52 protein-coding genes and 1 pseudogene (2 of these 53 cut by a window edge) are annotated in these 55,438 nt (G+C 70.9%); 28 read left to right on the plus strand and 25 right to left on the minus strand.

Annotated features, from left to right (window positions below; genetic code table 11):
- From D0Z08_RS07580 to D0Z08_RS07600, 4 genes are all read right to left on the minus strand, one after another.
- Nucleotides 1-1,929 carry the 5' portion of a CARDB domain-containing protein gene (locus D0Z08_RS07580; RefSeq protein WP_118924291.1) on the minus strand. The gene continues 141 nt to the left of window position 1, outside the view, so 1,929 of the gene's 2,070 nt are visible here — the first part of the coding sequence; it begins with the start codon at nt 1,927-1,929; its stop codon lies off the left edge, out of view.
- Nucleotides 1,930-2,067: 138 nt separating this feature from the next.
- Nucleotides 2,068-2,295, minus strand: a complete 228-nt coding sequence (locus tag D0Z08_RS07585) for a YiaA/YiaB family inner membrane protein (RefSeq protein WP_118924706.1) — start codon at nt 2,293-2,295, stop codon at nt 2,068-2,070.
- A 294-nt stretch (nt 2,296-2,589) separates the two neighbouring features.
- Nucleotides 2,590-3,135, minus strand: coding sequence for a hypothetical protein (locus D0Z08_RS07595; protein WP_118924293.1), 546 nt, complete (start codon nt 3,133-3,135; stop codon nt 2,590-2,592).
- 113 nt (nt 3,136-3,248) lie between these two features.
- Nucleotides 3,249-4,988 carry a protein kinase domain-containing protein gene (locus tag D0Z08_RS07600; protein ID WP_182481215.1) on the minus strand — a complete coding sequence of 580 codons (1,740 nt, stop codon included), beginning with the start codon at nt 4,986-4,988 and terminating at the stop codon, nt 3,249-3,251.
- 841 nt (nt 4,989-5,829) lie between these two features.
- Between D0Z08_RS07600 and D0Z08_RS32605 the strand changes: the two genes are divergently transcribed.
- Nucleotides 5,830-6,861: a DUF2510 domain-containing protein gene (locus D0Z08_RS32605; protein ID WP_118924297.1), complete on the plus strand. Its 1,032-nt coding sequence runs from the start codon at nt 5,830-5,832 to the stop codon at nt 6,859-6,861.
- A gap of 111 nt (nt 6,862-6,972) precedes the next feature.
- Here the strand turns inward: D0Z08_RS32605 and msrA are convergent, their stop codons facing one another.
- Nucleotides 6,973-7,620, minus strand: coding sequence for a peptide-methionine (S)-S-oxide reductase MsrA (msrA, locus tag D0Z08_RS07615; protein WP_118924299.1), 648 nt, complete (start codon nt 7,618-7,620; stop codon nt 6,973-6,975).
- Nucleotides 7,621-7,670: 50 nt separating this feature from the next.
- On the minus strand, nt 7,671-8,606 hold the full coding sequence (locus D0Z08_RS07620; protein WP_220454095.1) for a DUF5995 family protein: 936 nt from the start codon (nt 8,604-8,606) through the stop codon (nt 7,671-7,673).
- A 44-nt stretch (nt 8,607-8,650) separates the two neighbouring features.
- Between D0Z08_RS07620 and D0Z08_RS07625 the strand changes: the two genes are divergently transcribed.
- The 4 genes from D0Z08_RS07625 to ilvA are packed head-to-tail and all read left to right on the plus strand — an operon-like array spanning nt 8,651 to nt 13,778.
- Nucleotides 8,651-9,811, plus strand: coding sequence for a cystathionine gamma-synthase (locus tag D0Z08_RS07625; RefSeq protein ID WP_118924303.1), 1,161 nt, complete (start codon nt 8,651-8,653; stop codon nt 9,809-9,811).
- On the plus strand, nt 9,804-11,168 hold the full coding sequence (locus D0Z08_RS07630) for a glutamate mutase L (RefSeq protein WP_245993751.1): 1,365 nt from the start codon (nt 9,804-9,806) through the stop codon (nt 11,166-11,168). Before D0Z08_RS07625 ends, D0Z08_RS07630 begins: the two co-directional genes overlap by 8 nt.
- On the plus strand, nt 11,165-12,568 hold the full coding sequence (locus D0Z08_RS07635) for an AI-2E family transporter (protein ID WP_245993754.1): 1,404 nt from the start codon (nt 11,165-11,167) through the stop codon (nt 12,566-12,568). Before D0Z08_RS07630 ends, D0Z08_RS07635 begins: the two co-directional genes overlap by 4 nt.
- Nucleotides 12,561-13,778 carry a threonine ammonia-lyase gene (gene ilvA, locus D0Z08_RS07640; protein ID WP_118924305.1) on the plus strand — a complete coding sequence of 406 codons (1,218 nt, stop codon included), beginning with the start codon at nt 12,561-12,563 and terminating at the stop codon, nt 13,776-13,778. Before D0Z08_RS07635 ends, ilvA begins: the two co-directional genes overlap by 8 nt.
- A gap of 6 nt (nt 13,779-13,784) precedes the next feature.
- On the opposite strand, the gene greA is transcribed toward ilvA, so the two are convergent.
- Nucleotides 13,785-14,282 (minus strand): transcription elongation factor GreA, encoded by a 498-nt coding sequence (gene greA / locus D0Z08_RS07645; RefSeq protein WP_118924307.1) that lies wholly within the window; start codon nt 14,280-14,282, stop codon nt 13,785-13,787.
- Nucleotides 14,283-14,441: 159 nt separating this feature from the next.
- Complete coding sequence (locus D0Z08_RS07650) at nt 14,442-14,852, minus strand: DUF4307 domain-containing protein (protein WP_118924309.1); 411 nt, start codon at nt 14,850-14,852, stop codon at nt 14,442-14,444.
- A gap of 41 nt (nt 14,853-14,893) precedes the next feature.
- On the opposite strand from D0Z08_RS07650, the gene mca reads away from it, so the two are divergent.
- From mca to D0Z08_RS07665, 3 genes are read left to right on the plus strand one after another with little or no spacing between them, the layout of a single operon-like run.
- A complete protein-coding gene (gene mca, locus D0Z08_RS07655; protein WP_118924311.1) occupies nt 14,894-15,820 on the plus strand; it encodes a mycothiol conjugate amidase Mca in 927 nt (308 codons plus the stop codon).
- Nucleotides 15,821-15,824: 4 nt separating this feature from the next.
- Nucleotides 15,825-16,037 carry a hypothetical protein gene (locus D0Z08_RS07660; protein ID WP_118924313.1) on the plus strand — a complete coding sequence of 71 codons (213 nt, stop codon included), beginning with the start codon at nt 15,825-15,827 and terminating at the stop codon, nt 16,035-16,037.
- Nucleotides 16,037-16,678, plus strand: a complete 642-nt coding sequence (locus D0Z08_RS07665; protein ID WP_118924315.1) for a LysE family translocator — start codon at nt 16,037-16,039, stop codon at nt 16,676-16,678. Before D0Z08_RS07660 ends, D0Z08_RS07665 begins: the two co-directional genes overlap by 1 nt.
- On the opposite strand, the gene D0Z08_RS07670 is transcribed toward D0Z08_RS07665, so the two are convergent.
- Nucleotides 16,663-17,253: a TetR/AcrR family transcriptional regulator gene (locus D0Z08_RS07670; protein ID WP_220454096.1), complete on the minus strand. Its 591-nt coding sequence runs from the start codon at nt 17,251-17,253 to the stop codon at nt 16,663-16,665. The genes D0Z08_RS07665 and D0Z08_RS07670 overlap by 16 nt on opposite strands.
- A 43-nt stretch (nt 17,254-17,296) precedes the next feature.
- Here D0Z08_RS07670 and D0Z08_RS07675 point away from each other — a divergent pair, with 43 nt between their 5' ends.
- Nucleotides 17,297-18,568 (plus strand): oxygenase MpaB family protein, encoded by a 1,272-nt coding sequence (locus D0Z08_RS07675; RefSeq protein WP_118924319.1) that lies wholly within the window; start codon nt 17,297-17,299, stop codon nt 18,566-18,568.
- On the opposite strand, the gene D0Z08_RS07680 is transcribed toward D0Z08_RS07675, so the two are convergent.
- The 4 genes from D0Z08_RS07680 to D0Z08_RS07695 are packed head-to-tail and all read right to left on the minus strand — an operon-like array spanning nt 18,523 to nt 23,328.
- Nucleotides 18,523-19,980 carry an ABC transporter ATP-binding protein gene (locus D0Z08_RS07680; protein WP_118924321.1) on the minus strand — a complete coding sequence of 486 codons (1,458 nt, stop codon included), beginning with the start codon at nt 19,978-19,980 and terminating at the stop codon, nt 18,523-18,525. The genes D0Z08_RS07675 and D0Z08_RS07680 overlap by 46 nt on opposite strands.
- Nucleotides 19,977-20,813: an ABC transporter permease gene (locus D0Z08_RS07685; protein WP_118924323.1), complete on the minus strand. Its 837-nt coding sequence runs from the start codon at nt 20,811-20,813 to the stop codon at nt 19,977-19,979. Before D0Z08_RS07685 ends, D0Z08_RS07680 begins: the two co-directional genes overlap by 4 nt.
- Nucleotides 20,810-21,790: an ABC transporter permease gene (locus tag D0Z08_RS07690; protein WP_220454097.1), complete on the minus strand. Its 981-nt coding sequence runs from the start codon at nt 21,788-21,790 to the stop codon at nt 20,810-20,812. The genes D0Z08_RS07685 and D0Z08_RS07690 overlap by 4 nt, the downstream gene beginning before the upstream one ends.
- Nucleotides 21,778-23,328: an ABC transporter substrate-binding protein gene (locus D0Z08_RS07695; RefSeq protein ID WP_118924325.1), complete on the minus strand. Its 1,551-nt coding sequence runs from the start codon at nt 23,326-23,328 to the stop codon at nt 21,778-21,780. Before D0Z08_RS07695 ends, D0Z08_RS07690 begins: the two co-directional genes overlap by 13 nt.
- A gap of 97 nt (nt 23,329-23,425) precedes the next feature.
- Here D0Z08_RS07695 and D0Z08_RS07700 point away from each other — a divergent pair, with 97 nt between their 5' ends.
- Nucleotides 23,426-23,797 carry an MmcQ/YjbR family DNA-binding protein gene (locus D0Z08_RS07700; RefSeq protein WP_118924327.1) on the plus strand — a complete coding sequence of 124 codons (372 nt, stop codon included), beginning with the start codon at nt 23,426-23,428 and terminating at the stop codon, nt 23,795-23,797.
- Between the two features lie 3 nt (nt 23,798-23,800).
- Here the strand turns inward: D0Z08_RS07700 and D0Z08_RS07705 are convergent, their stop codons facing one another.
- From D0Z08_RS07705 to paaZ, 3 genes are all read right to left on the minus strand, one after another.
- Entirely contained in the window at nt 23,801-24,646 is an 846-nt protein-coding gene (locus D0Z08_RS07705) for a 3-hydroxybutyryl-CoA dehydrogenase (RefSeq protein ID WP_118924329.1), read from the minus strand.
- A gap of 79 nt (nt 24,647-24,725) precedes the next feature.
- Nucleotides 24,726-25,352: a TetR/AcrR family transcriptional regulator gene (locus D0Z08_RS07710; RefSeq protein ID WP_118924331.1), complete on the minus strand. Its 627-nt coding sequence runs from the start codon at nt 25,350-25,352 to the stop codon at nt 24,726-24,728.
- Nucleotides 25,345-27,402: a phenylacetic acid degradation bifunctional protein PaaZ gene (gene paaZ, locus D0Z08_RS07715; protein ID WP_118924333.1), complete on the minus strand. Its 2,058-nt coding sequence runs from the start codon at nt 27,400-27,402 to the stop codon at nt 25,345-25,347. Before paaZ ends, D0Z08_RS07710 begins: the two co-directional genes overlap by 8 nt.
- Nucleotides 27,403-27,521: 119 nt before the next feature.
- Between paaZ and paaA the strand changes: the two genes are divergently transcribed.
- Genes paaA through D0Z08_RS07745 form a run of 6 tightly spaced genes read left to right on the plus strand, consistent with a single transcriptional unit; the run spans nt 27,522 to nt 32,051 of the window.
- Nucleotides 27,522-28,469, plus strand: coding sequence for a 1,2-phenylacetyl-CoA epoxidase subunit PaaA (gene paaA / locus D0Z08_RS07720; RefSeq protein ID WP_118924335.1), 948 nt, complete (start codon nt 27,522-27,524; stop codon nt 28,467-28,469).
- Complete coding sequence (paaB, locus tag D0Z08_RS07725; protein ID WP_118924337.1) at nt 28,466-28,762, plus strand: 1,2-phenylacetyl-CoA epoxidase subunit PaaB; 297 nt, start codon at nt 28,466-28,468, stop codon at nt 28,760-28,762. The genes paaA and paaB overlap by 4 nt, the downstream gene beginning before the upstream one ends.
- Before the next feature lie 10 nt (nt 28,763-28,772).
- Entirely contained in the window at nt 28,773-29,627 is an 855-nt protein-coding gene (paaC, locus tag D0Z08_RS07730) for a 1,2-phenylacetyl-CoA epoxidase subunit PaaC (RefSeq protein ID WP_118924339.1), read from the plus strand.
- On the plus strand, nt 29,627-30,148 hold the full coding sequence (gene paaD, locus D0Z08_RS07735; protein WP_118924341.1) for a 1,2-phenylacetyl-CoA epoxidase subunit PaaD: 522 nt from the start codon (nt 29,627-29,629) through the stop codon (nt 30,146-30,148). The genes paaC and paaD overlap by 1 nt, the downstream gene beginning before the upstream one ends.
- A 1-nt stretch (nt 30,149) precedes the next feature.
- Nucleotides 30,150-31,235 carry a 1,2-phenylacetyl-CoA epoxidase subunit PaaE gene (gene paaE / locus D0Z08_RS07740; RefSeq protein WP_118924343.1) on the plus strand — a complete coding sequence of 362 codons (1,086 nt, stop codon included), beginning with the start codon at nt 30,150-30,152 and terminating at the stop codon, nt 31,233-31,235.
- 24 nt (nt 31,236-31,259) lie between these two features.
- Nucleotides 31,260-32,051, plus strand: coding sequence for an enoyl-CoA hydratase/isomerase family protein (locus D0Z08_RS07745; RefSeq protein ID WP_118924345.1), 792 nt, complete (start codon nt 31,260-31,262; stop codon nt 32,049-32,051).
- Here D0Z08_RS07745 and D0Z08_RS07750 read toward each other — a convergent pair.
- Genes D0Z08_RS07750 through D0Z08_RS07760 form a run of 3 tightly spaced genes read right to left on the minus strand, consistent with a single transcriptional unit; the run spans nt 32,017 to nt 35,280 of the window.
- Nucleotides 32,017-32,646: a TetR/AcrR family transcriptional regulator gene (locus D0Z08_RS07750; protein ID WP_118924347.1), complete on the minus strand. Its 630-nt coding sequence runs from the start codon at nt 32,644-32,646 to the stop codon at nt 32,017-32,019. The genes D0Z08_RS07745 and D0Z08_RS07750 overlap by 35 nt on opposite strands.
- A gap of 4 nt (nt 32,647-32,650) precedes the next feature.
- On the minus strand, nt 32,651-33,769 hold the full coding sequence (locus D0Z08_RS07755; RefSeq protein WP_118924349.1) for a hypothetical protein: 1,119 nt from the start codon (nt 33,767-33,769) through the stop codon (nt 32,651-32,653).
- Nucleotides 33,766-35,280 carry an NAD(P)/FAD-dependent oxidoreductase gene (locus D0Z08_RS07760; protein WP_118924351.1) on the minus strand — a complete coding sequence of 505 codons (1,515 nt, stop codon included), beginning with the start codon at nt 35,278-35,280 and terminating at the stop codon, nt 33,766-33,768. Before D0Z08_RS07760 ends, D0Z08_RS07755 begins: the two co-directional genes overlap by 4 nt.
- 81 nt (nt 35,281-35,361) lie before the next feature.
- On the opposite strand from D0Z08_RS07760, the gene D0Z08_RS07765 reads away from it, so the two are divergent.
- From D0Z08_RS07765 to D0Z08_RS07780, 3 genes are all read left to right on the plus strand, one after another.
- Nucleotides 35,362-35,958: a group II truncated hemoglobin gene (locus D0Z08_RS07765; protein WP_220454098.1), complete on the plus strand. Its 597-nt coding sequence runs from the start codon at nt 35,362-35,364 to the stop codon at nt 35,956-35,958.
- Between the two features lie 520 nt (nt 35,959-36,478).
- Nucleotides 36,479-37,174, plus strand: coding sequence for a response regulator transcription factor (locus tag D0Z08_RS07775; RefSeq protein WP_118924355.1), 696 nt, complete (start codon nt 36,479-36,481; stop codon nt 37,172-37,174).
- Nucleotides 37,171-38,451, plus strand: coding sequence for a sensor histidine kinase (locus D0Z08_RS07780; RefSeq protein ID WP_118924357.1), 1,281 nt, complete (start codon nt 37,171-37,173; stop codon nt 38,449-38,451). Before D0Z08_RS07775 ends, D0Z08_RS07780 begins: the two co-directional genes overlap by 4 nt.
- 4 nt (nt 38,452-38,455) lie before the next feature.
- Here D0Z08_RS07780 and D0Z08_RS32015 read toward each other — a convergent pair whose 3' ends face one another.
- Entirely contained in the window at nt 38,456-38,998 is a 543-nt protein-coding gene (locus tag D0Z08_RS32015; RefSeq protein WP_182481216.1) for a hypothetical protein, read from the minus strand.
- Between the two features lie 161 nt (nt 38,999-39,159).
- On the opposite strand from D0Z08_RS32015, the gene D0Z08_RS32020 reads away from it, so the two are divergent.
- Genes D0Z08_RS32020 through D0Z08_RS07805 form a run of 5 tightly spaced genes read left to right on the plus strand, consistent with a single transcriptional unit; the run spans nt 39,160 to nt 42,477 of the window.
- Nucleotides 39,160-39,603, plus strand: coding sequence for a hypothetical protein (locus D0Z08_RS32020; protein ID WP_182481217.1), 444 nt, complete (start codon nt 39,160-39,162; stop codon nt 39,601-39,603).
- A gap of 10 nt (nt 39,604-39,613) precedes the next feature.
- Nucleotides 39,614-40,513 (plus strand): FAD:protein FMN transferase, encoded by a 900-nt coding sequence (locus D0Z08_RS07790; RefSeq protein WP_182481218.1) that lies wholly within the window; start codon nt 39,614-39,616, stop codon nt 40,511-40,513.
- A complete protein-coding gene (locus tag D0Z08_RS07795) occupies nt 40,510-41,061 on the plus strand; it encodes a ferric reductase-like transmembrane domain-containing protein (RefSeq protein ID WP_118924360.1) in 552 nt (183 codons plus the stop codon). The genes D0Z08_RS07790 and D0Z08_RS07795 overlap by 4 nt, the downstream gene beginning before the upstream one ends.
- On the plus strand, nt 41,058-42,275 hold the full coding sequence (locus tag D0Z08_RS07800; RefSeq protein WP_182481219.1) for an NADH-ubiquinone oxidoreductase-F iron-sulfur binding region domain-containing protein: 1,218 nt from the start codon (nt 41,058-41,060) through the stop codon (nt 42,273-42,275). Before D0Z08_RS07795 ends, D0Z08_RS07800 begins: the two co-directional genes overlap by 4 nt.
- 1 nt (nt 42,276) lies before the next feature.
- Nucleotides 42,277-42,477, plus strand: coding sequence for a ferredoxin (locus D0Z08_RS07805; protein WP_118924364.1), 201 nt, complete (start codon nt 42,277-42,279; stop codon nt 42,475-42,477).
- An 18-nt stretch (nt 42,478-42,495) separates the two neighbouring features.
- Here the strand turns inward: D0Z08_RS07805 and D0Z08_RS07810 are convergent, their stop codons facing one another.
- Complete coding sequence (locus tag D0Z08_RS07810; RefSeq protein ID WP_118924366.1) at nt 42,496-42,969, minus strand: VOC family protein; 474 nt, start codon at nt 42,967-42,969, stop codon at nt 42,496-42,498.
- An 84-nt stretch (nt 42,970-43,053) separates the two neighbouring features.
- A complete protein-coding gene (locus D0Z08_RS07815; RefSeq protein WP_118924368.1) occupies nt 43,054-45,642 on the minus strand; it encodes an ATP-binding protein in 2,589 nt (862 codons plus the stop codon).
- Between the two features lie 143 nt (nt 45,643-45,785).
- On the opposite strand from D0Z08_RS07815, the gene D0Z08_RS07820 reads away from it, so the two are divergent.
- Nucleotides 45,786-46,160, plus strand: coding sequence for a DUF4345 domain-containing protein (locus D0Z08_RS07820; RefSeq protein ID WP_182481220.1), 375 nt, complete (start codon nt 45,786-45,788; stop codon nt 46,158-46,160).
- A 56-nt stretch (nt 46,161-46,216) separates the two neighbouring features.
- Here the strand turns inward: D0Z08_RS07820 and D0Z08_RS07825 are convergent, their stop codons facing one another.
- Nucleotides 46,217-49,339 (minus strand): ATP-binding protein, encoded by a 3,123-nt coding sequence (locus D0Z08_RS07825; protein WP_182481221.1) that lies wholly within the window; start codon nt 49,337-49,339, stop codon nt 46,217-46,219.
- 102 nt (nt 49,340-49,441) lie between these two features.
- Between D0Z08_RS07825 and D0Z08_RS07830 the strand changes: the two genes are divergently transcribed.
- The 3 genes and pseudogenes from D0Z08_RS07830 to D0Z08_RS07840 form a co-directional block, all read left to right on the plus strand.
- Nucleotides 49,442-50,500, plus strand: a complete 1,059-nt coding sequence (locus D0Z08_RS07830; protein ID WP_118924374.1) for a class I SAM-dependent methyltransferase — start codon at nt 49,442-49,444, stop codon at nt 50,498-50,500.
- 68 nt (nt 50,501-50,568) lie between these two features.
- Nucleotides 50,569-51,150 (plus strand): YceI family protein, encoded by a 582-nt coding sequence (locus D0Z08_RS07835; protein WP_118924376.1) that lies wholly within the window; start codon nt 50,569-50,571, stop codon nt 51,148-51,150.
- Nucleotides 51,151-51,200: 50 nt separating this feature from the next.
- Nucleotides 51,201-51,362, plus strand: a pseudogene (locus D0Z08_RS07840) (DUF255 domain-containing protein); the annotation flags it as partial.
- A gap of 241 nt (nt 51,363-51,603) precedes the next feature.
- Here the strand turns inward: D0Z08_RS07840 and D0Z08_RS07845 are convergent.
- Both D0Z08_RS07845 and D0Z08_RS07850 read right to left on the minus strand, forming a co-directional pair.
- Entirely contained in the window at nt 51,604-53,310 is a 1,707-nt protein-coding gene (locus tag D0Z08_RS07845; RefSeq protein WP_118924380.1) for an SWIM zinc finger family protein, read from the minus strand.
- A 35-nt stretch (nt 53,311-53,345) separates the two neighbouring features.
- Nucleotides 53,346-55,438, minus strand: partial view of a DEAD/DEAH box helicase gene (locus tag D0Z08_RS07850; protein WP_118924382.1) — the 3' portion only. It continues 331 nt past the right edge of the window; the window shows 2,093 of its 2,424 coding nt (coding positions 332-2,424); its start codon lies beyond the right edge, outside the window; the stop codon is at nt 53,346-53,348.

The raw sequence follows: 55,438 nt of genomic DNA on the forward strand, positions 1-55,438 counted from the left end.
GGAGGAGCCTTGGGCGTCGGCGGCCTCGGTCACGTGCCCGACGAAGAAGTACAGGGCCCACCACCAATTGGTGATGGTCGGCGCCGACGGCTGCGGACATCTCGCTGGCGTGGTGGTGTAGCGGGTGATGTCCCGCGGCGACGTCTCGAGTCCGGCCTGGCCGGGGTCGATCCGCATCCGGAGGCGGAACGGTGTGCCATCTGCGGAGTCGTCGCGGTAGTAATTCAGGTCGAGGTCCAGGTCCAGTACCCGGAACGTGCCGTCGAGGGTGCCGTCGGCTGAGGCAGTGTCCACACACTCGATCGGGTCCGCGTCGCCGGGCGGATCCCAGAGCTCACGGTCGCTGTAGCTGCCCGTGTAGGCGACGTACTCCTCCGGTGCCGAGCCGGTCCCCTTGGTCTCGGGGTCGCGGACATCGATCTGTACCGGCACCTCCAGCGCCCGCAGGTGATGGCTCCACGCGGTGCCCCAGCGCTCGTCGTCGGACCACGCGTCGCCGTACGCGAGGAAGTCGAAGTCGACCTCGAAGCGCAGGCACTTGTTCATCGTCGCGGCGGGCATGGGTGACTCGCCCGCCCCCAGCAGCTCCCGCGCGCGCTCGGCAGCGAGCATGAACAGCGCCATCCCGGGGTCGTGCTCGGTCACGCACCGGTGGTGGGCGTCCGGGATCATCTTGGCGAAGATCTGGTCGACCAGGTCCCAGCCCATGGCCATCGTCGGCGCCTGTTCGTCCCCGACGCCGAGCAGCTGCAGCTGACGGGCTGCAGTGACGAAGTCCTGCACCGCGGTCAGGCCGGTCCGCGTGGTGTCGCCCGCGAGCGCGGCGCGCATGCGCGGAACGACGACGTCGCGGAGGTACGCCAGGGCGACGGCCGCGGCCTGCGCCAGCGCGGCGTTCTCCTTCTTCGCCGCCGTCTCGGGATCGGTCCCGTCGGTCCGGGCCTCGTGCGCTTCCCGCACCTGCTGCTTGACCTCCGCGAACCGCTGCTCCCACTGGGCGTCCGAACCTGCCGGCACGCGTGCCTGCTGGGCGGCGCGGTCCGCGTCGGTCGCGCTGCCGACGCCCGCGCCCGTGAAGTGCGTCAGCTTCATCACGATCGCCTCGCCGCGCTCGAGCCCGTAGGCGTGCAGGTCGGTCCCGTCGCCCTGGTAGGCGAAGCCGGCCTGCCGGGCGAGCGCGACCGCGCGATCAGGGACGATCGTCAGGGTGACCGGTCGCAGGAACGAGAGCCCGTCGGGGGCGAGGTCGACGCCCGCGAGCAGCCCGCCGGACATGCCCAGCCCGTCGACCGACGTGATCGGCCGGAGCGCGATCTCGACGGTCGACGCCAGCGCGTGGGGCGGCACGTCGAGGATGAACGTGTCCCCGCCGGCACCCAGGGCGATGCTGCCGCCGGTCGGCCCGATCACCTTCTTCGCGGTGGCCGAGCCGAGCTGCGTCGTGACGGCCCGAGGGTCGGGGGTGCCGGCGACGTACGACTTCGGCTTGGGCCAGATCCAGATCGTCGCCCGGGTCACCCGGCAGTTGTCGCGCTCGGACGTCTCCCTCACCGCCGTCGTGGCGTCCGCGCACGCGACGACGCGATGGGGACCCACCTCCGCCGGGATCGTGAAGGACGCCCGCACCGTGCGCGCGGCACCCGCGCCGATCCGTCCCACGCCGACGGTCCCGAGCGCGACGTCCTTGCGGTCGCGGCGGCCGTCGTTGGAGAGGTAGAGCCGCACCTTGGACGCGCCGGCACCGCCTGTGCCGGTGTTGCGGACGGTCACCCGGAAGGTGGCGTCGCCGCCCACGGTGGCCTGCGCCGGGATCACGACCCGGGAGACGGTGAGATTGGGCGTCCCGGCGCCGGCGGCGCGATCGGGCAGCGCGGCGAGTGCGGTCACGGCCATCGCGGTGGTGAGCACGAGAGAGGTGGTACGGCGCATGACGGCCTCCTGGAGGGATCCGGCTCGAGGCGTCGAGTAGAGCACCGCGGCCGCGCCGTCGGCAGGGTGAACGGCGGAAACTCAACCGGAGTGATGAGGAACCCCATCCCCACGGATGAGAACCCGGCCGCTCGTCCGTCAGCGGTACGGCGCGACGTGGCCCTCGGCCGCCCGCGTCTCCTGCTGGTCCCGCACGCACTTGGCGAGCGCGAACGAGGAGTTCACGAGGAAGAGGGCGCCCAGGCCGAGGAACGCCCGCACCCAGGGGTCCGCCGGGATGAAGTAGATCCCGCCGAGCATGAACAGCATCGCCGCGCCGAACGAGATCGCTGACTGGAGGTAGAACGCGTAGGTCATCTTGGTCATGACACCAGCGTCCGGCGCAGCGGGCCCCGGCTGCATGAGTGCACGTACTCAATCCCACCGCGCACCCGGACGTACCAAAGTCGGTTCACCGCGCCCCCGCGCAGCCCAGGTCAGGCCGGGAACGGGACTCCCGTGTTGGCGTGGCAGCGGTAGCCGTAGGGGTTCTTGTGCAGGTACTGCTGCCAGAGGTTCCTCGCGTTGTGGCCTTTGGGTCGCCGGGTCGGCCGTCCCAGTGATCGTTGTCGATCAAGCGTCGAGCTGGGGCTGCTGGACACCACAGGTCCGATTCGCTGACTACTTGAGGAGCCTCCTTAGGAAGCCCCGAACACCCCTCGACCTCTGCTCTTCCTGCACTTTCATTCGCTTCGTCAGATCTACGATCTCCTCCAACAGGGCATTCAGCTCAGTTTGCTTCCGAAGTTCGTCGGCGGCCTTCGCTGCCTGGGCATCGAGTGCCGCGCTCACGTCCGTCATCTTCACGCCGTGGCGACCGACCCTCAGACCCGTCATAGCCTCACCGTGGCTGATAGTCCGCGCGGCCTCTTGCTGACGCTTCACAAGGGCAGCGAAGGCCAACAAGACGGTCATACCCAAGCTCACTGCAGAACCGTTCGTGACGACGAGGCTCCAAAAGACTCCTGCACCGCCAGTAGTCGCGCCGCTAATCGCGGCCGACTCCGCCAGGAAGCACAAGAGGAACGCGACGCCCATGAACCAAGTGAAGGGATCTCTCCAGGGGTCTCGGACACCAAGCCAGTTCCCGGCTTCGATGATCAGGGCCACGATGAATACGGGGATGACCTGGGCGTAAACGGCGCAATCGGAGGCAGAAAGTTCCACGCCTCCATCCTCGCAAGCTGTCCAGCCATAGTCTGAAGGCGTGGCAGAAGACCAGGCCCGACAGGCCCGTCCTTGACGTCACGCACACCTGTAGATACTTCGCGACGCTGCCGTTACGGGCTGAGGCTCGGAGGCTCCTGGCGGGGCCGGCGTGGAGGCCAGGTGTCGCCGGAGTTGTGCCGCATCGGCACGCCGGCCGCCTCCATGCCTCGGAGAACTCGCACATGCCAGTCGACGTCCAGCCAGGCGCGCAACCTGGCGGCCTTCCGCTGGTTCGCACTGCGTTCGTCCTGACATTCCTCGTCCGACCAGTACTGCAGTCGTGGCGTCAGCGCCTCGAGGAGTTGCTGCTCGCTGGCGCCGAGTAGCAGGTCGAGGGTGGGCAGCGCCTTCACCAGCTTCTTCGCTTCCCAGGAATCCGTTGGAGTCATGGTCGCGACGGTTGCGACGAACGGCCGATTCTGACTCAACGTCCAGTCATCCAGGAACCAGTCCGGCGCTGGCGATCTCATGCTGCTGACGGCCTTGGCCACCGATGACCTGTCCTGCGCGTACAGGTCCCCTTCGTTGCGGAACAGCCCGCGTTCGAGCAGCCGCGACGTCACCGCGTGGACCGCATCACTTCGGGTGAAGTCGGTCTGTTCGTGCCGCATGAATCGTGCTAGTCCTAGATGCTGCTTGATACGCGGCAAGACAAGGCTTGAGCAGAACTCCTCGTTGGAACAGAAGCGGCCGTCGTTGTAGCCCGGTTCGAGGCGGGTGCCGCATGACGAGCAATTCGTGGGCAGCTTAGGCGACCTCTCCGCACCCGTCCGGAGGGACGTCAACACCGCACCCACATGGACTCTGTCTCGATCGTCCCAGCCGATCGCGACGCGATCGCCGAGCCTTATGTTGACGTCCCCAGCGTTTGTGCGCCAATAACTGACAACGCCTCGCGAGCGTTCGATCTCGGGCACCCATGCCCCGACATACAGCTTGCCGTCTGCGGAAACGTCGAGTCGAGTCACCTCGGTAACCGCTTCGCGGTCCAACATGTCGGTGTGCCGCCTCCGAGAGAGACGTCGACCGGTGAGCTCCGGGCTCCGTAAGAGACCCCGGAGGGTCTCGACGAGTTCGCCCGCGGTCGGCCGGAGTAGAGGGTCCTTTCGCAAACACGCGGCAACTACGTCCGCGGCGACACCCACACCGAACAGATCCGGGGCCTGCTCGGCGGCCAACCTCTGCTGCTCCTGTGGTGTGCGAGCGGGTGGGAACGGCAGGTGACCCGAAAGCGCCTTGGTGGCTGTCACGCCCCATTGCCAGATGTCCGAAGCTGGGGTGACTGCGCTGGACGTCCACTGCTCGGGGGCGAGGTAGGCCATTTTCCCGGCCAGCATCTGGGAATATGGCGTGTTCGTTCCGAGGGTCGCCAGCCCAAGGTCGATCAGTACGCCGTCGGTCGGTGTGACCAGAATGTTGTCGGGCGAGATATCGCGGTGGGTGAGACCAGCGCGGTGCATGGCAGCAAGCCCGCGGGCAGCCCCCATCAGCGCCAGCAAGAGTGCCCTCTCCGACGTCTCGTGAGAACGCGCCGCCTCCTTGAGCGTGAGCGTTCCCACTGCTCGGAACGCGATCCAAGGGGGGTCCGCGTCCAAATCGAAGTCGTGGACCTGTGCGACGTGCCGCGTGTCGACACGCTGCGCAGCCTCAAGTTCGCGACGAAACAGCTCGCGAGCCGTCGGGTCCCGATGATCGTTCAAGACCTTGACTGCGACTGTCACTCCGTCGCGGGACTCGGCAAGGTAGACGGTGCCGAAGCCGCCGCCTCCCAGCCGCCGAATGACGGAGTAGTCGCCGAACCGCTCGCCCAAGTTGGCTCTCCTCTCCTGCTGGCGAGTCCGTCCTCGCCAACTGCCGTCGACCTTGGTCCGATCTCGCGAACAGCATCGCAGCCCCCGTAGTCGGGCGTCTGCCGAAGTTTCTGGCAACCTGCCGATGGCGGTTCAGCCGTGCATGATTGGGCCGTGTACGCGCTCGAACTCATCGCCGGCGAGGGGCGACCCGCCAATACGGGACGAGGGCGCGATGGCGCTACGCGGCTGACACGAGGTCGAGTGGACCGAGGCGTGTCACCGTCTCAGGCAGATTCGGGGTCCGGGGTGAGGGTGTGAGCGACATCGCGGGCACCGGCCGCGGGCGACTGGCGTGGCGTCGTTCATTGCGATGGACCCAGCAAGGTCGGCTACGCCAAAGAAGCCTCGGCGATCTCATGGATGAAGTGAGGGCCAGGGCGCCCGCGCGGCCAGACACCAAGGTAAAGCAACCTGGCGGTCGGCCGACGGCGTCTGCCGTGAAGCCCTGCTAGCTGGCCACCTCAGGAAACGGGATCCCCGTGTTCGCGTGGCAGCGGTAGCCATTTAAGTGCTTTGCGAGGTACTGCTGCCATTCCGTTCCCAATCGGGCTGGACGCGTTCTCCGCAGGCTCCCTCCCGCGATTCGTCATGTCCGCACGACGCAGGGCGGCACTTCGCTCCGTACCCTTACGGCAGACCCGGCAGCGTACCGAGCGAGACGTTCGGGGTCGGGTGGTCACGGCCGCCACGCCCGACCGTTCGACAGCGAAGTGTCGGTCCCGCGAATACCCTTGGGGAATGCCGCATCAGGAGCACATCGCGCACGCCAAGGGGCGGCGCGCCGTGTTCGGGACCTCCCGTGCCTAGGAAGAAGGTCGATGTCGAGGTCCCTGACGGCCAGCACCTTGGTTGGTCGAGGGACACGGATGGCGCGCTACGCGCCCACCTGTTCGACGACAGGACCAACAAGCTCGTGGGACATGCCGAGCTATTCGAGCCCGAGGACGACCACGACTACGCCAGGTCATACGACTGGGAGCCGAGCCCTGAGAACTCGCCAGCCGCTGCACAAGAGCCCGATGAGGAGTTCGGGCTCGTCGGCATGCTGGTTGTTCTCGGCGTCGCTTTCGCCGCTGTCAAGGGCGCGGAACACCTCGAGAACAGACGGGCCCCGAGGCCGGCGCGTCAGCCAAGCAAGAAGGATCGCAAGCGGGCAATGAAGGCAGCCAGGGCCGCGCGACAGGTGCCCGTTGTGGCGCCGGTCGCGCACCGGCCGCGGCCCGCGACGCCACCAGGCTGGCTCGTCGATCCCTGGGACCACCGTTGGGTCCGGTGGTGGAACGGGTACGGGTGGACGGGGCACCTGAGGCCGCGGTACGCGCAGGCGTCGCTCCCCGCTGCGGCCCACACTGGGCCTTGGCCGCACCATGCCCCGGCCGGGGCTGTTCCGGCGGCCCAGACGCACCCACCGGTCACGATGAGCCGCCAGGAGTGGCAACAGCGCGCGCGGGCAATGCTGCTTGCCCGCGCCTTTAGCGAGGAGCAGCAGCGGCTCCTCGCTCACGCCTGCATTGATGACGCCGACCCGGCCGTATTGGAACTCCAGCGCGCGTTCGCCAGCCTGTCTCCAGAGCAGTTCGCCGAACGGGTCGGCCAACTGGTGGCGGCGAACCCCGCAGCACTCAGTGCCGCGGAGGCGCAGTTCCTGTCGATCTTCGGCGAGGGATCCGCTGCGCAGCCGCAGCCCTCGCACGCATCCCCACGGCAGCGGCTGGCCAGCCGCCCCGGACTTGCAGGAGCGCAGTCGTGGCCTCCCGGCTGGTACGACGACAAACGCGGACGCTGGCGTTGGTGGGACGGGCGGCAGTGGACCCATCACGTGCGGCCATAGGCGACGCGCGACTGTCGACCCCGGTCGCGGCTTCGGCGACGTTGGCCTATCGCGGCCTTGGAAGCGGATGTCGTCGATGGTCGGGGCGTCCGGTGGTGCCGGGAGCAGAGCTCAGGAGTGAGTCGGGAAGGGGATCCCGGTGTTCGCGTGGCAGCGATATCCATTTACGTGTTTTGCGAGGTACTGCTGGTGGTGCGCCTCGGCGTAGTGGTACAAGCCCGCCGGCCCGATCTCGGTGGTGATCTCGCCGTAGCCACGACGGGCGATCTCGTCGCCGTAGACCTTGGTCAGCTCGCGCGCGGTCTGCTCCTGCTCAGGGGAGTGGAAGTAGATGGCGGAGCGGTACTGGGTGCCGATGTCGTTGCCCTGGCGCATGCCCTGGGTCGGGTCGTGCACCTCGAAGAACTTCTTGACCAGGTCGGCGTAGGAGACGCGGTCGGGGTCGAAGACGATCCGGATGGCCTCGGTGTGGCCGGTGCGGCCGCTGCAGACCTCTTCGTACGTCGGGTTCGGCGTGGTGCCGCCGGCGTAGCCCACCGACGTCGACCAGACGCCGGGGATCTGCCAGAAGATCTCCTCGGCACCCCAGAAGCAGCCGAGGCCGAACTCGGCGACCTCGAGACCGTCGGGCACGTCGTCGGTGACGATGGGGGCGTTGAGGACTGCGTGCTTCTCAGGAAGCGCGAAAGCGGGCTCGGAGCGCCCCGGAAGCGCCTCGGCAGGGTCGACCATCTCGGTCTTGCGGCGGGAGAGGAACATGCCTCCAGTCTCCCCGGAAGCGCAAGCCCCACACCGCTCTCAGTGAACTCTTAACCGTCCTGGCCGTGCGCCGCGCACCAGGCGTCGCGTCGCTCCGAGTCGGGGATCTGGAACAGCTGCCGGATCATCAGTCCCTGGAGGGCGGCGTACGTCTCGATCTCGCGCTGGGCGAGGGTGCGCTGGAGGGGAGTGCGGGCCAGCGCGAGCAGCTCGGCGTGGCGCCAGACCATCTCCCGCCAGCCGCGCATGATCACGCCCGCGATGGTCTCCTCGACGGTGCCGGCGTTGACGTCGTCGAAGGTCGGGTCGAACCGGCGCGCCTCCTCCGCGAACACCGGCGCGTAGAGCGAGTCGAGCCGCTGGTTGTAGCGGTCGTGGTCGGCCTTGTGGCTGGTGCCGTCCGGTGCAGTGAGACCGACCTTGGCGATCACGTACGGGAAGTCGCGGTTGATGTGCGCGTTCATCGCGAGCATGAAGTTGCCGAGGCCGGACACCGCCTTGTCGTCCTCGGCCTGCAGCGCGATCCGCCAGGCGGCGGGGATGCCGGTACGCCGGCCGCTCTCCCAGCGGCTGGTGGTGTCGAAGTAGAGCTCCGCGAACACGGTGTCGACCCGGTTGAGCCACTTCTCGTCATCGAAGTAGCCCGACCGCACGGCGTCCCGGACGTTCTCGGTGACCCGGAGGTAGGCGAGCGAGAAGATCGCGCTGTGCGAGCAGGTCGCCACCAGGCCGTCCAGCCGCTGGTACATCCGGTCGATCACCTCGTCGATGCACTCGTCGCCCCCGGACTTGCAGAGGTCGCCGGCGTAGTCCGCGCCCGGCACCGGCAGCGGCCGCAGCAACCCGATCAGCGAGTCGAGCGGCGGCAGCACCAGCCCTCGGATCGGGTCGGGGTCGGGCTCGTCGGCCTGGGCCGGCACGAGCGGCGTGGCGACGACCACCAGCGCGAGAAGGATCCCGAGGGCGGCGCGGGTCAAGGAGGTCACATCCAGGTCCAACGACCGCCACGGTGCGCCGCTACGCTCGCCGGGTGAGCCAAGAGCATCGCAGCAAGAGTGGCTTCGAGACCCGCGCCATCCATGCGGGCTACGAGCCGGACCCGACGACAGGGGCGGTCATCCCGCCCATCTACGCGACCTCCACCTACAAGCAGGACGGGGTGGGAGGCCTGCGCGGCGGCTACGAGTACAGCCGCAGCGCGAACCCCACCCGGACCGCTCTCGAGGGGGCGCTGGCAGCGGTCGAGGAGGGGGAGCGCGGCTTCGCGTTCGCCTCCGGCCTCGCCGCCGAGGACACGCTGCTGCGTGCCCTCTGCCGGCCCGGCGACCACGCGGTCATCCCTGACGACGCGTACGGCGGGACCTTCCGGCTCTTCGACAAGGTCGCGGTGCCGTGGGGGCTGAACCACAGCCCGGCCCCGGTCGACGACGTCGACGCGGTGCGAGCGGCGATCCGCCCCGGCGAGACGAAGCTGGTCTGGGTCGAGACCCCGACCAACCCGCTCCTGACCATCGGTGACATCGAGGCGCTCGCCGGCGTCGCGCACGAGGCCGGCGCCCTGCTCGTCGTCGACAACACGTTCGCGTCGCCGTACCTCCAGCAGCCGCTCACCCTCGGTGCCGACGTCGTCGTGCACAGCACGACCAAGTACGTCGGCGGCCACTCCGACGTCGTGGGCGGCGCCCTCGTCGTCCGCGACCACGAGGTCGCCGAGAAGGTCGGGTTCCACCAGAACGCCATGGGTGCGGTGCCCGGCCCGTTCGACGCGTTCCTCACCCACCGCGGGCTGAAGACGCTGGCCGTCCGGATGGACCGGCACTGCGACAACGCCGAGCGCGTCGCCGACTTCCTCACCAGCCACCCGGCCGTCGGCGAGGTGATCTACCCCGGGTTCGAGACCCACCCCGGCCACGAGGTCGCGCAGCGGCAGATGAAGCGGTTCGGCGGGATGGTGTCGTTCCGGTGCACCGGCGGCGAGGACGCCGCGCTGCGCGTGTGCGAGCGCACCGAGGTCTTCACGCTCGGTGAGTCGCTCGGCGGTGTCGAGTCGCTCATCGAGCACCCCGGGCGGATGACCCACGCGAGCGTCGCCGGCACCGACCTCGAGGTCCCGGCCGACCTGGTGCGGCTCAGCGTCGGGATCGAGACGGTCGACGACCTGATCGCCGACCTCGACCAGGCCCTTGGCTGACGGGACCGGCGGCGTCGTCCTCTGCGTCGACGTCGGCTCGACGTACACGAAGGCGCTCCTCGTCGACCTCGCCACGGCGACGGTGGTCGGGATGGCGCAGCGGCCGACCTTCGGCACCGGTGACGTGCTCGACGCGGTCGAGGCGTGCCGGGCCGAGCTCGCGGGCGTCGATGGCCGGACGAGTGGTGCGGAGGTCCTGGCGTGCTCGAGCGCGGGCGGCGGGCTCCGGGTCGCGGTCGTGGGTCATGAGGCGCTGGTGACGGCCGAGGCGGGGCGGCGGGTGGCCCTGTCGAGCGGCGGCAAGGTGGTCGGCGTGGTCGCGACCGCGGGTCGTGTGCCTGAGACCGCCGTATCCGAGGTTCTGGGACACACGACTCCAGCAGAGGTGGACCTGGTGCTGCTCACTGGCGGCACCGACGGCGGCAACCGGGCAGCACTCGTCGACGCCGCCCGCGCGGTGGCGACGTCGGGCTTCGACGGGCCGGTGGTCGTGGCCGGCAACGTCGACGCGCGCGACGAGGTCGCGGAGGTCCTCGCCAGCCAGCCCCATGTGCTCGCCGACAACGCGGTACCCCGGATCGGGGTGCTCGCACCCGAGAGCGCCAGAGCCGCCGTACGGGCGCAGTTCCTGCACCACGTGATCGCCGGGAAGGGCCTCTCCGCCAGGGGCGAGGAGCTCGCCCGGCTGGTGCAGGGCCCGACCCCGGACATCGTGCTCGCGGGAGTCGAGCTGCTGGCCCACGGCCTCGACGAGGAGCGCCCTGGCATCGGTGACGTCGCGGTCGTCGACGTCGGCGGGGCCACCACCGACGTCTACTCCGTCGTCACCCTCGACGCGGAGCGGTCCGACGACGGTCTGGCCCACGAGGTGGTCGCCCCGACCGCGGCCACCCGGACCGTCGAGGCCGACCTCGGCATGCGGGAGTCGGCGGGCCTTCCCGGCTCCTACGTGCCGACCACCGACGAGGAGTACGCCGCCGACGAGGAGATCGCGCGCACCGCAGCAGCGACCGCCGTACGACGGCACGCCGGTCGGTCGCGCGTCGTCCTCTCCCCGGAGGGGCGGGTGGTCGAGCGCAGCGGAGTCGACCTGCGTGAGGTCACCCTCGTGATCGGCAGCGGCGGCGTCCTGCGGCACGGGCGACCCGGGGTGGCCCAGCGGGTGCTGGGTGGCCTGGTGACGGCCGACGACCCGGAGGGCTGGCAGCTGCCCGAGCGCGCGCGGATCGTCGTCGACGAGCGCTACGTCCTGATGGCCGTCGGTCTGCTCGCCGGGAGCCGTCCCGACGTGGCCTACCGGTTGGCGATGTCGCTCGGCACGGAGAGTTCTGTGGAGAGTCCTAGGGTGGGCGCGTGACTGACGACGGACCCGACGAGGAGCCGGTGGACGACCCCGACCACGGGGTCGAGCGGACCGAGGACGAGCCGGAAGAGGACGAGCCGGGCGAGCCGGGCGAGGACGAGCACCGGCACCGGCCGCGCTTCCCGCGCCGGCGGCGAGGGTCGGACGACGATGAGCACGCGGACAGCGAGAGCGTCGAGAGCATCCTGCATCGCTTTGCTGCCCAGTGGGCGCTGGTGCGCGAGGAGCGCCGCGGCGGTCCCGCCCCGATCGAGACAGGCCCCTCCCGGTTCGACCGGGCGCAGGTGCCGTGGGGGCTCGACCTCGCCGCCGCCTGGGCGTGGCGGCTGGTGATCATCGCGGGCGCGGCGTACCTGCTGGTCTGGCTCGTGAGCTTCTTCGCGGTCATCACGATCCCCATCGCGGTCGCGCTCCTGATCAGCGCGCTCGCGTGGCCGCTCGTCCACGGACTGACCCGGCTCAAGATCCCGCAGCCGATCGCCGCCCTCCTCGTGGTCCTCGGCGGGCTCGGAGCGGTCGTGGCGCTGCTGACCTTCGCCGGGCAGCAGGTCGCCACCGGCGCCGACGACCTCGCCGACTCCACCGTCAAGGGACTGCAGGAGATCCGCGACTGGCTGCGTGACGGCCCGGTCAACGCCAGTGACTCCCAGATCAACGAATGGATCAAGAGCGCCGAGGACACGATCCAGCAGGGGTCCCAGGACGGTGGGACGATCGGCCGGGTCACCGAGGTCGGCACCGCCGTCGGGCACGTCGTGGCCGGGTTCTTCATCACTCTGTTCGCGACGTACTTCTTCCTCGCCGACGGCGACCGGATCTGGTCGTGGCTGGTCCGGCTCGCGCCCCGCGTCGCGCGCGAGCGGGTGGACAGCTCGGGCCGGGTGGCATGGATCTCGCTGGTCCAGTTCGTGCGGGCCACGGTGATCGTCGCGGCGGTCGACGCGATCGGCGTGATGATCGGCGCCGCCGTGCTCGACCTGCCGTTCGTGCTCGCGATCGGGGTGCTGGTGTTCCTCGGCGCCTTCGTGCCGCTCATCGGCGCGACGATCGCCGGCATCGTGGCGGTGCTGGTCGCGCTGGTCGACCAGGGGCCGGTGGAGGCGCTCATCATGCTCGCCGTCATCATCGGCGTGCAGCAGCTCGAGGGCCACGTGCTCCAGCCGTTCCTGCTGGGGCGGTGGGTGTCGCTGCACCCGCTCGGCGTGATCCTCGCGATCGCCGGCGGTGTGCTGGTCGCGGGCGTGGTGGGCGCGCTGGTCGCCGTACCTCTCGCGGCCGCGGCCAACGCCGTCGTCCTGCACCTGGCGGAGCTGTCGCAGATGCCGGTCGAGGAGGCCGCGGAAGAGCTCGACAACGATGTCATCCATCCACCCGACGAGGTCCACCATGCCTGAACCGACGGTTACGCTCGCCGACATCGAGGCCGCCCGGTCGCTCGTCGACGCCGTGGCGGTGCCGACGCCGATGCTGGAGTCGCGCTGGCTCTCCGCGACCGCGGGGACGACGGTCCACCTCAAGTGCGAGAACCTCCAGCGCACCGGCTCGTTCAAGGTCCGCGGTGCGGCCGTGCGGATCGCCCGGCTCTCCGACGAGGAGCGTGCGCGCGGGGTGGTCGCCGCGTCGGCCGGCAACCACGCGCAGGGCGTCGCACTGGCGGCCCAGCAGCACGGCATCCCGGCCACGATCTTCATGCCCGACGGTGCCCCCATCCCGAAGGAGCGGGCGACCCGCGGCTACGGCGCCGACGTCCGGTTCGCGGCTGGTGTCCTCGAGGACTGCTTGGCCGCGGCGACGGCGTTCTCGGAGGAGACCGGGGCGGCGCTCATCCACCCGTTCGACCACCTCGACATCGTCGCGGGCCAGGGCACGCTGGGGCTCGAGATCCTGGAGCAGGTCCCCGATGCGGCCACGGTCGTCGTCCCGACGGGCGGCGGCGGGCTGCTCGGTGGCATCGCGGTCGCGGTGAAGACGCTGCGCCCGGACGTGCGTGTGGTCGGGGTCCAGGCCGCCGGCGCCGCAGCGTTCCCGCCGTCGCTGGCCGAGGGACATCCCGTCCGGCTGCCGCACATGGCCACGATGGCCGACGGCATCGCGGTCGGCCGGCCGGGGGAGCTGACCTTCCGCCTGGTCCGGGAGTACGTCGACGACCTGCTCACCGTGTCCGAGGAAGCCCTGTCACGCGCACTCCTCGCACTCATCGAGCGCGAGAAGCTGGTGGTGGAGCCGGCCGGTGCCGCTGCCGCGGCGGCCCTGTGCGAGGAGCCGGACCGCTTCGCCGGCCCGGTCGTCGTACTCCTCTCCGGGGGCAACATCGACCCGCTGCTGCTCGGCAAGGTGATCCGGCACGGCATGGCGGCGGCGCGCCGCTACCTCAACCTGCAGGTCACGCTGGCCGACATCCCCGGCGGTCTCGCCCGGCTGCTCACCGAGATCGGCGGGGCCGGCGCCAACGTCATCGAGGTCGCGCACGAGCGGATCTCACCGAGCCTGCTGCTCGACGAGGTCGACGTGCACCTCCAGCTGGAGACGCGTGGCGAGCCGCACGCGGAGGCGCTGATCGCGCGCCTCCGGGAGCACGGCTACACGGTGGTCGACCGGGGCTGAGACCCCTCAGACGGTGTAGGGCTTGGCGTCGAGGATGACGACCGTCTGCGGCTTGCCGTTGACCTCGTAGGTCACCGTCTCGCCGCGCTTGCGGCCGTTGATCGCCTCGCCGAGAGGCGACTGGGGCGTGTAGACGGCGAGGCCATCGGGCTCGACGTCGCGGGCGCCGAGGAGCAGGAAGGTCACCGCCTCGTCATCGTCGTCGTCCTCGAACTTGAAGGTCACGACCATGCCGGGCTCGACGATGCCGTCGTCCGGAGGCGTCTCGCCGACCTCCGCCTTGCGGAGCATGTCCTCGAGCTGGCGGATCCGGAGCTCGATCCGGCCCTGCTCGTCCTTGGCCGCGTGGTAGCCGCCGTTCTCCTTCAGGTCACCCTCGTCGCGCGCGGCGCTGATCCGGGCGACGATCTCCTGACGCTGCGGACCCTTGAGGTCCTCGAGCTCCGCCTGGAGCTTGTCGTAAGCGTCCTGGGTCAGCCAGATCGTCTGGTCGGTCTGCGTCATCGGGAACTCCTGAATATGCGGAACTGCTCGTGTGGTGCCTGGCGCGAACTGGTCCGGATCGTCTCGCCCGCTTCGGCGCCCCCGATCAGCTCCGCGGGCGCCGGCTCGAGGCCGGACAGACTGACAAGTCTAACAAGCCGGCCGCCTGAGCGTGATTTCTCAGCGGGGGCGGGGCTGGCCCTCGGCCGTGCAGCCGATGTTCTCGACAGCGGTCGCGCGACGCTCGGTCGCGATCTCCACGGGATAGTCCGGCCCGGCGTCCTGGTCGGGCACGAACGTCGCCTGCCCGACGACCGCCTTGTCGTGGGCGAGGGCCCGCACCGTGCACTGCGCGTCGACCGGGCCGTCGCCCCACTGCACCCGGATCACCGCGGTCGCGGTGTGGTCGTCGACGATCTCGGAGCTGATCAGCTCCGAGGACACCGGCGGGTCGGACTGGGCGATGGTGATCCAGGTCCACACGGCGGCGAGAACGCCGACCACGACCACGACCAGGCCGATGAGCACGAACCGTCGCCAGCGCGGGGGAGCGCCGTACCGCTCGGGCAGGGAATGGCTGTGGACGGTCACCGGTTCATGCTCGCATGGGCGACGCTTCTACGATCGTGCGCATGTCCGGATCTCGACAGGCTCGATCAACGGGCGACGGGTCGCCGCCGCCGCGCGCGGGTCTGCGTCTGATGCACGTCCACGCGCACCCCGACGACGAGTCCAGCAAGGGCGCTGCGTCGACGGCGCGCTACGTCACCGAGGGCGTGGACGTGCACGTGGCCACCTGCACGGGCGGTGAGCGCGGCTCGATCCTCAACCCGAAGATGGACCGGCCGGGGATCCTCGAGAACATCCACGAGATCCGGCGGCAGGAGATGGAGCGGGCCCGCGACATCCTCGGCGTCACCCAGGACTGGCTCGGCTTCGTCGACTCGGGCTGGCCGGAGGGCGACCCGAAGCCGCCGCTGCCCGAGGGCTGCTTCGCGCTGGTGCCGCTGGAGGAGGCGGCCGCGCCGCTCATCCGGCTGGTGCGCAGCTTCCGGCCGCACGTGATGACGACGTACGACGAGAACGGTGGCTACCCCCACCCCGACCACATCAAGTGCCACGAGATCTCGGTGTTCGCGTTCGAGAAGGCGGGCGATCCGTCGTTCGCCCCCGAGCTGGGGGAGGCCTGGCAGGTCAGCAAGCTCTACTACCACCACGGCTGGAGCTACGCCCGGATGGTGGCGCTGCACGAGGCGATGCTCGAGCACGGCCTCGAGTCGCCGTACGCCGATCGCCTCGAGCAGTGGAAGCGCGACCCCGAGTGGGACAAGCGGGTGACGACCCGGGTGCCGTGCGGCGACTACTTCGGCGTCCGCGACCAGGCGCTGCTGGCGCACGCCACCCAGATCGACCCGGACGGGTTCTGGTTCGCGGTGCCGCGGGAGCTCCAGCAGGCCGTGTGGCCGACCGAGGACTACGAGCTGGTCACCAGCCATGTCGTCTCCGAGCTGCCGGAGGACGACCTGTTCGCGGGCGTCCAGGTGACGGTGGGAGAATGAGCCCATGATTGTCGATCTGGTTCTGGCCGCGCCCAAGGACGAGGACGTGGTGGCCGGCCCGATCGGCTTCGTCATCTTCATCGCCCTGTGCCTCGCGGTCGCGGTCCTCGGCTGGAGCCTCAACAAGCACCTGAAGAAGGCGCACCGCGCCGCCGACGAGGGTGTCTTCGGCGACCCGCCGGTCGTCAACAAGACTGACGAGTCCACGAGCGACTGATGGTCGGCTTCGATCAGCTGCTCGGGTTCGGCGTCGCGGCGCTGGTCCTGATCGTCATCCCCGGGCCGAGCGTCGTCTTCGTCGTCGGCCGGGCCGTCTCCTACGGCCACAGGCTGGCCCTGGCCAGCGTGGTCGGCAACACCGCCGGCCTGTTCCTGGTGATGACACTGGTTGCGGTCGGCCTCGGCACGATCGTCGCGGAGTCGATCGTCGTCTTCACCGTCATCAAGCTCCTCGGCGCCGCCTACCTGGTCTGGCTCGGCGTCCAGGCGCTCCGCCACCGCCGCGAGATGCGGGTCGAGGCGGGCGGGGTGCGCAGCCCGCTGACCTGGCGACGCGCGGTGCGGCAGGGCTTCGTCGTCGGGGTGAGCAACCCGAAGGGCTTCCTGATCTTCGCGGCGCTGCTGCCGCCGTTCGTCGACCCGGACCGCAGCGCGGTGCCGACCCAGATGTTCGTGCTCGGCTCCGTCGCGGTGCTCCTCGGGCTCGTGTGCGACACCGTCTGGGCGCTCGCCGCCGGCCGGGCCCGGGAGTGGTTCGCCGGGTCACCGCGCCGCGGCAGTGCGCTCGGCGCGATCGGCGGTACGTCGATGATCGGGCTCGGCATCAGCATGGCGCTCAGCGGTCACGAGAGCAGGTAGCCACCCACCAGCGCGACGATCTCGTCGAGGATCTGGTCGCGGGTGATCGGCGGCTGGTCGAGGACCCACCGGACGGCGAGGTTCTCGATCGCCAGGACCGTCACCCAGGTCGACACCGCCGGTGTCGGCCGGCGGCTGTGCTCCGGCCGGGCGAGGAGGTACGTCGACGCCAGCTCGCCGATCCGTCGCTCGATGGCGGCACGCCGGGGACCACTGCGGGCCAGCGGCAGCTCCTGGGAGACGACGCGCAGCAGCGCCCGGTCGGCCTCGAGGGCAGACAGCAGCGCGTCGACGATGTCGCGCACCACCTCGAGCCCGACGCCGCCGAGCCGGTCCGACAGCGCGGCCGCGACCCGCTCGGACGTCTGCTCGGTGTAGCGGTCGACCACCACGTCGAGGATCGCGGTCTTGTCCGGGAAGTACTGGTAGAGCGACCCGGGGCTGATCCCGGCGGCCGCCGCGACCCGGTTGGTGGAGAAGGCGTCGTAGCCGTCCTCGACGAGCACCTCGCGGCCGGCGGCGACGATCCGCTCGACCATCTGACGGGACCTGGCCTGCCGCGGCTGCTTCCTCATGACGCGAATTGTATGCGAGTGATCGCTCGCGTCACCATGGAGCATGGTCGCACTGCATGACGAGTCGCTCCCGCTGGGCAGCTATCCGCAACGGTTCCGCGAGGCCGAGGCGCGCGGCGTCCGGCTGGGCGTGCCGCTGCGGGTGATGGGGAGGGTCAAGGGGCTCGACGAGGTGCTGATGGACCGGATCGGGCGCGCGTTCGGCGAGCGTGACGAGCTCGGCGCGGCGCTCGCGGATGCGATCCGGATGCGAGCAGGTCAGCCCGGGCGGGTGTCGATGGAGCAGCTCCGTACGGCGCTCGCGGGCGGGAGTGCCGCCGTACCGGATGCGCCGCCGGCGCTCGCCGCGCTGCTCGCCGAGGTCGAGCAGGTGCCGGACTGGGTCGACTGGGACCTCCTTGACGAGGGCGCCCGGGTCTCGCGGCGGCTCGGCCAGAACGCGGCCGACGTCCTCACCCAGCTCTCGCTGATCGGCGGCTACCGCTTCGGCGGTCCTCCGGACCTCCTCGTCGCGACCGGTGGCCTGGTCGGCGACAGCACCCGGCGCCGGCTCGGGGAGACCCAGAAGTGGGTCGTCGAGCTGACCCGCCCCGGCTCGCTGCGGCCGCCCGGTCATGGGGGAGAAGGGCGGCAGGGAGGCGAGGCGTGGCGGCTGACCGTCCACGTCCGGGCGATGCACGCGCTCGTCAACGCGGCGTTCGAGCCGGCCTGGGACGTCGCGCGCTGGGGCCTGCCGATCAACCAGGCCGACCAGGCGTCCACGCTGATGCTGTTCGACGGGATCCTGGTCATCGGCTCCCGTGGGCTGGGGGTGCGGGTCAGCCGGCGCGAGTCGCGGGCGCTCATGCACCTGTGGAAGTACGTCGGCTGGCTGATGGGCGTCGACGACGACTTCCTCGTCGACGACGAGTGGGAGCGGCACCGGCAGGCCTACCACGTGCTGCTCGCCCAGGCCGACGTCTCCGAGGCCGGGCCGCAGCTGGCGCAGGCGATCGTCGAGGCCCAGCGCCGGCGTCGCTACCCGGGCTGGCCGGCCTGGCTCCAGGGCGTGCGTGGCCGCTACGAGCAGGAGCGGCTGCTCAGCATGCTCACGACGTTCCTCGGTCCCAGCAGCATGCGCGACCTCGGGCTGCCCCTGCGGCCGCCGTGGGCGCACCTCTACCTCGTCCCCCTCAACGTGCTCCGCTACCGCATCCTCGGCCGTACGGCGTGGGGCCGGCGCCGGCTGCTGGTGTGGGGCGACCGGGTCAGTCAGCGCCTGCTCGACAGCTACTTCGTCGACGAGCAGCAGGCCGTCGGAGAGCTGCGCCCCTGAGCCCAGGCCCCGAGGTCGAGCAGCTGGTCGGCGACCGCGCCCGCCAGGTCGCGATCGTGCGTGACCCAGAGCAACGCACAGTCCCGGTCGGCGAGCTCGGTCATCAGGCAGTCGGTGGTGGTCTCCTGGGTGACCAGGTCCAGCCGCGAGGTCGCCTCGTCCGCGACGACGAGCGCCGGCGCCGGCAGCATCGCGCGGACGATCGCCAGCCGCTGGAGCTCGCCGCCCGACACCTGGCTCGGGAGGCGCTCGAGGAGACCCTCGGGCAACCCGACCGCCGCGAGCAGCGAGCGCAGCCGCTCGGCCGGGACCTGGTGCCGGGCGAGGACGTCTGCGACGGCGACGCCCAGGCGCACTCGCGGCGGGAACGACGCGGCGGGGTCCTGGTAGAGCTTCTGGATCCGGCCGTGCCGTAGCGCGGGGGCGTGCTCGACGACACCGCCGTCGGGACGGACGAGCCCCAGGAGGACGTTGCCCAGGGTCGTCTTGCCGACGCCGCTCGGGCCGCTCACCGCCCATCGCTCACCTGCCCGGATGGTCAGCGAGAGGTCCTCGAACAGCGCCTGGTCGCCGTACGCCTTGCTCAGGCCGGCCGCCGTCACCAGCGGCCGCCCCTCCGGCTCCGGCGCCGAGACCCGCATCCATGGCAGCTGCCAGCGGCTCGGCTCGGCGCCGACCAGTCGCCGGGTGTAGTCGTGCGCCGGTGCGTTCAGTACGTCGGCGACGGCGCCACGCTCGACGACGCTCGCGTCGCGCATCACGAGTACGTCGCCGCCGAGCCGGCGGGCCAGGCGCAGGTCGTGGGTGATGGTGAGCAGCGCGCCGCCGCCCGCGCAGTGCTCGGCGAGCAGGTCGGCGAGCTGCTCGAGCGCGACCGGGTCGAGGCCCTTCGTCGGCTCGTCGACGATGAGCACCCGTGCTCCACCCACGGTGGTCGCGGCGAACGCCACCCGCTGGGCCATGCCGCCGGACAGCTGGTGCGGGTAGGCACGTCCCGCCCCGGACAGGCCCAGGTGCCCGAGAGCGGCATCGGCGCGCTCGCCGGCACCCCTGCTGCGCCACCCGAATCCCGGCACGCCCTCGGCGACCTGGCTGCGCACGCGCATCGTCGGATCCAGCGCCGTTGCGGGCTCCTGCGGGAGGAGGGCAAGCTCGCGACCCCACATCGGCCGGCGACCCCGCCGGTCGCCGAGGTCGAAGCTGCGCGCGCCGAGCCGGAGCGCGCCGGTGACCTCGAGCTCGGCCGGCGTCGTGCCCATGACCGCGTGGGCCAGGAGGGACTTGCCCGAGCCGCTCTCGCCGATGATCGTCAGCGGGCGCCCCGCCGCGACGGCGATGTCGGCGACGTCGACGAGCAGTGCGCCGTGGTGCCGGACCCGGACGCGGTCGATGGTCAGGGCGGTCGCGTTCATGCGGTCTCCGTCCGGCGCAGGCCGAGGAAGCACACGGTCAGCAGGAACAGCACGGCGACCGGTGCGAGCGACAGCCAGGGCGCCACGTCGTAGTAGGGGAAGGACTCGGTCACCATCAGGCCGAGCTCGGCCCGCGGCGGCTTGAGCCCGACCTTGACGAAGCCGAGGGTCGACATCGCCAGGATCGAGGTGACCATCCCGAGCGACGCCAGCGTCGTCAGCAGTGGCCGGAGGTCGGGCCAGAGATGGCGACGTACGACGTGCCACCAGCCCAGGTCGAGGAGCCGGGCGGCCTCGACGGCCGGGGAACCGAGCACGATCGCGGCGCGCGCTCGCACCATCCGGAAGTACTCCACCCACTGCGCGAGCGCGATGCCGACGTACAGCGCCCAGACCCCGCCGTCGGCCGTGGCGGCGACCAGGAGCACGACGAGCAGGGCGGGCATCGCCACGAACACCTCGGACACCGAGCGGAGGACGGTGTCGATCCAGGAGCCGCGCCAGGCGGCGAGGATCCCGGCCGCGGTGCCGACGACGAGCGCGGTGGCAACGCAGAGCCCGGCGAGCACGAGGGACAGCCGGGTCGCATGTGCGAGTCGCGCCAGGACACTCCGCCCGTACTCGTCGCGGCCGAGCGGCTCCGTGAGGCTCGGCGCTTCGAGGTACCGGTCGAGGGCCTGCGCAGCCGGGTCGGCGAGCAGCAACGGCCCCACGGCGGCGAAGAGCACGAGACCTCCGAGGAGCACGGCACTGGCGCGGCGCGCGGCCGTCGACGCGCGCTGTCGCCGGCCCGGCTGCGTCGTCTCGAGCACTGGCTCGGTGAGCGTGGTCATGGCCTGGACCCCTGTCGCGGTCGAGGATCGAGCCACAGCCCCGCGAGGTCGACCAGGGTGTTGACGGCGACGACGAGCAGCGCGAGCACGAGCGCGGTGGCCTGCAGCACGGGGATGTCGCGCCAGAACACGGCGTGCACGAGGGCATGGCCGAGGCCCTGCCAGGAGAAGAGCGCCTCCACGACGACGACGCCCTCGACGAGCACTACCGCCTGCACTCCGACGTACGGAACGAGCACCGCCGCAGCGTTGCGTGCCACGTGGCGGAGCAGGACCAGTCGTTCGGACAGCCCCTTGGTGCGGGCGAACCGCACGTGCTCCGACTGCCGGGTCGCGACGACGGCGTCCCTCGCGACGCGGGCGAACAGGCCGGACAGGCCGAGTGCCAGCGTCAGCGCCGGCAGGACGATGGCACCGGCCCCGCCGTGCCCCGCGGCGGGCAGCAGCTTCAGGTGCACCGACAGCACGACGACGAGGACGAGTCCGAGGAGGAACGCCGGCAGCGCACGCACCAGGGCCACCCAGAGATCGGTGAGCCGGTCCACGGCGCTGCCCGGCCGCAGGGCAGCGGCAGTGCCGAGCGTGCAGCCGATCACGATGGCGAGGACCAGTGCCGCGCCGGCGAGCTGCAGGGTTCCGGTGAGGTAGTAGCCCACCTCGGAGAGGACCGGCTGGTGGGTCACCAGCGAACGGCCGAGGTCGAGGCTGCCCAGGTCGCCGAGCCAGCTCAGGAGCTGCTGCCAGGCGGGCCGGTCGAGGCCGAGCTCCTCGCGGACGCCGGCCGCCGCTTCCTCGTCGACCAGGTCGTAGCCGTAGCGCCCGGCGGCGATGCGGTAGGCGACGTCGCCGGGCAGCCGCTGGACCACGAGGAAGCACAACCCGGAGACGAGTACGGCGACGCCAACGGCCTGCGACGCGCGGCCCGCCAGGACCCGCGCGATGCGCGCGGGTCCGGCCGACGAGCTCAGGACGCCCACCGGACCTCCGAGAGGTGCCAGGACGTCTCGAGCGGGTCCATCACGAACCCGTCGACGCCGTCGGCGACGGCAGCGTTCATCCGGTACCACGCGACCGGCACCAGCGGCAGCTGCTCCTGGGCGATCGTCGCGACCGTACGGCGCAGCTCGGCGGCCCGGGTCTCCGACGGTCCGGCGAGCAGCCCGTCGATGGCAGCGGTCATGGCTGGGTCGGACCAGTTGTGCACGCCCCAGTCGGATCCCTCGGCTGCGAAGGTGTCGGCGATCGTGACCAGCGGGTCGGACACGAGCGCGAAGTGGCGGGCGATCAGCGCGAGCTCCAGGGTGTCGTCGGCGTGCCGCACGGGGATCTCCGTCGAGTTGGTCACGTCGACCTCGATGTCGATGCCGACCTCCTGGGCAGAGGCCTGGATCGCCGTCGCCAACGTGGGCAGCTCGGGCCGGTCGGGGTAGGTGACGAGGCTCAGCCGCAGCGGCTCGCCGTCCTTCTCCAGGATGCCGTCGGATCCCGGCGTCCAGCCGGCGTCCTCCAGGAGCTCGCGGGCGGCGTCGGCGTCGTGCTCCAGCGGCGCGAGATCGGGCTGGTTCCACGCGGTGAGCGACGGCGGGAGGAGCTGGGTCGCGGCGAGCCCGGGCTCGCGCAGCACGGCCTCGGCCATGGCCTCGCGGTCGAGCGCCATGCTCAGCGCACGCCGGACGGCCAGCTCCCCGAGCACGGGGTGGTCGCTGTTGACCTTGAGCAGGATGGTCCGTGGCTGGAGCGTCGAGACCAGCTCGACGCCGTCCGCCGCCTCGACCTGCTGGCGGCCGGCCGGCTCGAGGTGGAACACCACGTCCGCCTGGTCACCGGCCGCCATCAGCGCGCGCGCCTCCGGTCGGGTCACGGTCTGGAAGCTGATGTGCTCGATCGCCGGTGCGGTGCCGCGCCAGTCGTCGAACCGCGTCACCTCGACGGAGGCGGGCAGCTCGATGTGGTCGATGCGGTAGGGGCCGGTCCCGACCATCTCCGCGACCCGGCCGTCGTCGTCGTACGCGGCGGGCGCCAGGATCATCGTGCTGTAGTGGGTGAGCACCGCCGGCAGCGTGAGGTAGCGCTCGCTGAGGTCGAACCGCAGCCCCGAGTCCGTCGCCGTGATCTCCTCGATCGGCGCCTCCGCGAGCGGGCTGGCCTCGTCGTTGCGCACGGTGTCGAGCGCGTGGGCGGCTGCCTCGGGCGTGAGCGGGGTGCCGTCGTGGAAGGTCACGCCGGGGACGAGCTCGAAGGTCCACGTTCGCCCGCCGCGCGCGGACGACCACTCGGACGCCAGCCCCGGAGCGAGCTCCCCCTCGAGGTCGGCCGTCACCAGGGTCTCGGCGACCTCCAGCCGGGTGAAGAAGCCGCTGGTCGCGGTCGGCTCCAGGCTGTGGATCTCGAACGGGCCGACGACCCGCAGCGTGTCGCTGCTGTGGTCATCCGCCCGGCTGGCGCTGCACCCCGGGGCGAGCCCCAGGACCAACGCGACCGTGACTGCTGCGCTCGTGCGCCGGTACCTCTGCATAATCAGCCTCTCGTGGTGGGAGACTGGACGATAATGAGAATCGTTCTCAAATGACAAGTCAGCGACGACTGTCTGCGGGTTGTGGCAGATTTCGGGTGTGCCCGAACGCCCCGACGTCCCGCTCGCCTGGGTCGAGCGGCTGCGTGCCGTGCTGGAGGTCTTCCCGGAGTGCTACGAGGAGTCGGCGTGGACCGGCGTCCGCTGGCGGGTCGGTCAGGCGACCGTCGCGCACGTCTTCGGTGGTGAGGACCAGCTGTTCCGGATCACGTTCCGCGCCGAGCCCGACGAGGTGCTCGCGTTCCAGCACCTGGGCGCGCCGTACTTCAAGAGCGAGTGGGGCGGCAACGTCGTCGGCCTGCTCCTCGACGAGGACACCGACTGGGACGAGCTGGCCGAGCTGCTGACCGACTCGTTCTGCCTGCAGGCGCCCCAGCGGCTCGCCGAGCTGGTCGAGCGGCCGGGGGCCTGAGCGTCACTCGTAGGTGTAGAAGCCCCGGCCGGCCTTCCGGCCGAGCAGTCCGGCGCTGACCATCCGCAGGAGGAGCGGCGGGGGAGCGTAGAGCGGCTCCTTGAACTCGTCGTACAACGACTCGGCGACCGCCTTCGTCGTGTCGAGGCCGATCAGGTCGGCCAGCGCCAGCGGCCCCTGCGGGTGGGCGGCGCCGAGCACCAGGCCGTGGTCGATGTCCTCGGCCGTGGCGAAGCCGGACTCCATCATCCGGATCGCCGACAGGATGAACGGGATCAGCAGCGCGTTGACGACGAAGCCCGCGCGGTCCTGGCAGAGGATCGCCTGCTTGCCGAGCTGCTGCTCGACGAACGCGCGGGACCGGGTGGTGGTCTCCTCCGACGTCATCAGGCTCGGGACCAGCTCGACCAGCTTGAGCACCGGGACCGGGTTGAAGAAGTGGATGCCGAGCACCTGCTGCGGCCGCTGGGTGACCACGGCGAGCTTCATGATCGGGATGGAAGAGGTGTTGGAGGCGAGGATCGCGTCCGGCTGGGCGATCTTGTCGAGCTTCGTGTAGAGGTCGACCTTGGCGTCCTCGTTCTCGACGATCGCCTCGACGATGAGCTCACGGTCGGCGAGCTCGTCGAGGTCGGTGCCGACCCGGACCTTCGCCAGCACGTCGTCGGGGTGGAGGATCTTGCCGCGCTCGGCCGCGCGCCGTACCGACTTCTCGATGCGCGCCCGGGCCGCGTCCGCAGCGGGCGCGTCCGACTCGACGATGAGTACGTCGCACCCCGCGCGGGCACACACCTCCGCGATGCCCGACCCCATCAGGCCGCCGCCCACGACGCCGATCCGCTCCAACATGTCTGCTCCTCTGTCCGCGATCTGCCCCCGCCCGGCCACGCTATTGGCTACTGGTGGGTCAACAAACTCGCCGGCGTGGTCATCGGTGCAGCCCCTGGAACAGCACGCCCGCCACGCCGGCGGCGAGCGCCTCCGGCGGGATGGAGCCGTCCGGGTGGTACCAGTCCACCAGCGAGTTGACCATGCCGAAGACGAGGCGGCTGATGACCTCCGGGTCGATGTCGCCACGCAGGTCGCCCTCGTCGACGGCCTGCTTGACCACCGTGGCGAGCTGCTCGTCGATGCGGCGCCGGCGCTCGAGCGCCGACTGCTCCAGCGGGCTGTTGCCGCGCACCCGCAGCAACAGGGTCACGGCCGGCAGGTGGGCGACCAGGATGTGCACGGCACCCTCGACGGTGGCCCGCAGCCGGTCGTACGCGCGCTCGTCACGGGTCGCGTCCGCGGCGGCAGCGACGGCGGCGTCCAGTCCGTCGAGGGCCTCGTCGAGAGCGGCCGCGAGGATCGCTTCCTTGCTGTCGAAGTGGTGGTAGATCGCGGACTTCGTGACCCCCAGGTCGACGGCGAGGTCGTTGATGGACGTCGCGTCGTAGCCCTGCCGGTTGAACAGGTCGATCGCCCGCCGCAGGACCGTGTCCTGGTCGTAGCCCGGACGCCCGCGGGGGCGTCGGGTGGCCGTCACGGCGGGTGCGGCATCGACGTCAGGCATGCCCCTGATCGTCCCAGGTCTTCGCGACCAGGGTGAGCACGTCGTACGTCGCCACCGGCGCGTCGTCCTGGTTGGTGACGACCGCGTCCCACCGGACCTCGCCGTAGTCGGCCGACGACCGGGGCGTGATCTGCTTGACGGTGAGCGTCACCCGGATCGTGTCGTCGGCCTTCACCGGCGTCAGGAACCGGAGGTTGTCGACGCCGAAGTTGGCGAGCACCGGCCCCGGGTCGGGGTCGACGAACAGGCCGGCGGCCAGCGAGACGACCAGGTAGCCGTGGGCGACGATCCCGCCGAAGAGCGGGTTGGCCGCGGCTGCCTCCGGATCGGTGTGGGCGTAGAACGTGTCACCGGTGAGCTCGGCGAACCGGTCGATGTCGGCCAGGGTCACCGGGCGCGGCTCGGACACGATGCTGTCGCCGATCCGCAGGTCGCGGAGGCTCTTGCGGAACGGGTGCACGTCGTCGACCGACCGCTGGGAGCCGGTCGTCCAGCGTCCGGTGATCGCGGTGAGCATGTCGGGGGAGGCCTGGACGGCGGTGCGCTGCAGGTGGTGCAGCACGCCGCGGATGCCGCCGAGCTCCTCGCCGCCACCGGCGCGTCCGGGACCGCCGTGGACGAGCACGGGCAGCGGGCTGCCGTGGCCGCCGGCCGTCGCAGCCTCGGCGGCGTCGTGACGGTCGAGGACCAGGATCCGGCCGTGCCACGGAGCGAGCCCGAGGGTGACGGTGCGGGCGACCTCGGGGTCGTGGGTGACCACGGAGGCGACCAGGCTGCCCTTGCCCCGCGCGGCGAGCGCGATCGCCTCGTCGGTGGAGGCATAGGTCAGGACCGTGCTGACCGGTCCGAACGGCTCCACGTCGTGCGGCTCGGACGCGCCCGGGTGCGCGCGCAGCAGCACGGGGGAGATGAAGGCACCCCGCTCGGCGTCAGCGCCGACGACGTCGACCCGCTCCGGGTCGCCGTACACGATGTCGGCGCTGTTGCGGAGGGCCTCGATCGCCTTGCGCACCTCCTCGCGCTGGCCGACGCTCGCGAGGGCGCCCATCCGCACCGACTCGTCGGCCGGGTTGCCGACCACGACCTTGGCCAACCGCGCGCTGATCGCCTCGATCACCGGGTCGGCCATCGCCTCGGGCACGATCGCCCGCCGGATCGCGGTGCACTTCTGGCCGGCCTTGACCGTCATCTCGGCGACGACGCCCTTGACGAAGAGGTCGAACTCCGGCGCGTCCGTCGTGACGTCGGGTCCCAGGATGGAGCAGTTGAGCGAGTCGGCCTCGACGCCGAGGCGGACCCCACGGTGGAGGACCGATGGGTGGTTGCGCAGGATCTCGGCGGTGTGGGCCGAGCCGGTGAAGGCGACCGAGTCCTGCTCGCCGAGCTCGTCGAGCAGGGTGCCCGCGCTCCCGCACAGGAGCTGGAGGCTGCCCTCCGGGAGGATCTCCGACTCGATGATCCGTCGGACCACGGCCTCGGTGAGGTACGCCGTCTGGCTGGCCGGCTTCACGATGCTCGGCAGGCCGGCGAGGAACGCCGGCGCCAACTTCTCGAGCATGCCCCAGACCGGGAAGTTGAAGGCGTTGATCTGTACGGCGACGCCGGGCCGCGACGTGTAGACGTGCTGGCCGACGAACGTCCCGCCGCGGCCGAGGCCCTCGACCGCTCCGTCCAGCACGATCGTGTCGTTGGGCAGCTCGCGGGTGCCCTTGCTGGCGTAGGAGAACACGGTGCCGATGCCGCCGTCGATGTCGATCATCGAGTCGCGCTGGGTGGCGCCGGTGCGCAGGGAGAGGGCGTAGAACTCGTCCTTGAGCTGCCCGAGGTGCTTGGCGAGCGCCTTCAGCAGTCCGGCGCGCTCATGGAACGTCATCCGACGTACGGCGGGACCGCCCGTCGTACGGGCATGCTCGACCATCGCGCGCAGGTCGACGCCGCGACTCGAGATCCGCGCGACCTCCTCCCCGGTGGTCGCGTCGAGGACCGCTTCGCCCTCGTCCTCCGCGCGGAACCAGTGGCCGGCGACGTAGCTCTCGAGCAGTGCGCTCACGGTGCGCTTCCTTCCGATGGGGTTTCGGGGCGGGCCGTTGCGCGACCCGGGAGACCTGTGTCACAGTAATACAGAACGATCGGTCAGTAAATAGATTCCTGTCACCTCCGGAGGTACCGATGTCATCGGCTGTCGCTGAGCCCGAGCTCGCTGCGCAGTTCGACGCGACCGTCCGCCGCAAGGACCGCATCGAGCCGCGCGACTGGATGCCCGACGCCTACCGGAAGACCGTCGTGCGCCAGGTCGCCCAGCACGCGCACTCGGAGATCATCGGCATGCAGCCGGAGGGCCAGTGGATCGGTCGCGCGCCGTCCTTGCGACGCAAGGCGATCCTGCTGGCCAAGGTGCAGGACGAGGCTGGGCACGGGCTCTACCTCTACTCCGCGACCGAGACGCTCGGCGTCTCCCGGGACGAGCTGACCGAGATGCTGATCTCGGGGAGGCAGAAGTACTCCTCGATCTTCAACTACCCGGCGCTGTCGTACGCCGACGTCGGCACCATCGGCTGGCTCGTCGACGGCGCCGCGATCTGCAACCAGGTCCCGCTCTGTCGTACGTCGTTCGGCCCCTACGGCCGGGCGATGATCCGGATCTGCAAGGAGGAGTCCTTCCACCAGCGACAGGGCTTCGAGCTGCTGATGACGATGATGCGCGGCACCGACGAGCAGCGCGCGATGGTGCAGGAGTCGGTGAACCGGTTCTGGTGGCCGGCGCTGATGATGTTCGGTCCGCCGGACGACGCGTCGCCCAACACCGAGCAGTCCATGGCGTGGGGCATCAAGACGCACACCAACGACGAGCTGCGCCAGCGCTTCGTCGACATGTCCGTGCCCCAGGCGAAGGCGCTCGGCGTCACCTTCCCCGACCCGGACCTGAAGTGGAACGAGGAGCGGCAGGCCCACGACTTCGGCCAGCCCGATTGGGACGAGTTCTGGGACGTCGTCAAGGGCAACGGTCCGTGCAACGCCCAACGGATCGCCCACCGCAAGCAGGCGTGCGACGACGGCGCTTGGGTCCGCGAGGCCGCGATGGCGTTCGCCGAGAAGCAGAAGGTGGCGACGGCATGAGCGACGAGGTCCGGGGCGAGTGGCCCCTCTACGAGGTGTTCGTGCGCGGCAAGCGCGGCCTCAACCACGTCCACGTCGGCTCGCTGCACGCGCCCGACGACGCGATGGCGGTGCGTCACGCCCGTGACGTCTACACCCGCCGCAACGAGGGCGTGAGCATCTGGGTGGTGCGCTCCGACGCGATCACCGCCTCCAGCCCGGACGAGAAGGACCCGCTGTTCGCGCCGAGTGGCGACAAGGTCTACCGGCACCCGACGTTCTACGAGATCCCCGACAACGTCCCCCACATGTGAAGACGCAGACATGCCTGAGATCCACACCCATGAAGCCGACGAGCACGACTCGGCGTACGCCGGTCTGCTCGTCAACGACGCGCACTGGGCGTTCGGGACCGACTTCGAGGACCCGTTGGCCGGCGTCGACACGACGGTCCCCGAGGGGATCGACGCCCACGAGCTGGCGACGTACTGCCTCCGGCTCGGTGACGACGCGCTGATCCTGTCCCAGCGGCTCTCCGAGTGGTGCAGCCGCGCACCTGACCTGGAGGAGGACATCGCGCTGGCCAACGTCGCGCTCGACCTGCTCGGCCAGGCCCGCCTGCTCCTGGCCAGGGCGGCAGCCGCCGACCCGTCGTTGGTGCCCGCCCTGCCCGAGGGGTCGCCGGTGCCGCCGGAGGACGCGTTGGCGTTCTTCCGCGATGACCGCGAGTTCCGGAACGCGTGCCTGGTCGAGCTGCCCAACGGGGACTTCGCCGAGACCGTCGGCCGGATCCTGGTGTTCGCGACCTACCGGCTCTCGCTGTTCCAGCGGCTCACGTCGCATCCCGATGCCGTGCTCCGGGCGGTCGCGGCCAAGGGCGTCAAGGAGCTGACCTACCACCGTGACTTCGCCGGCCGCTGGTTCCTCACGCTGGCCCGCGGCTCCGACGAGTCGCGACGGCGTCTGGAGGCCGGGCTGGCCCGGACCTGGGCCTACCGCCACGAGCTCGGGGAGGACGACGAGGCCGAGCTGGTGCTCGAGCAGGTGCTGGCCACGAGCGGCATCGCCGCGCCCGACGTACGCCCGATCTCGACCGGCGGCCGGCACACCGAGCACCTGAGCCGGCTGCTCGCCGAGATGCAGGTCGTGGCCCGCCAGCACCCGATGGGGGTCTGGTGATGGTCCCAGCCGTCCTCGACCAGCGGAGAGTCGAGCGCGCCCGGGCGGTGGCGGCGACCGTCACGGACCCGGAGCTGCCGATGCTCACGCTGCACGACCTCGGCGTGCTGCGTGAGGTCGCCCTGGACGAGGACGGCGGAGTGGTCGTGGCGATCACGCCGACCTACTCCGGCTGCCCGGCGATGGCGACCATGCGGGACGACCTGCTCCACCGGCTGCAGGCCGCCGGGTTCGCCGAAGCCCGGGTCCGGGTCGCGCTGGAGCCCGCCTGGACCACGGACTGGATCACCCCGGAGGGTCGGGCGGCGCTGGCGGAGGCCGGCATCTCCCCTCCGGGGCCCGCTCCGCGGCGCGAGGGCCCGGTCGCGCTCAGCCTGTCCCCGACCCGCCGTGCCGTCCGGTGCCCGCGTTGCGGGGCGGACGACGTCGCGCTGACCTCGGAGTTCGGCTCGACCGCTTGCAAGGCGATGTACCGCTGCCGGGACTGCCTCGAGCCCTTCGACCACTTGAAGGAGATCTGACGTGACCGCGACCCTCGCTCGGGAGCCCGCGTCGCGGACGACGTTCCACGAGCTCACCGTCGCCGACGTCCAGCGGCTGACCGACGACGCTGTCGCTGTCACCTTCGACGTCCCGGTCGAGCTGCAGGGCCTCTTCGCGTTCGAGGCCGGCCAGTCGTTGACCCTGCGCCGGACGATCGACGGCGTCGAGCACCGGCGGACCTACTCGATCTGCTCGCCGGTCGGCAGCCCGCCGCGGATCGGCATCCGCGAGATCCCGGGCGGCCTCTTCTCCTCGTGGCTGGTGCGCCAGGTGCGACCCGGCGACCGGGTGGAGGTTCAGCCACCGACCGGGAGCTTCCGCGCCGACCCGGCCGCGGGTGGCCGCCACCTCTGCATCGCGGCCGGCTCGGGCATCACCCCGATGCTGTCCATCGCCACCTCGGTGCTGGCGAACCCTGCTGCGAACGTGACGCTGCTCTACGGCAACCGCACCACGACGTCGGTCATGTTCTCCGAGGAGCTGGCGGACCTCAAGGACGCCCACCACCAACGGCTCGACCTGGTCCACGTGCTGTCCCGGGAGCCGCGGGACGTCGAGCTGTTCTCCGGCCGCCTCGACGGCGACCGGCTGCGCCAGCTGGTCACCCTGCTGGTCCCGGTGGCGGAGCTCGACCACGTCTGGATCTGCGGCCCGGTGGCGATGCTGTCCGAGGCGCGGGCGGTGCTCGAGGAGCTCGGCGTGCCCGGGGAGAAGGTGCACTTCGAGCTCTTCTACGTCGATGAGCCGCCGCCCCAGCTCCGCCACGCCGACCGGGTCGTCGACGGCGTGACGAGCGACGTCACCGTCGTCGTCGACGGCCGTACGACGACGACGCCGATGCCGCGCGACACCACGATCCTCGACTCCGCCCAGGCGATCCGCAGCGACCTGCCGTTCGCCTGCAAGGGCGGCGTGTGCGGCACCTGTCGCGCCAAGGTCTGCGCCGGCGAGGTGGACATGGTCCGCAACTACGCGCTCGAACCCGACGAGGTCGCTCGCGACTTCGTCCTCACCTGCCAGTCGTTCCCCGTGAGTCCCGCGGTCACCGTCGACTACGACGCTTGACCATCCACCCCCGAAGGAGCCCCCATGACCGACCAGCCCGTGCTCGTGGACCGCGCCGACGCGGTCGCGACCGTCACCCTCAACCGGCCCGACCGACGCAACGCACTGACCGGTGAGCTCAAGGAGGCCCTGGTCGCGGCACTGGAGGAGGTCGCCGACGACACCGAGGTGCGGGCCGTCGTGCTCACCGGGGCGGGCTCCGCCTTCTGCGTCGGCCAGGACCTGGGCGAGCATGCCGCCGCTCTGGAGGCCGACCCGTCGACCGCGTTCGACACCGTGCCCCAGCACTACTCGCCGATCGTCACCGCGCTGGCGACCATGCCCAAGCCGGTGATCGCCGCCGTCAACGGCACCTGCGTCGGCGCCGGGCTGGGCTTCGCGCTGGCCTGCGACCTGCGGGTCTTCGCGGGCGGCGCCACGCTCGGTACGGCGTTCTCGGCGATCGGCCTCACCTGCGACTCCGGCCTGGCCTCGACCCTGCCGCGCGCGGTCGGCGACGCCCGGGCCCGGGAGCTGGTGCTGCTCGGCCGCAACTTCACCCCCGAGGAGGCCGTCGACTGGGGGATCGCCGGCGAGATCGTGCCGGCCGAGGAGGTCCTCGCGGCGGCAACCAAGACCGCCTCCCGCCTCGCTGCCGGCCCCACCCTCGCCTACGCCGAGTCCAAGCGGCTGCTGGCCGTCGGGCTCGACCGCTCGCTGACCGACACCCTCGGCGAGGAGGCGGTCGCCCAGGCCCGGTGCGGCATGACCCAGGACCACAGCGGCGCAGTCACGGCCTTCCTCAATCGCGAGCGGCCGACGTTCGCGGGGGAGTAGCCGCCCGCAGCGCCGGGCCGAGCCAACGACGTACGAGCGCCCGGAGCTCCTCCTCGGACCGAGGCGGATCCGCCGGGTACTGCAGGAACGACACGAACAACCGCATCAGGACCTCGGCGAGGCCCTCGAGCTCGTCGTCCTCGACCCCGATCTCGGACCAGTCCACGGGGATCCGGCGCAGGATGCCCGCGCCCAGCGCGACCGCCATCGACGAGGTCGTGTCCCGGCTGAAGACCTCGGTCTCCCCGGCCTGGAACAGGGCTCCGATGTGCCGCTCCTGCGGGATCGCCTGGACGGCGAAGACCACCGACTCGATCGCGGCCTCGGCCGGCGTCGTGCAGGCGGCCAGGTGCTGCTCCATCCGGTCGACGAAGTCGTCGAGCCCGGTTTGCGCGACGGCAGCGAAGAGCTCGGCGAGGTTGGCGTAGTAGCGGTAGACCGTCTGCCGGGTCACGCCGAGCTCGCTCGCCACGTCGGACAGCGTCGTCTTCGCGGGCCCGAACTTCTCGAGGCAGGTGGCCGCGGCGGCGACGATCCGCTCGCGCGCCTCGGCCTCGGTCCGCGGTGGGTTGCCCTGCCAGCCGTGATGGCCCATCCGCTCAGCCCACCTCGACCGGGGTACGACGACGCGCGGTGTGGAGCACGGCGAGGACCGCCGCCGCCCCGGCGAAGCAGGCGAGGGTGTACCAACCGCTGCCCACCGGAGTGCCGTCGCTGGTGATGCCGTTGTCGGCGTCGAGGAAGTCGGGCAGGGCAACCAGCCAGAGGAGCGCCATCGCGACAAGGTAGACGACGGGGTAGACGCGGGCGAACGGCGTCATCGGTTCGGGCCCTTCCGTGTCGCGCCGCCGGACGTGGCTGACCAGGATCCAGAGACCGGCCACCCACACCAGCGCGAGCTCGATCCCGAGGACCCAGGCCTGCGCAGTGATGTCGGGTGTCTCGCCGCCGAACACGGCCGACGGGATGCCGAACAGGGCCATCGACGGCGGGGTCAGGACGCCGGCCAACGCGATCCGCCACGTGAGCGACCACCCGCGCCGCGGGCCGCCGCCGGGGGCCTCGGACCCCGTCAGCTTGACGGCGAGGTAGGTCATCACGCCGAAGGACACCGACGCGAAGAGCAGCATGCTGTTCATCGGCACCGAGGCCAGCGCGGGATGGTTGACCTCGACGTTGGCGTCGTTCCACCCCCACCACTTCAGCTGGGGGCCGAGCTGGTCGAAGATCTCGTAGAAGACCTGGCAGACGAAGGCCACCAGGATCGAGCCCACCAGCGCACCGCGGTGCCGGAACACCCCCAGCACCCGGACCACCTCGTAGACGAGCTGGCTCAGCGCCGGGTAGATCGCGACGATGTAGAGCGGCAGCCGGTCCCACATGAACTGCACCGTGAAGACGTTGTGGGCGAAGATGAAGCCGTACTGCTCGTCCAGGCCGAACCACTCGGGGAAGTAGAGCGGCGGCTCGGTGACGAACAGGTAGATCAGCGACGCGCACCAGATCGCGAGGTTGACCGGATCGCCCGCGCGCAGCCGTCGTACGGCGTGCACCAGTGCCCACACCGCGCCCGCGATGATGACCAGCTCGAGCACCGGCATCGTGCCGTTGGCCAGGTCGAACGGGTTGCGCACCGACACGACCGGACTCACGTCGTGGCAGTCGAACCCGAGGTTGCGGGTGACCTGTTCCGCGGCCTCCTCGCAGGTCGCGCTCATCGGACGGCGGCCAGCTCGGTCGGGCGGTCCACGGCCCCCGGGGTCCAGTCGGTGCCCGGCGGGTCCTGCCGCGCGTCGAACCCGAACGGCACCTTGGTGCGGCCGAGCAGCGCGTTGACCTTGAAGCGGAGGAGCCCGGCCAGCACCCGCGGGTTCCTCATCATGTCGCCCAGCGACTCGTCGAGGTTGAAGACGCGTGCGAAGTGCTCGTCCACCACCGCGTCCTCGCGGGCCGCGCCGGTGATCAGGTTGAACGCCGGCCAGGTCATCGAGGCGAGGATCTTGCGCTGCCATGAAGGCAGGGTCTCCGTGCCGGTGGCGCACTCGTAGCCGCGGTCGCGCGCCATCGCCATGCCCCACGGCACCTTGAGCCCCGTGCGCTGCTCGGCCAGGAACCGCCGGAAGAACCGGTGGTCCAGCCGCTGGTCGGCGTCGGCGGCCGCCTGGAGGTGTGCCCTGAGGATCAGCGCCGAGCCCGCGGCGGAGCTGATGCCCTGGGCGTAGAACGGGTTGAACGCGCAGATCGCGTCGCCGATGAAGACGATGCCCAGAGGTACGTCGGGAAGCCGGTCGTAGCGCCGCCACTTGTTGCCGGTCGAGCGGGTCAGGTGGACGTCCGATGCCGGCTGACACTCGGCCATCGCAGCTGCGAACAACGGCGCCCTGACCCGTTCGGCCGAGGCGACGAAGTCCTCGGTCGTGCGCGGCATGTCGATGCCCCACGAGCCCATGCAGGCGATCGTCCGGCCGCCCTCGATGGGGAAGAAGTTGACCAGGAACTCGTGCTCGGGCGCGTGGTCGCCCTTGTCCTGCGTCGGCATGATCACCAGGTGCTGCCACCACCACGACGCGGGGCGGTCCTCGGGAGCCGGTAGGTCGTACCACCGCGAGGTGTAGGTGACCTTGGCGTCGAGCGTCTGCACCGGGGTCTCGGGCCAGCCGGCGGCCACCAGCCAGTCGGAGACCGAGGAGCCCCTGCCCATCGCATCGACGACGAGATCGGCGTCGATCCGCTCGTCGCCGCCCGCTGCCGTCGAGAACGCAACACCGGTGACCCGGCCCCGGGCGGTGCCGCCGTCGGCCGTCTCGATCCCGCGCACCGAAACGCCCTCGCGGATGACGACGTTGCTCACCTCGCGCACCTTGTCGCGCAGCACCCGCTCGATCAGGATCCGTGAGCTGTAGACCATCGTCATCGACGACTGCTTGCGCGAGGCCCAGCCGGTGCCCTCGAGGTAGGCAGCGTCCATCGACGGCATCAGGTGCAGGCCGCCGGCCGCGATCAGGTCCTCCTCGAAGCCCGGGAACAGCGCATCGATCGCCCGGCGACCCGAGTTGAGCAGGAAGTGCGGGTGCTTGCTCTGCGGTACGCCGCGCCGGTGCTCGGCATCGGCCGGCAGCTCGTCGCGCTCGAGGACCAGCACCTCGTCGAAGTGTGGCGCGAGCGCGCCGGCGGCACACAGTCCCGCCATGCTCCCGCCGAGTACGACGGCCGTCCTGCCCAGGCTCATGCGATCTCCATTCATTCATACAAAGTGTGGATGAATGTATGAATGACGAGCCCGGTTGTCAACAGGTGTCATGCTGGCGCCGTGACCGTGGATGCCTCCCTGTACGACGATCTCGGCGGGCTGCCCGTCCTCCAGCGGCTCAGCGCCGCCTTCTACGAGCGGGTGCTCGCCGACGAGCTGCTCGCGCCGGTGTTCGCCGGGTTCGACCAGCGTCACGTCGAGCACGTCGCGGTGTGGCTGGGCGAGGTGTTCGGGGGTCCGGCCGACTTCACCGCGCGCCTCGGCGGTCACCAGTCGCTGCTCAACAGCCACCTCGGTCTCGGCATCCGTGACGAGCACCGGACGCGCTGGCTCGAGCTGATGGGTGCCGCGATCGACGACGTGCTTCCGGACAGCGACCTCCGACCGACGCTGATGGCCTACTTCGGCTGGGGAACGGCCATCGCCCAGGAGGTCTCGCAGGACGCGCCCGGCACCGACCTCGGTGACCCGGCCCGACGCCGCGCTGGGGCCGTGACGGCCTGGTCGGCTGAGCCGGGTCAGTCCCGCTCGACCCTGAAGTCGGGGACACCTCCGACGCACGCCACCTCGATCTCCACCCGCCGGTCGCCGTCCACCGACCGGAACCGCACCTCGAGCTCGGTGCCGCTCCGTCGCTCGTTCTTGTCGATCTCGTAGCCGTCCTGGGGAGTCGCCCCCTCGAGCCGCAGGTCCGGCCCGAGGCACGAGACCCGGAGCAGTCCTTCCTCGCCCTGCCAGGTGCTGGTCCGACGGACCGGGGCCGACTGCTCGGAGCCCTCGGTCGACGGCGGCGTCGTGGGCGGGGGTGCCGTCGAGGTGGGAGGCGCCACCGATGACACCGCCCCGTCATCCGGCCCGTCGCCCGGCCCGTCGCCCGGCCCGTCGTCCGGCCCGTCGTCCGGCCCGTCGGTGCGATCGGTCGGGGACCTGGGGGACCGCGAGGGTCGGTCGCTCTCGCTGGCGGAGGGTCCCGACGTGGTCGTGCCGGGCGTCACAGCGTCGCGGGCAGGGTCCGCCAGGACGCCCTCGCCGGCGCCGTCGATGACCCACCACGCGAGGAGCGCCACCACTGCGACCACACCCGCCCAGGCGAGCGGCGCGGCGATCCACCATTTCTTCATCCCGCCCATTCTCCCGTCTCCTCGTGTGCGCGGGTGGGTTCCCGTACCTTCGAGCCATGGCGAGAGTCGTCGTGGTCGAGGACGACCCTGGGATCCGCCGCGGACTGATCAGCGGGCTGACCGAGCGCGGCCACGCCGTGACGTCGTACCCGGCCGGCCTCCCGGTCCTCGAGCTGGTCGTCAAGGACCGCCCGGACGTGCTGGTCCTCGATCTCGGGCTCCCCGACATCGACGGGCGCAAGCTGCTCGCGATGATCCGAGCGGTCTCCGACGTACCGGTCGTCGTGGTCACCGCGCAGGACGACGACCAGTCGATCGTCGACACCCTCGACGCCGGTGCCGACGACTACGTGGTCAAGCCGTTCGGCATCGACCAGGTGGCTGCGCGGATCCGAGCGGTGCTGCGGCGCTCGGCCGCGGCGACCGGGGGCGGACCGATCGAGATCGGCGAGCTGGTGGTCGACGCCCGCGCTCGGACGGCCACGCTCGCCGGCAAGGAGCTGGAGCTGGCGCGGCGCGAGTTCGACCTGCTGCTCGCGTTGGCCTCGCGGGCGGGCGAGGTGGTGACGAAGCGGGAGCTCCTCTCCGAGGTGTGGCAGCAGCCGTACGGCGGAGCCGACCGCACGCTCGACGTCCACCTTTCCTGGCTGCGGCGCAAGCTCGGTGAGACGGCGGCGGACCCGCGCTACCTGCACACGGTGCGGGGGGTGGGCGTCCGGCTCGCGGAACCGCCCGAGAGTCGAGCCGGATGAGGCGGCGGATCGGCTGGCTGGTCGCCGCGACGACATCAGCGGTGATCCTCGGGTTCGTGATCCCGCTGTTCCTGCTGGTCCAGACGCTGGCGCACGAACGGGCGGTCAGCAGCGCGCAGGACGATGCCGACGACGTGGCCCTCATCGTCTCCGGGCTGCACGGCGACCCCGGCCTGGCCGACGTCGTCCGCACCGCCACGGCGAGCACCTTCGCCACGACCAGCGTGGTGACGCCTCGGGGCGACGTCCTGGGGGACGAGGTGGCCGACCTGGCGACCGACGGCGACGTGCTCCGTGCGGCCGACGGCGAGGCGTTCACGACCACCGACGACGACGGCGTCACGATCCTGACGCCGGTGGTGACGGCGGACGGCACGTACGTCGTCCGGGCCCGCGTCGGTGACGACCAGCTGTCCTCCGGGGTCGCGCGGGCCTGGATCGCGATCGGCCTGCTGGGCCTGGCGCTGATCGTCGCTGCGATCGTGATCGCCGACCGGTTCTCCCGCCGCATCTCCACGCCGGTGACCGAGCTCGCCGACGTCGCCCTGCAGCTGCGCGACGGGGAGCTCGATGTCCGCGCGGTGCCGAGCGGGCCACCGGAGACGGTCGAGCTCGCCGATGCGTTCAACCAGCTGGCCGACCGGATCAACGAGCTGCTGGTCGCCGAGCGCGCGGCGGTCGGCGACCTCTCGCACCGGCTCCGCACGCCGGTGACCGCGCTGCGCCTGGACGCCGAGGCGGTGGCGGACCCGGAGGTCGGCGGCCGCCTCCAGGAGCACGTCGCGAACCTGCAGCGCACCGTGGACGCCATCGTCCGCGACGCACGTCGACCGGTGCGGCACACGCTCCGGGCCGGGTGCGACGCCCGTGCCGTCGTCGCCGACCGGATGGCGTTCTGGTCCGCGCTCGCCGAGGACCAGGGCAGGCCGGTGGACCTGCGGCTGACGGAGGGCCCGGCGCCGGTGGCGGTCGATGCGGCCGACCTCACCGACGTGCTGGACGTCCTCGTCGACAACGTGTTCGCCCACACCCCGGAGTCCGCCGCGATCACGGTCTCGGTGGATGCTCTCGACGGCCAGGTGCTGATCGCGGTGGCCGACACCGGTCCCGGGATCCGTCCTCCGGCCGAGGCCGGCCAGCGCCCCGGGTCCACCGGGCTCGGCCTGCAGATCGCGCGGCGCACGGTCGCCGCGATCGGGGGCACGATCGACATCGCCTCGGGTGCGGGGACGACCGTGACCTTGCGGCTCCCCGTGGCACAGCACGCGACTGCCTGAGCGCTTAGTCGTCGTCCTCGTCGTCGTCCCGATCGTCGTCGTCCCGATCGTCGTCGTCGTGGTCGTCGTCCCGATCGTCGTCGTGGTCGTCGTCGTGGTCGTCGTCGTCCCGATCGTCGTCGTGGTCGTCGTCGTGGTCGTCGTCGTCCCGATCGTCGTGGTCGTCGTCGTGGTCGTCGTCGTGATCGCCGTCGTCGTGATCGTCGTGCGCGTCGTCGTCCCGATCGTCGCCACCCTCCCCGCCCCCGGCGGGATCCCGATCCCCCGTTGGCCCGCTGGGAGCGGCGGCGACCTGCTGCGTCACAGCGGGGGGCGCGGCGACGTACTCGGTGACGGTGCGTTCCTCGGTGCGGATGCAGAACTTCCCCCGCAGGACGGTGTCCTTGGGGCAGTCGGCGAACGCCGTGACGGGCCCCGACGGCTTCCGGGGCGCGGGTGCGGTGGCGGCAGGTGCCTCGCCGGGGGCGAACGCCTCGTAGGAGGCGACGCCGGTCGTGACGGCGGCTGCCGCGCTGACGGCCGTGACGGCCAGTGTCGAGAGCTTCATGCCCGCAGCGTCGCCGGGTCAGCGATAGGGGCACATCGCGAGAGCATCAAGGCTGTATCAAGGAGCGCCGTCGCCCATGACCTGTTCTTAACGAAGGGCTGATGCCGTCCTACGGTCGCGGGTCCGAGCATCGTCGTCATTGCCGTCGGAGGAGGAGCGAGATGACGTACGACGCGAAGCGCCGCGACCGCTACCGGTTCGCGATCGCTGCGGTGACCGGGATGGCCACGTGCGCCGTGGCCGGCGCGACCGGTGCGGCGACCGGACTGGCCGAGGCACAGACCGCGCAGAAGTTCGAGGCGGGCGCGAGCGGCCAGCAGGCGAAGCAGGGATCGACGAAGCAGCGGCGACCACGGGTCAAGCTGGTGGAGCGACCGGTGCGGACCAAGGTCGTGACCCGCGTGGTCAGGGTGACCGTCGGCGGTGGCGAGGTCACGGCCCCGGCGTCCAGCACCAGCACGAGCACCAGCTCGAGCGGTGGCACGTCGGGCGGTTCGAGCGGCGGGTCGAGCGGCGGTTCGGGTGGAGGGAGCAGCTCGGGCTCCGGTGGGCCGGCGCCGCAGCCGGCACCGGAGCCGCCGTCCTCGCAGTCGTCGGGGTCCTGAGGTGTACGGCGTGAGCACGTGGCGGGTGTGGAGCACCTACGTCCAGCTGTGCGTGACCGACGAGCGGCTGCTGCGCCAGGCCGAGTCGCTGACCCGTCGGCTGCTGGACGACGTGGACCGGACGTGCAGCCGGTTCCGCGACGACTCCGACCTCTCCCGGGCCAATGCCGCGCCGGGCCGCTGGGTGGCGGTCGACCCGCTGCTGGTGGAGGCCACCCGGGTCGCGGTGGACGCCGCCCGGATCACCGACGGGCTGGTCGATCCGTGCGCCGGGCGCGCGTTGATCAGCTGGGGGTACGACGTCGATCTCGAGCTGCTGGTGAAGCGCCCCGCGCTCGCCGTACCCGACATCGCGGCACCACCTGAGGACTGGCGGGAGATCCGGTTGGCCGACGACGCGCTGTGGCTGCCGCCCGACTGCCTGCTCGACCTCGGGGCGACCGCGAAGGCGTGGGCCGCCGACCTGGTCGCGGAAACCGTGACGGCCGAGCTCGGCTGCGGAGTGCTGGTCAGCCTCGGCGGGGACGTGCGCGTCGTCTCGCCGGCCGACGAGTCATGGCCGATCCGGGTCAGCGAGACCGAGCGGAGCGCGACCGGAACGACGGTCGTTCTGCGGCACGGTGGGATGGCGACCTCGACGATCCTGGCCCGCCGCTGGCGCACCGAGGACGGATGGGCGCACCACCTCATCGACCCGCGGACCGGGGCGCCGGTCGCGGGCGAGGTCCGCACCGCGACGGCCCTCGGCGAGACCGCGGTCGGGGCGAACGTGGCGTCGACCGCAGCACTGGTGCTTGGCGCGGAGGCCGAGGCGTGGCTCTCCGAACGCGGTGTCCACGCCCGCTTGGTGCTGGCCGACGGCTCGGTCCAGCGGGTCGGGGACTGGCCGACGCCGGAGGTGGCGGCATGAGCACCGCGATGCTGTGGTTCCTCAACCGTGGGACCGGCATGGTCCTGCTCGGTGTCCTGACGGCGACCGTCCTGCTCGGAGTGCTGGCAGCGCGCGGACGCGCGGGGTCGCTGTTGCCGGCGTTCGTCTCCCGCTCGCTGCACCGCAACCTCAGCCTGTTCGGCGCGATCCTGCTGGTCGCGCACATCGCCACCGCGGTGCTGGACGAGTTCGTCGACATCCGGTGGTGGCACGCGTTCGTCCCGTACGGCGCGGCGTACGAGCCCTGGTGGCTGGCGGTCGGCACCCTGGCCTCCGACCTGATCCTGGCGGTGCTGGTCACCACCGCGGTCCGGGGGCGGCTGGGGCTGCGGTGCTGGCAGCGGGTGCACCAGCTCGCCTACCTGGCCTGGGCGCTGGGTCTCGTGCACGGCCTGATGATCGGCAGCGACAGCGGCGAGACATGGGCGCTCATCAGCTACTCGGCCGCGGCAGGAGTGGTCGCGGTCGCCGTACTGCTGCGGTTGCTGTCGCCGACCGCGGCCGAGCTGGAAGGAGAACGGGTATGACCGCCGCTGTGCTCGGTCCCCTCGGCGTCGACGTGGAGCGCGGACCTGCTGTCCTCGCCGCCATCGACTCCGGTCCGTCCCTCGCCGCCCACCGCCGATGGCACGGGGAGCCGGGTCGACCGCAGCTGACGCCGCTGCTCGCCGACCTGGAGCGGGTCGGCCTTCGCGGCCGGGGCGGGGCGGGCTTCCCGTTCGGCCGCAAGCTGGAGGCCGCCGCCGAGGCCTCGGGACGGCCGTCGGTGGTCGTGAACCTCAGCGAGGGGGAGCCGGCCAGCGCCAAGGACGCTGCGCTCGCGCGTACGGCGCCGCACCTGGTGCTGGACGGCGCGGTCACCGCGGCCCGGGTGCTCGGCAGCCGGGAGGTGCACCTCGTCGTCCCGGGCGCCGACCTGCAGGTGCGGGCGTCGATCGAGACGGCCGTGCGCGAGCGGAGGGACGAGCGGATCAGATTCGACATGCACCGTGCGGACGAGGCCTTCGTCGCGGGCCAGGCAGCGGCGGTGATCGAGCTGATGGCCGGGCGTCCGAACCGGCCCGTGACGACGTGGCAACCGGCGGCTGTGCGCGGCCACCGCGGCCGACCGACCCTGCTCTCGAACGGCGAGACCTTCGCCCAGCTGGCCCTGCTGGTGCTGCACGGGGTCGACGCGTACCTCGCGCACGGCACCCCGGGCGAGCCCGGCACCGCGCTGCTGACGGTGCATGACGATCTCGGTTGCCGGGTGGTGGAGGCGGAGTTCGGCACGAAGTGGGAGGCGGTGCTGGCGTCGGACGACGTCGACCGGCCGGTGCTGCTCGGCGGTTACCACGGCACCTGGGCGGACGCGGGCGAGCTGCGCGACCTGACGGTGTCCCGGACCGGGCTCGCCGACGTCGGACTGACCCTCGGGGCGGGCGTGGTGCTCGTGCCGGACGGGTGCCCGCTCACGTTCGCGGCGTCCGTCACGTCCTACCTCGCCGACGAGAGCGCGGGCCGCTGCGGGCCGTGCTTCAACGGGCTTCCCGCACTGGCCGAAGCGCTGCACCGGGTCACGACCGGGATCGGCGGCCGGGGCGAGACCGAGCGGCTGTGCCGGATGGTCGAGCGGCGCGGCGCCTGCGCCCATCCCGACGGGACGGCGCGGATGGTGCGCTCGGCGCTCACCCGGTTCCCCGCCGAGGTCGACCGGCATGCCCGCGGCGGCTGCAGCTACCGCGCCGGGGGCGGTGGCTGACATGGCGAACCACCAGCTGCGCGTGGACTGGCCGGCCTGCCAGGCGAGAGGCCTCTGCTTCGAGCTGCTGCCGGAGGTGATCGAGCTCGACGACTGGGGCTACCCGGTCGTCGGCAGCGAGATCACGCCCGAGCTCCTGGCCGCGGCGCGAGCCGCGGTCCGGGGGTGCCCGAGGATGGCGCTGCGGCTCCGGCCCAAGTAGTCGCGCGAGCCTCGGCGATCAGGCGCCGTCGTACGCCGCCTGGAGGTCGGCGACGTCGATCTTGCCCATCTTCAGCATCGCCTGGCAGACGCGTTGGTTCGCCTCGGTGCTGTAGTCCCCGGAGAGGTCCTCGAGCTCGCGGGGGATGACCTGCCAGGGGACGCCGTACTTGTCCTTGCACCAGCCGCACGCCCCGGGCTCGCCGCCGTCGGCGGTGAGGATCTCCCAGTAGTGGTCGACCTCCTCCTGCCCCTCGACGCGGAGGTAGAAGGAGAACGCCTCGTCGAGGTGGAACTCCGGCCCTGCGTTGAGCCCGATCACCTCGTGACCGCCCACGGTGAACTCGACGACCTCGGCGACCGCGCTGTCGGGATCGGTTCGTGCCGTGAAGACCCGGGTCACGGCCGAGTCCGGGATGTGCTCCGCGTAGAAGTTCGCCGCCTCGATGGCCTTGTCGTTGCCGAACCACAGATGGGTGCGTACGGATGCCATTGCCACTCCTCGTGCCTGAGGACCCTCCGGTTGAAGGTCGCTGAGTAGATCGACCACGTGAGCGGTGGGGACTCATCGGCGCGCTCAGCCCAACGCCGCGGCGACGGCCTGCTTCAGGGTCAACCGACGTCCTTCATCCCGACCTCGCTCGAACTCCTCGTCCGCGAGAGCGGCCACCACCTCCTCATGCGCCCGACGCTCCGACTCCCACTGTCCCAGCCTGCCCCGCGACTCCTCCGCCTCGACCGCGCCCCAGAGACGGCCCGCCCGTACTGTGTCACCGATCTCAGCTGCAGCCCTGGCGATCGAGGCAAGGGCGAAGACCATGGACTGCCTATCGGACAGCTGATCAGCCAGGACAAGTGATTCACGGGCCCAGTTCGCCGCCTCATCGAACCTGCCGAGGCGGCAGGAGGTCTCGGTCAGCCCTTCCAGCATGTTGGTCTGCCACCAGGCCCACTCACGGTCCCCGACCATGTCTAGGCTTTCCTTGAAGAGCTGCGCGGCACGGGAGAGATCTCCCTGGTCGAGAGCGACCCAGCCCATCGAGCCGATTGCCTGAACCACGTCACGCGCCGATCCCACGCTCCGTGAGATCTCCAGGCTCTCTTCGATATGCCTGCGGGCATCGTCTACGGACCCTTGGGCCAGCAGACTGGTCCCGATCCGATGCAGGAGGATGGCGACATCGCGCTCGTCACCGAGTTCTCGGAACAACGCGAGGCTCTCCTGATACGCGCGGCGTGCCTGATCGTGGTGACCGGCGATGTGGCTCGATCCGCCGTAGCAGCGCAGGGCGCGGGCTCGCAGGATCGGTTGCACGTCTCCGCCCGCCGCGAAGAGCGTCTCGAACCGGGTGATGCCCTCGAAGGGATCGAGCGTCACCCAGAAGTTCTCGAGCGCGATCGCGAGCCGGTAGCCGTCCTCGATCTCACCGGACGAGACCACCCGGTCCAAGGCGGCCCGGAGATTGTCCGTCTCCGGCTGTACGAGCTCTGGTCGTAGGGCCTGCTCTCCCTCGGCCGTCAGGTTCGCCGACTCGGCAAGGGCGAGGAAGTAGTCGAAATGGCGGCGTGCCGCCCCCGCGAGGTGGTGGTCGCGAGGCGCGCTCCGGGCCCGCTCGGCCGGATCGAGCCGATCCGCTGCGAATTCGCGAACCGTCTCGAGCATCCGGTAGCGGACGTGCCCGCTCGCGTCGTCCACGCGGACCAGGCTCTTGTCCACCAGCGAGTCCAGGAGGTCGACCACGTCCACCTCGTCGAGGTCGTCATCACTGCAGACCGCTACCGCTGCCCCGAGATCGCAACCTCCGACGAACACCGAGAGCCGCGAGAACAGGGTCCGCTCGGCGTCCGTGAGCAGGTCGTAGGACCAGGCGATCAGCGCCTCGAGCGTCTGCTGGCGACGCGAGGCCGTGCGCGGGCCTCCGGTCAGCAGCCGGAACCCTCCCTCGAGCCGCGTGCGCAGCTCTGCCACGTCCATCGACCGGAGCCGCGCGGCTGCGAGCTCCAGCGCCAGTGGCATGGCGTCGAGGCGCGCGACCAGGGCCGCGACATCGGCCGTGTTCGTGTCGTCCACCACGAAGCCGGGCCGCTGGGCGGCGGCGCGCTCGGCGAAGAGGTGGACCGCCTCCGCCTCGACGAGCGACGGCACCCGGTAGACGTGCTCGCCCTTGACACCGAGACTCGCCCGACTCGTTGCCAGGACCACGAGTCCGGGGCAGCGCGGCACGATCTGGGCAGCGAGCTCGGCGACGGCCCCGATCAGGTGCTCACAGTTGTCGAGGACGAGCAGCAGGCTCCTGCTGGCTACGGCGTCGACGATCGCGTCCGTCGTACTCACTCCGGGACGTACGTCGACTCGGAGCGCTGCGGCGACCGACGTCGGCACCGCGAGAGGGTCGTGCAGCGGTGCGAGCTCGACCAGCCATACGCCATCCCCACTCCCGTCGAGCAGTCGCGCCGCCGCGGCAAGGGCGAGCCGGGTCTTGCCGACCCCTCCGGCTCCGGCGAGCGTCACCAGGCGGTGGGTCGCCAGGAGCGCGCACACCTCCGCGAGCTCCTGCTCCCGGCCGAGGAAGCTCGAGAGCTGGTCGGGGAGGTTGGTGCGGCCGGCGCGAAGGGTGCGAACCTGGGCGAACCGGTCGCTCCCGAGCCCGTCGACCACCAGGTGGTAGATGCGCCTCGGGGCAGGGAAGTCCTTCAGTGCGTGCTCACCGAGGTCCTCGAGCGAGTCGTCCACGTGCGCTGCCGTCGACTCACTGACCAGGACCTGGCCCCCGTTGGCCGCCGAGCAGAGCCGCGCGGCGTAGTGCACGTCGATGCCCCAGTAGTCGTCGCTGCGCACCTGGGGCGAGCCCGTGTGCACGCCCATCCGGACCCGGACCACGTGACCGTCCGGCCACACCTGTTCCGCGAGCACCTGCTGCGCGGCCCTCGCGGCGTCAACGGCCGGCGCCGCCTCGCTGAACGCCACGAAGAACGCATCGCCCTCGGTGTTGACCTCGAGGCCACCGAACTCGTCCCACACCGCGCGCAGGACCTGGTGGTGCGTCTCGAGCACGTCGCCGTAGGCGTCGCCCAGCCGGTGCAGCAGGCGCGTCGAGCCCTCGATGTCGGAGAACAGGAGGGTTACCACACCCGTGGGGAGCTCGACCAGCCGCCCTCTCGTCATGGGGGCAATGTACGACTCGGGAAGCGGTGGCGATGCCGGACGGCGCCGCCGAATCCCCTGAGCTGGAGTGGGCGATGACGCGGCTTGCGATCTCCGGTCCGAAGATCTCTTGCCGGCTGGTCGCTGAGTGCCAGGATGGCCCCATGTCCGCGCTGAGAACCCTGGGCCGTGTGACCGGATGGACGTGCATCGCGATCGGCGGCGTCCAGCTCGTCGGCGGGCTGCGCGGTGAGCCCGGCATGACCGGCGATGCGACGACGGACTCCCATGTTCGCTTCATGGGGCCCGTCTTCGCCGGCTACGGGCTGGGTTGGCTGGACGCGGCGGCGCCCGCCGAGCCGGACCTGGACCGGATGCGGGTCCTCGCCGGGCTCATGGCCGTCGGGGGCATCGGGCGGCTGGCGACCCGCGCCACCTTGGGCCGGCCGCACCGCTTCCACGACCTGCTGCTCGGCATCGAGCTCGCCGCTCCGGTCGTGGTGGAGGCATTGGGCCGGCGCGAGCGAACGGCTCAGTAGCCGGTCTCCGTCGCTGACCGCACCGTTCGGGACTCCGGGAATCTGAGCTCACAGGCTCAGCCCAGGGCTTGCCCTCGTAGGTGCCGGAGTCGGGCGGCCGAGCTCACGTGGCCGCCCGTGATCGCCTTCTCGAGCGCCCGGTCGATGAGCTTCCCCGCCTCCTCGTCGCCTCGACGGACAGCGAGCTCGCACTGGGCCAGCCGCGCTTCGTAGAGCGTCAGTCCCGATCCGACGGCGAGAGCGTCCTCCACGTGGCGCGACGCGCCTGCCCAGTCGTCTCGGCCCAGCGACACCAGGGCCAGCCGTGCCCCTGCCCAGGAACGGAACCAGAACATGCTCCCGCTGATCGCGATGCATTCCTCAAAGGCCTCGGTCGCGGCGTCTGGATCATCGAGGGCATGTCGGCACAGACCAATCGCACACAATGTCGCGGCGGTCCAGCCGCGGTGGGCGATTCGGCGCGCGATAGCGAGCCCTTCCTGGGCTGCTTCAAGCCCTTCATCTGGGCGACCGCACGCCACCAGCGCCTCGGCGTAGTGCCAGCGAGCCATCGCTTCGCCATCTGCGTAACCGAGTTTGCGTGCGAGGTCGAGCGCCGCGCCGACCTCGGAAAGTCCCTCCTCCGGCCGTCCGGCGAAGAGCAGACCGTGTCCGCGGGTTGAGCGCGGGGTGACCACCCGGAGCAGGTTTCCACTGTCGGTGAACAGTCTCGCGGCGCGGTCGAACTGGGCGATGCCGGCGTTGATGTCGCCGTCGACGAAGGTGGCCATGGCCCTGGCATCAAGGATGTCGGCCATGCCGGCTGCGTCGCCGTTCGCGGTGAAGAGCTCCAGCGCCTCGTCGAGTCGCGCCTCGGTCCGCTCACGGCCGTTGAGGCTCATGTCGACCAGTGCTCGCACGTAGAGAGCGCGCGCCCGGGCGCCGGGGTCGTCTTGGGCCTCGGCGAGGGCCAGGTCGGCCAGCTCTGCGGCATGCAGAAGGTCCTCGGCGCCGAGCGACAGCTGCGCCAGACGGGTCAACAGCCGCGACCGGGTGGGCCGGGAGGTGGTGAGCGCGAGGGCGGCCCGGAGGTCCTCGCGTGCGGGTCCGGGGTCGCCCCGGCGAGCCCGGGTCTCACCGCGCACCTCCAGCAGGGGTGCGCGTCTCTCTCCTTCGGGTTCGAGGGCCAGCCCCTCGTCGGCGAGCTGCTGGGCCTCGGTGTTCGCGAAGAGGTCGAGCCGTGCTCGCGCCGCCGCTGAGTACGCCGAAGCAGCGGCCGCCTTGTCGCCGGCGCCGGCGAGGTGCCTGGCGCGTTCGTCGAGGGGGCCGTCAGTGCGCTCCAGCGCGTTCGCAAGCTGCTGGTGCAGCCGGGCGCGCTCGACGGCGGGCAGCCGGTCGCGGATGGTCTCAGCGACCATGTCGTGGTCGACCCGGAAACCCTCGGAGTCGTGGCGGACCAGATGGTGGCGGGCCAGGTCGCGCACCACCTTCGTCGCGCCCTCGGTAGGGATGCGTGTCGCCGCAGTCAACAGCCGTAGCGGCGCGGGGCGGCCGAGGAGCGCAAGCGACGCGGAGAGTTCGCGACCTTCGGGTCGTTGGCGTTCGAGCTGTCGCCAGATCGCGGCGCGCTGTCCAGCGTGGGCGAGCTCACGGACCCGTGCGGACGCGGGCTCCGCGATGGTGTCCCAACCACCGGCCGCCTTCGCGCGCAGCGAGCCCTCGCGCTCGAGCTCGCGTGCCACCTGCACGACGGCGAAGGGCGAGCCGTCGGTGTGCTCGGCCAACGCCGAGGCCACCGTCGGTGATGAGACCAGACCCTGGAGCGCATCGGCGTCAAGCGGGCCGAGCGGCACCTCCACCGGTCGGCTCTCGGCGAGGTCTGACAGGAACTGCGCGACGGTGGAGTCCTCTTCGACCTCCTCGGGACGGTAGGCCAGCACTATCCCGACGTCGGCAGTGCGACCGACCAGCACGGCGAGCGCCTGCAGGCTGCTGGAGTCCGCCCACTGCAGGTCGTCGACCAGCACGAGCGATGGCGCCGTCGACTCGAGTAGTCGGACCGCACCGCGCAAGATGAGCGCGCGGCGCGACTGCGGGTCGACGGGCGGACCGGCCGCGGCCAGGTCGGGCAGCAGATCGGTCAGGGCGGCCAGTGTCGTGGCATCAAGGGTCTGTCCAGTCTCGATCGCGGTCACGGAAGGCGATCGCAGGAGCGACCGTGCCAGGCTCCACGGTTCCTCGCGCTCCGGGAGCAGGCACCGTGCCAGCACGGTGGTCCGGTCGCTCCGGTCGCTGACCGCGTCGAGGAGACGGGACTTGCCACCGCCCGATCGTGCCGACACCAGGGCGACGCGACCCTCTCGGCCTGCGGCCAACAGCTCCTCGAGCTCACCTTCCCGACCGACGAGCGGGAGCAGGTCCACCGGCGAGGATGACGCCGTGGCGGTGGCGGGTGCCCGCAAGGTGCCGCGCAGCAGGTGCTCATAGAGGCCGGTCGCCTCCGCTGACGGATCGATGCCCAGCTCGTCGGCGAGCATTCGCCGGAGGTCGAGATATGCCGCCACGGCGGCCGCCTGGTCGCCGGCCGCGGCGTAGGCGCGCATGAGCAGGACACGGGACGCCTCACGCAAGGGCTGACGGGTGACTGCGTCCGCCGCCAAGGCAACGGCTTCGCGCGGCCTGTCCATCGACAACAGCGCGGCCGCCGCCACCTCCAGAGCGTCTTGGTGGAGACGCTCGAACCGGTCGCGATAGGGACGGGCCCAGTCGGCGTACGCGTCCTCGGGTAGCGGGTCGTCCCACAGCCGCAGAGCCGCGGCCGCCGCCTCGAAAGCTGCGGAGTGGTCCGCCCGCGCCATCGCGGCAGATGCCTCTGCGACATGTGCCTGGAACTGCTCGGCGTCGACGACGATGTCCGGCCCGGAGCGGAGCTGGTAGCCGCCGCCCTCGGTCACGATCGCGGCGGGTTGTCCGAGCGCGCGACGGGCACGGTTCACGATGACGTTGAGGTTGGTCGCGGGATCCGCCGGGAGCTGCTCCCCCCACAGAGCCTCGATCAGCGCGTCGCGTGAGGCCACCCGGCCACGCTGGACGGCAAGGATCCGGACCAGCGTGCGCACCCGCCGTCCGCCGAACGCGGTGGTGTCAACCTCAACGCCATCACGGCGAACGGTGAACCTTCCCAGCAGGTTGACCTCCACGGGGAACATCGTGCCCCTCGCCGCTATCCGGCCGCTACGGCCGTGCTACCGACGGGGCTGAGTCTGGGCTGGTCCAAGAAACCACACCCACGGAGGACCACCATGACCATCGACGAAGACCGGCTCAACGAGTTCGTCGGCCGGTTCGCCGGCGACCTAGGAGCAGTGCTCCATGCCTCCACCGTCCTCCTCGGCGACCGGCTCGGGCTGTACGTCGCGATGGGCGACAGCCGGCCGGTGACCCCCACGCAGCTCGCCGAGAGGACCGGTTACCCCGAGCGCTACCTGGCCGAGTGGCTCGCTGCCCAGGCCGCGAGCGGCTACGCGGAGTACGACGCGGCAACCCAGGAGTTCCGGCTGACCGAAGAGCAGGCGTTCGCGCTGACCAGCCCCGACAACCCGATCTTCGCGCCCGGCGGACTGCAGGTCGGAGCCTCGACGATCGCCGACGTCGACCTGATCGCCGAGGCGTTCCGCACCGGTCGCGGGGTCGGCTGGGGAGAGCACGACCACAACCTGTTCGACGGCACTGACCGGTTCTTCCGGCCGAACTACATCGGCAACCTGGTCGACGCGTGGCTTCCCGCCCTGGACGGTGTCGTCGCCGAGCTCGAGACCGGCGCCCGGGTCGCCGACGTCGGCTGCGGCTACGGCTCGTCGACGATCCTCATGGCGAAGGCCTTCCCGAACGCGACGTTCGTCGGGAGTGACGTGCACGCGCCGTCCATCGAGGCGGCCCGCAAAGCGGCGTCCGAGGCCGGAGTAGCAGACCGGTGCACGTTCGAGGTCGCCACCGCGAGCAACTACTCGGGCAGCAGCTACGACCTCGTGACGTTCTTCGACTGCCTCCACGACATGGGCGACCCGGTCGGCGTGGCGGCGTACGTTCGATCCACCCTGGCCGATGACGGGACCTGGCTGCTCGTGGAGCCGAACGCCGCCGACCGCCTGGAGGACAACCTCAACCCGGTGGGCCGCATCTTCTACTCGGCCTCCACGATGCTCTGCGTGCCGAACTCGCGCAGCCAGGAGGTCGGGCTCGCGCTCGGGGCCCAGGCCGGCGAGGCACGGACCAGGCAGGTCACGCAGGAGGGCGGGTTCACCCGGTTCCGGCGCGCCGCAGAGACGCCGTTCAACGCCGTCTACGAGGTCCGGCCCTGAATCTCGGCCGGTTCGGCAGCTGCCCGTCGATGCATCAACCACTCATCCACACCCACGCAGGAGTCAGCATGACCAATCCCGTCGAGACTTTCGATGCTTCGACCGCCGTCCTGGAGGACATCTCCGGCGACTACAGCATCGACCCCGCACACACGCGCCTCGGGTTCGTCGCCCGGCACGCCATGGTGACCAAGGTCCGCGGCGCCTTCACCGAGGTTTCCGGCACCGCCCACGTCGACACGGTCGACCCGAGCAGGTCCTCGGTCTCGATCGCGATCGTGGCGAACAGCATCACCACCGGCCAGCAGCAGCGCGACGACCACCTCCGCTCGGGGGACTTCCTCGACAGCGAGCAGTACCCGGAGATCACCTTCGTCTCGACCTCGGTTGATCGCGACGGCGACGAGTGGACGATCGCCGGCGACCTGACGATCATGGGCCTCACCCAACCGGTCACTGTGCCCTTCGAGTTCACCGGCTCCGCCAAGGATCCGTTCGGCAACGTTCGGATCGGCTTCGAGGGCGCGGCCGCCATCTACCGCAAGGACTGGGGCCTGACCTGGAACGCCGCGCTCGAGAGCGGCGGCGTCCTCGTGTCGGACAAGGTCATGCTCGAGTTCGACGTCTCCGCGATCAAGGGCGGCGCCTGACCAGGCAGCCGACAGGCATCCCTGCTTTCCTGGTGGGAGATCATGGTTTCGTGAACCGTCTTGGCGCTGCGACGAGCCCGTACCTGCTGCAGCACGAGGACAATCCCGTGGACTGGTGGGAGTGGGGCCCGGACGCGTTCGCTGAGGCGCGGGAGCGCAACGTGCCGGTGCTGCTGAGCGTCGGGTACGCCGCCTGCCACTGGTGCCACGTGCAGGATCCCCGTGCGGATCGCGGCGGCGTCGCCGCATAACCGCTGGTCAGAGGCATATTTCGTGCCGCGCGAGTTCATCGAGTGCCGCCGTTGGACACGGGTTCCGCGGCTTCGTGTATCACTTCCGCGGTGCTTTAGAACGGTTGTGCAGGCGGTGCTTGCACCATTCGCCCGAGCTGACGGGCGGCGCTGAGGCTGTCGCTTGAAGTGGCGCGACGTTGCTTATTTGCAACAGGAGTACTCACCAGCCTCGTTCGGCGAAGAGCTTCATCAGGTTCCGCTTGCGCCTGTGCTCGGTCGCGAGCCCGGCGACGTAGGACGCGAACTCGTCGCCCCGTCCGGCCGCTGGCATCAGGCGGCCGATCCGCTCGATCAGGGCGACCGCGTTGGCGTAGGACGGGTTGCTCATCGCGGCGATCTCGCGGGTTACCTCCTCGCGCCATAGTGGGATGGCGTCGTCGGGGTGATCGTCCTCGCGGCGTCGGGCGAGCTCCAGCCACTGGTCCCTTCGGCACCCGCCGGCGATGGCCTCTGCCCACGCCTGGTCGACTTCGCCGTCGAGGAGCAGGATCGCCACCAGGAGGGAGCGGTCGCGCTGGTTGTTGGTGTGCTTCCGCAGTAGCGCGAGCGCGCGGTCGTGCCGCTCCGGCCACAGCCCGGTGCGCTCCGCGTGCTCCTTCAGCCGCCGGTAGGTCTCCACACCCGGCGATTCCTCGAAGGCGCGCCACACCACGGCGACCGCGTCGTCGGATCGGCCGACCCGGTGATGCTCCTGCGCGACGAGCTCAACCAGTCGGTGATCGTGGTAGCCGTGGAGTGACAGGCCCATCAGAGCCCAGTCGAGCGCCTCGTCGTGACGCGTCGCGCCTTGCAGTGCCTCGGCGATCTTGACGAACTGGTAGGCCGAGGACTGGTCGTGTGCCAGCACCTCCACGACCGTGTCGACGTCGCCAGAGAGGTCCGCGAGCGAGAGCATGATCAGGGTCAGGTGGAAGCGACCCGAGGACCAGGTGTGCTCGGAGTCACCGGGGCCGAGTGGGGAGAGTTCGTCCCACTCAGCCTGTGCCAGTCGTCGGTACTCGGCCAGGCCCACCTCGCCGAGCACGTCGGCGTAGGTCTCCAGCGCGCCGTAGAACACCTCCAGGTCGCCGCCGTGACGCTCGCGCTCGTACAACTTGTGGGCCAGCGTGATCGGTTCTGGCCGTGCCTGCTCGCAGGCGGTGAGGTGCAGATCTCGGAGCTGTTCGGCCACCAGTGACATCCCGCCGTCGGAGTCGTCGATGAAGCCCAGCGCTTCTTCGGCCAAATCGGCGGCGTACTCGCTCAATGCCATCACGTCCTCGGAGTGCCCCTCGTCGAGGAGAAGCTGCAGTTCGTTGAGCACAGACCTGATGCCGGTCGTGTAGTCGTACGCCTCTCGGTAGTCGACGTAGCCATCGGTCTCGAACGCCGCGGCGAGTGCTTGCCGGTACGACGTCAGGTCCGGGCGCCCGCCGCTCTTGCTCGCGGCAGCCGCGCGGAGCCGGGCGTCGAAGAGGTCATCCGCAGCAGCACGCTCCAGCAGCATGTCGACCAGTGCCTGGTGGTCGAGGTCGGCGACGTAGTCGGCCAGATTCACCTCGTCGGTGTTGCCGTCACCGTGCTCGGGCTCGACAGAGCCGGCTGCCACCAGCCCTACCGCGACCGCGTGCTTGCAGAATCGCTCTTCCCGGCCGACCGGGCAGGTGCAAGCCCATGCAGCCTCCTCGTCCTCGATCCAGAGTCGGACCTGGTACGACGCGGAGCCCCGCACCTTCGCGTCGACCTGCTCACTCGTCGCCTTCAGCCTGTGGACCCGCCCGTCGAGCGCGTAGTCATGCCCTCGCTCGAAGGTGCGCCGTCCAGCCAGCGACTCGAGCTCGCGCCGGGAGAACATCCGCCGGAACGTGCGGTTGGGTTGCTCAGGCATTGACCGACTCCACGAGGTGCTCACGGCGCGCAAGGCTATTGGGGGCCTCGCTCCGGCAGCTGTTGATGTCGTGGTCGGTTGCCGGCCGACCGACGGCGAAGCCGGGATCCGTGAGGAGTCACACCGATTTGCGGATCGGGGAATCCGAGGCTGAGGTAGCCCGGCGCGCGTTTGCTGAGCGCGGCGGCGAGCACCGGTACGTCGATGTCGTGGTAGTCGTGGACCTCGGCCGTCTGTTTGCCCGGGTAGGCGCGGAGGATGCGGCCGGCGTACTGGACGAGGCGTCCCTTGAACGAGACCGGGCCTGCCAGGAACAGCGTGTCGAGTGCGGGACAGTCGAAGCCTTCTCCGACGAAGTGGCCCGTCGCGACCACAAGCAGCGGCGAATGGGAAGCGGATGGGTTGAGCCGCCCGATGGCTGCGGCGCGCTGCTTGGCGCCCATGCCGCCCTTGAGGAGGACCGGGTCCAGCCCTCGCTCGGCGAGTGCCGCGGCGAGGTGGTCGACGTGGCCGGTTCGCTGGGCGAGGACAAGGCAGTGCCGGCCGCGACCGAGTGCCTCCACCACATCGTTGAGGATCTGCGCGTTGCGTGCCTCGTCTTCGGCCAGCGCGCGGTGGACGCCTGCGATGGCCCCCGGGATGGACAGATCGACCGGGTCGTCCAGCCGGAACGAGGTGGCGTGGACAACGAGCACGGGGCGGGGTCGGTCAGTATCGGCGCCTTCAAGGGTGTCGGGGTCGGCGTGAGTGAAGGTGTGGCGGACCGGGCCGAGTTGGAAGCCGATCAGGTCATCGAGGCCGTCGCGCCGGTAAGGCGTGGCGGTGAGCCCGACCCAGTAGCGCGCGGGGATCGCGCGGACCGCGGTCTCGAACGCTGCTGCCGGGACGTGGTGACACTCATCGACGATGACCTGGCCGTAGGCGCCGAGCTTGTCGGCGAGGTCGGTTCGGCGGGCGAGTGTCTGCAAGGTGGCGACATCGACGATGCCGGTGAGCTTGGATCGGCCGCCGCCGAGCTGCCCCGGTTTGTGGCCGAGGAGGTTGGTGATCTCGCGGCGCCACTGGTCGGCGAGCGTCTTGCGGTCAACCAGCACGAGCGTGGAAACGGTTCGCTGGGCGATGACGGCACAGGCCATGACGGTCTTCCCAGAGCCGGGCGGAGCGACCAAGAGTCCCAGCTCGTGTGGCAGCACCGCCTCGACTGCTTCCTGCTGCTGTGGCCTGAGATCGAATGTCGGCGAAAGGTCCAAAGGATCTCCCGTGACTCGCTGATCGTCGACCTCTACCTTGCTGCCGGCTCCCTCGATGAGTCGCGTCGCCGTGTCGCGTAGCCCGCGCGGGAGGACGAGGTGGTCGTCGAGCGTCTCGTCGTAAGAGGTGATGATGCGCGGGACGTTCCACGTCGATTGGCGGCGGCGCTGGCGGTCGTAGAACTCCGGGTTGTACGTAGACGCTGCGTGCTTCAACGTCGCATAAAGTGAGGGGCTCAGCTCCGAGCCGGGAATCCGCACCGTGCCGTCAAGGCTCAGATGAACGATCGGTGCCGGATTCGGCTGGGTCTTGGTCGACCGGGCGGGCTGGGCCCGGTCGACGCGTGCCCCGACCGTCGGCTCCCGGAGCGCCGAGGCGAGCTTCGTTACCTGCTTCGGGGTAAGGCGCTCCAAGGTGGAGAGGTACTCCCACTGGTCCTCGAACGGCTCCAGCGTGGCCAGGTCGAGAAAGACCGTGGTGCCTAGCTTTCGTGACTTGCCGTGGAGCGGGGCCGCGATCAGGTTGCCGGGTCCTTGCCCGGGCAGCACGTCCTGGGAGGGGAAGAGCCGGTCGTAACAGCGCAGGTCCATCCGGCCACGGATCGCGATGGCCTCGCGAACCAGCGCAGTGCCGAGTTGGCGTGCGGTCGCTGCCGGCACGGGATCTGTGAAGAAGATCCACACGTGCGCGCCGATCCCGGAGCGGGACACTTCCAGTGCGGCTGGCGCGCCCACGCCTCGTGCGGCCTTCAGGTAGGCGAGCGCGTCGAGCATCGCGGCTTGTCCGTCGAAGTCGGCGGCGAGCCAGCAGGTCTGGTCGCCGGCAAGCATCGGATACAGGCCGATGTGGACGTCGCCGGTCAGATGCGCGGCGAGGA

The organism is Nocardioides immobilis (genome assembly GCF_003515065.1).
GTDB lineage: Bacteria > Actinomycetota > Actinomycetes > Propionibacteriales > Nocardioidaceae > Nocardioides > Nocardioides immobilis.

Excerpts from the sequence above, each read along its gene's own strand:
- D0Z08_RS07585 (WP_118924706.1), bottom strand. The coding sequence starts at position 2,295 with ATGACCAAGATGACCTACGCGTTCTACCTCCAGTCAGCGATCTCGTTC.
- msrA (WP_118924299.1), bottom strand. The coding sequence starts at position 7,620 with ATGTTCCTCTCCCGCCGCAAGACCGAGATGGTCGACCCTGCCGAGGCG.
- ilvA (WP_118924305.1), top strand. The coding sequence starts at position 12,561 with ATGCCTGAACCGACGGTTACGCTCGCCGACATCGAGGCCGCCCGGTCG.
- greA (WP_118924307.1), bottom strand. The coding sequence starts at position 14,282 with ATGACGCAGACCGACCAGACGATCTGGCTGACCCAGGACGCTTACGAC.
- mca (WP_118924311.1), top strand. The coding sequence starts at position 14,894 with ATGTCCGGATCTCGACAGGCTCGATCAACGGGCGACGGGTCGCCGCCG.
- D0Z08_RS07660 (WP_118924313.1), top strand. The coding sequence starts at position 15,825 with ATGATTGTCGATCTGGTTCTGGCCGCGCCCAAGGACGAGGACGTGGTG.
- D0Z08_RS07665 (WP_118924315.1), top strand. The coding sequence starts at position 16,037 with ATGGTCGGCTTCGATCAGCTGCTCGGGTTCGGCGTCGCGGCGCTGGTC.
- D0Z08_RS07670 (WP_220454096.1), bottom strand. The coding sequence starts at position 17,253 with ATGAGGAAGCAGCCGCGGCAGGCCAGGTCCCGTCAGATGGTCGAGCGG.
- D0Z08_RS07675 (WP_118924319.1), top strand. The coding sequence starts at position 17,297 with ATGGTCGCACTGCATGACGAGTCGCTCCCGCTGGGCAGCTATCCGCAA.
- D0Z08_RS07680 (WP_118924321.1), bottom strand. The coding sequence starts at position 19,980 with ATGAACGCGACCGCCCTGACCATCGACCGCGTCCGGGTCCGGCACCAC.
- D0Z08_RS07685 (WP_118924323.1), bottom strand. The coding sequence starts at position 20,813 with ATGACCACGCTCACCGAGCCAGTGCTCGAGACGACGCAGCCGGGCCGG.
- D0Z08_RS07695 (WP_118924325.1), bottom strand. The coding sequence starts at position 23,328 with ATGCAGAGGTACCGGCGCACGAGCGCAGCAGTCACGGTCGCGTTGGTC.
- D0Z08_RS07705 (WP_118924329.1), bottom strand. The coding sequence starts at position 24,646 with ATGTTGGAGCGGATCGGCGTCGTGGGCGGCGGCCTGATGGGGTCGGGC.
- D0Z08_RS07710 (WP_118924331.1), bottom strand. The coding sequence starts at position 25,352 with ATGCCTGACGTCGATGCCGCACCCGCCGTGACGGCCACCCGACGCCCC.
- paaA (WP_118924335.1), top strand. The coding sequence starts at position 27,522 with ATGTCATCGGCTGTCGCTGAGCCCGAGCTCGCTGCGCAGTTCGACGCG.
- paaB (WP_118924337.1), top strand. The coding sequence starts at position 28,466 with ATGAGCGACGAGGTCCGGGGCGAGTGGCCCCTCTACGAGGTGTTCGTG.
- paaC (WP_118924339.1), top strand. The coding sequence starts at position 28,773 with ATGCCTGAGATCCACACCCATGAAGCCGACGAGCACGACTCGGCGTAC.
- paaD (WP_118924341.1), top strand. The coding sequence starts at position 29,627 with ATGGTCCCAGCCGTCCTCGACCAGCGGAGAGTCGAGCGCGCCCGGGCG.
- D0Z08_RS07745 (WP_118924345.1), top strand. The coding sequence starts at position 31,260 with ATGACCGACCAGCCCGTGCTCGTGGACCGCGCCGACGCGGTCGCGACC.
- D0Z08_RS07750 (WP_118924347.1), bottom strand. The coding sequence starts at position 32,646 with ATGGGCCATCACGGCTGGCAGGGCAACCCACCGCGGACCGAGGCCGAG.
- D0Z08_RS07755 (WP_118924349.1), bottom strand. The coding sequence starts at position 33,769 with ATGAGCGCGACCTGCGAGGAGGCCGCGGAACAGGTCACCCGCAACCTC.
- D0Z08_RS07760 (WP_118924351.1), bottom strand. The coding sequence starts at position 35,280 with ATGAGCCTGGGCAGGACGGCCGTCGTACTCGGCGGGAGCATGGCGGGA.
- D0Z08_RS07775 (WP_118924355.1), top strand. The coding sequence starts at position 36,479 with ATGGCGAGAGTCGTCGTGGTCGAGGACGACCCTGGGATCCGCCGCGGA.
- D0Z08_RS07780 (WP_118924357.1), top strand. The coding sequence starts at position 37,171 with ATGAGGCGGCGGATCGGCTGGCTGGTCGCCGCGACGACATCAGCGGTG.
- D0Z08_RS32015 (WP_182481216.1), bottom strand. The coding sequence starts at position 38,998 with ATGAAGCTCTCGACACTGGCCGTCACGGCCGTCAGCGCGGCAGCCGCC.
- D0Z08_RS32020 (WP_182481217.1), top strand. The coding sequence starts at position 39,160 with ATGACGTACGACGCGAAGCGCCGCGACCGCTACCGGTTCGCGATCGCT.
- D0Z08_RS07795 (WP_118924360.1), top strand. The coding sequence starts at position 40,510 with ATGAGCACCGCGATGCTGTGGTTCCTCAACCGTGGGACCGGCATGGTC.
- D0Z08_RS07800 (WP_182481219.1), top strand. The coding sequence starts at position 41,058 with ATGACCGCCGCTGTGCTCGGTCCCCTCGGCGTCGACGTGGAGCGCGGA.
- D0Z08_RS07805 (WP_118924364.1), top strand. The coding sequence starts at position 42,277 with ATGGCGAACCACCAGCTGCGCGTGGACTGGCCGGCCTGCCAGGCGAGA.
- D0Z08_RS07810 (WP_118924366.1), bottom strand. The coding sequence starts at position 42,969 with ATGGCATCCGTACGCACCCATCTGTGGTTCGGCAACGACAAGGCCATC.
- D0Z08_RS07815 (WP_118924368.1), bottom strand. The coding sequence starts at position 45,642 with ATGACGAGAGGGCGGCTGGTCGAGCTCCCCACGGGTGTGGTAACCCTC.
- D0Z08_RS07820 (WP_182481220.1), top strand. The coding sequence starts at position 45,786 with ATGTCCGCGCTGAGAACCCTGGGCCGTGTGACCGGATGGACGTGCATC.
- D0Z08_RS07830 (WP_118924374.1), top strand. The coding sequence starts at position 49,442 with ATGACCATCGACGAAGACCGGCTCAACGAGTTCGTCGGCCGGTTCGCC.
- D0Z08_RS07835 (WP_118924376.1), top strand. The coding sequence starts at position 50,569 with ATGACCAATCCCGTCGAGACTTTCGATGCTTCGACCGCCGTCCTGGAG.
- D0Z08_RS07845 (WP_118924380.1), bottom strand. The coding sequence starts at position 53,310 with ATGCCTGAGCAACCCAACCGCACGTTCCGGCGGATGTTCTCCCGGCGC.